Genomic DNA, 57,671 nt, shown 5'->3' with positions numbered 1-57,671 from the left:
GGCAGGGCTTTGCCTGATGCAAGAGATGGCCTCAAGCCAGTGCATAGAAGAATTCTTTATGCAATGTATGAATTGGGGTTAACTAGTGAGAGACCTTATAGAAAATGTGCTCGTGTAGTAGGTGAAGTTTTAGGTAAGTATCATCCCCATGGAGATACTGCTGTTTACGACGCATTAGTAAGAATGGCTCAGGACTTCTCTATGAGAATGCCTTTGGTTGATGGACATGGAAATTTTGGTTCTATAGATAATGACCCGCCTGCAGCAATGAGGTATACAGAATCTAGACTTCAATCACTTACTCAAGATAGTCTTCTTGAAGATATAGAGTCAGAAACTGTTGATTTTATAGATAATTTTGATGGTTCACAGCAGGAACCAACTGTTTTACCTGCTCGAGTACCACAGCTTCTATTAAATGGGTCTTCTGGGATAGCGGTTGGTATGGCAACTAATATTCCACCTCATAATCTTGGCGAGTTGATTAATGGCTTAATGGCTTTAATCTCGAACCCTGAAATAACGGAGAAAGAAATTTTTAAAATCATTCAAGGCCCTGACTTCCCTACAGGAGGGCAAATTCTTGGAAGGAATGGAATCAAGGAAACTTATTTAAACGGACGAGGATCTATAACGATGAGAGGAGTTGCTGATATAGAAACAATAGAACTTCCAGGTCGCCCTGATAGAGATGCGGTGATCATCACTCAATTGCCTTATCAGACAAATAAAGCAGCCTTAATTGAAAGAATTGCTGATATGGTTAACGATAAGAAGTTGGAAGGTATTTCCGATATAAGAGACGAAAGTGATAGAGATGGAATGCGTATTGTTGTTGAGCTCAGGAGAGATTCATACCCTCAAGTAGTTTTAAATAATCTTTTCAAGCTTACTCCTCTTCAGTCAAATTTTAGTGCCAATATGCTGGCCCTTGTTAATGGTGAACCTGTCACATTGTCTATCTTGAAGATGTTGCAAGTTTTCCTTGACTTTAGAGTAGAAACTATTCAAAGGAGAACAAATTATTTATTGAGAAAAGCTGAGGAAAGGAACCACCTCTTACTTGGTTTATTATTGGCTTTAGATCAATTAGATCCAATAATTGCTCTAATTAGAGCAGCCTCTGACACTTCAGTAGCAAAGAGTCAGCTTCAGGAATTACATGGTTTAACTGATGTGCAGGCAGACGCAATCCTACAGATGCAGTTAAGGAGACTTACTGCATTAGAAGCAGATAAAATACGCTTAGAACATCAAGATCTTCTTGTAAAAATAGCTGACTTTAAAGATATTTTGGCTAATAAATCAAGAGTTTTTGATATTATTGAAGATGAATTATCTAAACTAAAAGAAAAATACAATACACCAAGAAGAACTGAGATTCTAGATTTAGGTGGAGGTATAGAAGATATTGATCTTATTGCTAATGAACGTTCTGTTGTTCTATTAACTGAAACAGGTTATTTAAAAAGAATGCCTGTAAATGAGTTTGAAGCTACTAGTCGAGGAACTAGAGGTAAATCTGGTACTAGAAGTCAAGGAGAAGAAGAAGTTAAGCTGTTTATTAGTTGTAATGACCATGATAATCTTCTCCTCTTTAGTGATAGAGGAGTTGCATATACTTTGCCTGCTTATAGAGTTCCACAATCAAGTCGATCTGCTAAGGGAACCCCAGTAGTTCAGTTATTGCCTATCCCAAGAGAAGAAGCTATTACCTCATTACTCTCTGTATCCTCTTTTGATGATGATAATCATCTCTTAATGCTTACAAAAGGGGGATATATTAAAAGAACGTCAGTTTCAGCTTTTAGTAAAATCAGGGCAAATGGATTGATAGCCATAAGTCTTGAAGAAGGAGATGCGTTGACATGGGTGAGGTTGGCAGCTTCTGGGGATAGTGTTTTGATTGGTTCAAAAGCAGCTATGACGATTCATTTTCGGTTGGATAATAATGAATTAAGGCCTTTAGGAAGAACAGCTAGGGGGGTTAGATCAATGAATTTAAGGGATGGGGATTCATTAGTAAGTATGGATGTCTTGCCAAGAGAGTTGGCCGATAGAATTGCTGGAAGTGATGGTGAAGATTCAGAAGTAGATCTAGAAGAAGAAAGTATTTCCAATGGTCCTTGGGTTTTGGTCGCATCTGCTGATGGTTTAGGGAAGCGAGTGCCTGTTACGCAATTTAGGCTTCAAAAACGTGCAGGAATGGGCTTGAGGGCAATGAAATTTAGAAAGCAGAGTGATTCCTTAGTTGGATTGAAAGTCTTGGGAGAAGGGGAAGAGTTGCTTTTAGTTACTGAAAAAGGTGTCATTGTAAGAACTAGTGCTGATAAAATTTCCCAACAATCCAGAGCTGCAACAGGGGTTAGACTTCAGCGCCTTGATACTGGAGATCACCTTGCTGAAGTTGTTCTAGTTCCACCTCAACAATCGATCCAAGAGCAAGGCGAAGATTCACTTTCAGAATCTGAATGTGCGGCCGATGACATTACATCAGTAGAAAAAAATTGAGAGATTGTTCAGATGTTTTGGTTATGGGGGCTGGGCCTGCAGCCCTTTCCATTGCTTCTGAGCTAGTTCAGAAAGGTTTGAAGGTAAGTGCACTTGCATCTCACTCGCCAGAAAAACCATGGACTAATACTTATGGGATCTGGGCAGAAGAACTAGAAGCTCTAGATATGGCCTCATTACTTGGGAGTCGCTGGAAAAATACTGTTAGCTATTTTGGTGATGGAGTTAGCAAAGATGGGAAAAAACCAGTTGTACATAATTTCGATTATGGATTATTCGATCAGTCACTTTTTCAATCAAAGCTTTTAGAAAAATGTTCTGGCCTTAATTGGATTATTGAAACTGCAGAAAATATTCGGTATAGGGATCTGATAACTGAAGTTATTTGTACTTCAGGCAAAATTTATAGAGCAAGAGTAGTTATAGATGCAAGTGGCCATAGAAGTCCTTTTATAAAAAGACCAGATCAAGGGCAAGTTGCTCAACAAGCAGCTTATGGAGTTGTAGGAAGATTTAGTTCTCCACCAGTAGAAGATAATCAATTCGTGCTCATGGATTTTCGCCCTGATCATTTAACTAAAAATGATTTAAAAGAGCCACCTTCGTTTTTATATGCAATGGACTTTGGTGAAGGAATTTACTTTGTAGAGGAAACATCTTTAGCCTATTTCCCCCCTATTTCTTGGACTAAATTGAAAGAAAGATTGCTGTTAAGACTTTCTCATCGAGGAATAGTAATTGAAGAAACTATTCATGAGGAACATTGCTTATTCCCCATGAACTTATCATTGCCTTTTCTTAATCAGCCCCTATTGGGTTTTGGTGGTTCTGCAAGCATGGTTCACCCGGCTTCGGGCTATATGGTGGGAGCCCTTTTAAGGAGAGGACCAGCTTTGGCGGATGAGCTTTCTAGAGCTATTTCAATTAAGCCTGAATTGGATTCAGCAAATTTAGCCAAGAGGGGTTGGAATGTGCTTTGGTCCCGTGATCTTGTATTAAGACATCGACTTTACCAATTCGGTTTGCAACGCCTAATGAGTTTTGATGAAGATCTTTTGCGAAGTTTTTTTGCATCATTTTTTAAATTACCAAAAGAAGATTGGTCAGGGTTTTTAGCTAATACTCTTCGCCTACCCAGGTTAGTAGTTGTTATGGTGAGATTATATTTCATTTCACCTTTAAGAGTTAAATTAGGAATGCTTGGCTTGTTGAGAAAATAACTTGAATTTTTGAAAGTCAACACCAATCATTTGCTTGAATTAAGGGGAAAATAGAGTCTTCTTTTTCTAGTTTTAGAATATCTGATTCCTCTATAACCTTTTCAGTTTCTATGCACTCTATTAACTCCCAAAATCTACTTAAATGTCTATGAATCCTTTCTTTTGCAAGCTCTGTTGTTGTACCTGCTCTTAGAATAAAGCTCCAATCAGAAGATTGCGCAAGAAGTAGTTCGCGAGCAGCTTGTTGCAGCAACCTTAAATCAAATTTGCTTGAAACACCCTTTGAGCAAATGTTTACCATTGCTTTGCCAGCTTTGCTCCATTCGTTTACAACCCAATCATTACTTTCATTAAGCCAATATTTATGAAAGCCTCCTTGTCCCCAGCTAGATGGACATGGCTCACATAATTGTAAAACTGAGTTTTTTACTAGAAATTCCTTTAAAGTTGTAAATCTGACATTTTGTTTGGCTGCTTGCTTGAAAAGCTCTCCTATAAATAATGGGCCTTCAAACCACCAATGGCCAAAAAGTTCAGCATCGAATGGTGCCACTAATAATGCATTTACATTAGTTTCCTTGTTTATTTTCAATAGTTGATTCTTCCTTCCATTCAGATAGTCTTTTGCATCTTCTTTTATTTGTTTTAAAGCATCTATTGGTTCATACAACTTCTTGTCTTCCAGGGTTGAATGCACGCTAACTTTGTGAAGTTTTAAGCCAAGAGGTCTGGGATCTTGAATGCCAAATTCGTTTAATTGTTCTAAAGGCAAATCCCACCCTATGTCTCTATGGAATTCACGATATCTTTGGTTCCCTGGATAACCTTCTTTTGCCGACCAAACCGGAAGTGTTGAGTCACTATCGCGTCCAAAGAATGCGATTCCATTTTTAGTACAGATTGGTGCATAAACTCCATATCTTGGCCTTGGTTTTGCATGGAGTACTCCATGCCCATCTAATACTGAATAACGAAGTCCTGCTTCGCGTAATAAATTGTCAAGGCCTTCATAATATGCACATTCAGGAAGCCAAATGCCTTGGGGCATTTTCCCAAAAAAACGCGCATGTTCTCTGACTGCGGTTTTAAGTTGTCCTCTTACAGTCTCTGTATTTTCTCTTAGAATTGGTAGGTATCCGTGTGTTGCTGCGCACGTAAGAATATCAATAGCATTTAATCTTTCTAGCTCAATAAATCTTTTAATTAATTCTCCCTGGCATTTAAGCCAATTATCTAATTGATTGTTTATAACCTTTATTAGATGTTCCCCTGCTTGATTTTGTGCTTGGGCGTTTGTTCTTAAAATTTTTAATCTAAGTTTTATCCACTCAGGGAAGCGATTTTTTAGATCTTGGTCGTCGAGCAAGGAAAGCAGTGTTGGGGAAAGGGATATTGTTAGCTTAGGATTTTCATTTTTGTTGTAAAAGGATTTTTCTATTACCTCTAGTAAAGGTAAATAGCATTCCATTAGAGCCTGAAAGTACCAGTCTTCCTCTAAAGAACCTGGTTCTGCAGACCTTACATAGGGAAGGTGTGCATGAAGTATTAGAGCCAGGTTCCCTTTAATCAATTGCTTAAAACCTATTTGTATAATTTAGAATGGTTATCATCTAGTTAGAATAAAAGTATTATTGGAATTAAATAAGGTCATTTTCATTTCATGGCCAAAGATCCAGGAAGAGTTCTTATTTTTGATACCACCTTAAGAGATGGTGAGCAGTCCCCTGGTGCCAGTTTGAATTTAGAGGAGAAACTTGCTATAGCTCATCAACTGGCAAGATTGGGTGTTGATGTAATTGAAGCCGGCTTCCCATATGCCAGTCAAGGCGACTTTACTGCCGTTCAAAGGATAGCTGAGCAAGTAGGAGGAGAAGATGGACCTATTATTTGTGGTTTGGCTAGGGCATCTAAAGCAGATATAAAAGCTTGCGGTGAGTCTCTCGCCCCCGCACCTAATAAAAGGATTCATACTTTCATTGCAACTAGTGATATTCATCTAGAACATAAACTCAAGAAGCAACGTTCAGATGTACTGGATATAGTCCCTGAGATGGTTTCCTATGCAAGAACTTTCGCAGATGATGTGGAATTCTCATGTGAGGATGCAGCTAGGAGTGATCCTGAATTCCTTTACGAAGTTATTTTTAAAGCAATTTCTGCTGGTGCAGGGACTATAAATATTCCAGATACAGTTGGCTATACAACACCTGCAGAATTTGGAGACCTGATTAAAGGAATAAATAATAATGTAAGTAATATTGACGAGGCTGTCCTATCAGTTCATGGTCACAATGATTTAGGTCTTGCAGTCGCAAATTTTCTTGAAGCAGTAAAGAAAGGTGCTAGGCAGATGGAATGCACCATTAATGGAATAGGCGAAAGAGCAGGGAATGCTGCATTAGAAGAATTAGTTATGGCGTTGCATGTAAGGAGAAGCTACTACAATCCATTCTTTGGTAGAGATCCTGAAAGCCCTACGCCTCTTACCGCTGTTCGAACTGAGGAAATAACAAAAACCTCTCGCTTGGTTTCGAATTTAACTGGAATGGTAGTTCAACCAAACAAGGCCATTGTTGGGACTAATGCTTTTGCTCATGAATCTGGTATTCACCAAGATGGAGTGCTAAAGAATCGTCTTACTTATGAAATAATTGATGCTCGCACTGTTGGGCTTGCAGATAATAGAATCTCACTTGGTAAATTAAGTGGGCGGAGTGCTGTTAGAGCCAGGTTGGAAGAGTTGGGATATGACTTGACAAGAGAAGATTTAAATGAAGCTTTTGCAAGGTTCAAGGATTTGGCAGATCGTAAAAGGGAGATTACAGATAGGGACCTTGAAGCAATAGTCAGTGAACAAGTTATGCAACCTGAAAGTAGATTTCAAGTGAAGTTAGTTCAAGTTAGTTGTGGAACAGCTTTAAAACCAACTGCAACTGTCACCCTTGCTGATCAAGATGGAACTGATAAGACTACCTCTGCTATAGGTACAGGTCCAGTTGATGCTGTTTGCAAAGCTCTAGCAAGCTTGTCAGGGGAAAATAATGAGCTTATAGAATTTTCTGTGAAGTCAGTAACTGAAGGTATAGATGCATTGGGGGAGGTTACAATAAGGTTAAGGAAAAAAGGGAAAATTTTCTCAGGACATTCAGCTGATACGGACGTTGTAGTTGCAGCTGCACAAGCTTATGTTAATGCGCTTAATAGACTTGTTTCCTCAGAAGCAAAGAATTCTATTCATCCTCAATATGATGTAGTGAAAGCAAATCTTTAAAATCCGTTTGGTTTTTGAACAAATAGGGTATAAGCTTTTTGAGTGACGGTTAGGTAATCGAACATAATTATGATTATGCAAACATCCATCTATAGGCTTGTTGGATTTGATGGGCTCCCTCATCCCGTTCTAGATACCCCTTATGAATCAATGGATGCAGCTGAAGGAGCAGCTAGGAATTGGGTTTCTGCTCAAGGATTTGCTGAAGGAAATAGCAATTCTATTTTTGGTATAGAGGTAAAAACATCTAATGGATCATGGAGAACAATTAGATACTCTTGACTGTTTAGGAGCTTTTTCTTAGAAATTGGATAGTACGAAAGGTTCTTTCGATGTGGGTAAGTATTGATTTGTGCCTCCTGCCATTAGGAGTAGGAGATTCACTTTCTCCATACATAGCAGCTTGTAAAGAAATAATTGAGGAAAAAGGTCTTGATTACGAACTAGGGCCAAATGGAACTGCAATAGAGGGAGATTGGGAGGAGGTTTTTCAATGTGTAAAGGCCTGTCATGAAGTAGTTCATTCTTTAGGTGCAAATCGTATCTATTCAGCTTTGAAGGTAAATACTCGCAATGACCGTTACCAATCTTTTCGTGAGAAGGTTCAAAGTGTAAGTTCTGCTTCTTATAAGCAAAAGTTGTAGCAGTTATAATTTATTAACTTCGTATCAATCATTTGCCAAAATTAATGCCATTCTCAATTTAAGAGCTATTTTTTAGTAATTAATATAAGTCCTTTTAATGAGAGCTAGTTTAAGAGGTTATTGGTTCCTTACCTGGCTAGGATTATTCTCAAATATAGGGGCGATAATCTTTTTTGCATTTGTTGTGAGTTTTTATAACCCAAGTTTTAGAGTAGGAAATATAAGTTTTTCAGCAGGCATCCATTGGCCTTCGGCTGTTGTTGGAATAGTAGCCTGTTCTGGACTTCTGGCTGAAAGGCGTTGGGGAGTAATTTTAGCAATAGTTGCTTTGTCGATGACAATTATAGGTTGTACTAGCCATGCAATTTTTTTGATCCAAAGTGAGAAATACTTTTCTGATTTAAGTATAATTGCATCTTTAATATCAGCCCTTAATTTAATGGCTCTTATTTATTGGTGTAGACCTGCGCATAGAAAAACGAAGAGAATTCGTTTATAGCATTGATCTTTATAATCAAATACTCTAGTTTTACTTTTTGAATATTTTCATAATTTATTTGTAAAATTTAGGCTGGATATGCTGTTTTGAAAGAACTCATAGGATACTGAATCCTTCTATGTCTCATCCGTTTCCAAACACTTACAAAAGCTCGTATAACTAATTCAATTTCAGATTTTGAAAGACCACTATCTAAAAGCTGCCCATCAAGTTTCCTGGAATTAATTATTTTCCTAATGGTTTTACTGGCTTCTTCATCAGTACTTTTGGGCCCTAAGGCTCTTAAGGCAGCTTCACAACCATCAGCAAGCATAAGTATGGCAGTTTCCTTTGACTGTGGTATTGGACCTTTGTACCTAAAACTGGATTCCCGCGTCGAAGGATCCAACTCTTTTGCTTTATGAAGGAAATATCCCATCTTTAGAGTCCCTTGATGCTCTGGGATGAAATCTGCTATGGGACTAGGAAGCCTGTGCTTTCTCGCAAGCTTTATTCCTTCATCAACATGAGCTTGCAGTATTTCGGCACTCTTAAAAGGGTTTTGCAATGCCTCATGAGGGTTGACACCATCCCCTTGATTTTCTATAAACCATTCTGGTGCATGTAGTTTGCCAATATCATGGTAAAGAGCCCCTGTTCTTATTAGATCAACATCTGCTTCTATAATCCGTGCACCTTCCTCGGCTAAACCACAAATAGTAAGAGTATGTTCAAAGGTCCCAGGAGCTTCTTTGGACAGCCTTCTCAAAAGAGGCCTTTCTTGATCTGAAATTTCCATCAATCTCGCTCTTGTTAATAATCCAAATGCATTTTCAATAATCGGTATTAATAAGACAGTAAACATAAGCATTGCCCCTAAAACCAGAGCCTCTGTAATGAGAGTTTCTGAATTAGGTGAAAGTCTTCTCCAAGCACTTCCTGAAGAAGATATTTGCGTTCTTAATAAAACCCATTGGCTTAATAGGGCACCAAAAGGAAAGAAAACTACTACTTGTAATAGTTGAGCTCTGCTTCTCATGCGCCCTCCTAAAAGAGCTACAAAAGCAGAAGCAATAACAGCGATAATTAGCCTTCCTTCTCCAATTCCACTTACGGGAACTGGCCACAAAAGACTTGCAATGCCTAGCCACCCCAAAGCGGAAGTTGTACCAATGCCTTGAGATAGCAGTAGCATTGGAGGCATGAGAATTTGCAATGGACTTATTGCTGCACCAAACCAGTCTTTACTTACCTGGACAATAAGAAGTAATCCAAGTGCAAGTAAGCCATGCTTAGATTTTAAGGAAGGCTTATCTTTTTTCATCAACATTAGTAATACTAAACAGCTTGCAATTGCTTCGCTAAAGCTGCAAATCCATTCAAAAGGTCGAGGACTTCTTTTTATAAGACCAAAGTAATCTAGTACGGCATAACCTTTTGATGTTATTTCTTCTCCTTTTCTAGTAATAAGATCCCCTTTCTTAACTTCTATTTTGGGTATGCTTTGCTTTGTTATTAATTCCTCAAGCAATTGCTGGCTTCTTGCAGGATCATGACGGAGGTTGGTATTCCCATAGAAGCTTGTTGCAATTATTTTTGCAGCTAAATTTATTGATGAATTATCTTGTTGATTACTTGGATTTAGATTATATTTAGCTGCATTAAATATTTGGTCATATGCAATAGTTTTTATAAGACCTTGTTTAAGCATCTTTCTAGATGATGAAATAATTTCTTCACTCCACTTAACTCTTTCTTTGTTTGATTGATTTAATAACCAGGTCCTTTCTTTTGGAGTTAGATTAACAGGTCCTATAGGAAAAGAGTCATTGCTCAATGCTACTTTCTCTAAATAATCAAGTTTTTTAATTAATATTCCTTCGATTTTTTTAGATTCTTTTGCATCAATTATTTGGACTGATGTTCTAGATATTAAATCAGTTTTTTGCTGTTCAAGTGCAGCACTATCAACTACTAAGGCATTCTCAGGGGCATTTGCATCAAATAAAGCTAGGTCACCGGGCTTTACGTCAGGAACAGCTAATAGTTTGTAACTGGAAACAATTGCTATTAAAACACAGACCATCAAAAGAACCACTCTGTCAGCCAAAGCCCAGTGACTTACTGACCTTCTTGGCGACTGACTATCTATTAAGCCTCGCCAAAAGCTTTTTATGCGTAGAATTTTTGCCAAAGCTCTTTGATACTGAACATAACCCTAGCTATTAATGAAAAGCATGCTTTCTCTTACATTAGCTCTATACAATGGTCAATAAACTAGATGGAAAGAAATTAGCCAATGAAATTGAGCTAAGAATCAACCAGGCAATAACTGATGGTATTAATGAGTCAGGGCGACCTCCTGGTTTGGCGGTGATAAGAGTCGGAGATGATCCTGCTAGTGGAATATATGTATCTAATAAAGAAAAAGCTTGTAAAAGAGTTGGAGTAAAGAGTTTTGGTTGCCATTTTAAAGCAAATACTTCTGCAGAAGAAATTGTTCAGCAAATTAGGAAATTGAATAATAATGTCCACGTTGACGGCATTTTGTTGCAACTCCCTCTTCCTTCTCATTTGAATTCAGAGGAACTTCTAAAGCATATTGATCCTGAAAAGGATGCTGATGGTCTTCATACAATTAATTTAGGACGATTAATTAAAGGTGAGCTAGGTCCAAGATCATGCACTCCTGCAGGGGTAATGGCTTTACTAGCTAAAAATCAAATTAGATTAAAGGGAGCAAAGGCTGTTGTAATTGGCCGAAGCATTCTTGTTGGAAAACCCATGGGGCTAATGCTTCAAGCGGCTAATGCAACTGTTACTCTTGCTAATTCATATACGGTTGACCTCCCTGAGATAACTACACAAGCAGATTTATTAGTTGTGGCAGCTGGGAAACCAGGCTTGATTGGCATTGAACATGTTAGAAAAAATTCAATAGTTGTAGATATTGGTATTCATAGGGTCCCTAATAAGGAGCAAGCTGGTCATAAACTATGTGGTGATGTACGTTTTGAGGAAATTCAAGATCATGTTGCTGCCATTACTCCTGTACCCGGTGGGGTAGGTCCTATGACTATTGCAATGTTGCTTGTAAACACTGTTATTGGTTGGCAGCAGCGTTGCGGTTTATCCTTGAGTCTTGGAGATCTGCTTCCATGAAGTTTTGACTCCTGAAAAAATTTTGTTCCTTAATTTTTTTCATGGATGAAGCGGTCAGCTCTATTTTTGATTTTGGCGCTTATTTGGCTAAGGCAAAAGCGCGTGTAGAAGCTGCTTTGGATAGCTCTTTAGGCCCTGAGCGTCCAGAGGAATTAAGACAGGCTATGAGGTACTCGCTTCTTGCGGGGGGTAAAAGGCTTCGCCCTATTCTCTGCTTAGCGGCTTGTGAATTAACTGGAGGCGATTCTGACGCTGCTCTTCCAACGGCAGTTGCCATAGAAATGATTCATACGATGTCGCTTATTCATGATGATTTGCCTGCTATGGATAATGATGATTTAAGAAGGGGTCGCCCTACAAATCACAAGGTATATGGTGATGCGATAGCAATTTTGGCTGGAGATGCTCTTTTGACTAGGGCTTTTGAGATGGTATCTATGCGTAGTGCCAATGTGCCTTCTGAAAGACTTTTAAGAGTTGTAGGAGAGCTGTCTTTGGTGGCAGGAGCTCCTGGCCTGGTAGGAGGTCAAGTTGTTGATCTGGAATGTGAAGGTAAGGATGTTGACTTGGAAACACTCGAATATATTCATATTCATAAAACGGGTGCCTTGTTAAAAGCTTCGGTTGTATGTGGTGCATTAATTGGCGGAGCAAATGATGATTTATTAGATGCACTTAGAACTTATTCAAAAGCTATTGGTTTAGCTTTCCAAATTGTTGACGATATACTTGATGTAACTTCCAGTAGCGAAGTGCTTGGTAAAACAGCAGGTAAAGATTTAATTGCAGATAAAACAACATACCCAAAGCTATTGGGTTTAGATGAATCACGAAGACGTGCAAATAAACTTGTCGAAAATGCTAAAGCTGTTTTGGACCCTTGGAAAAAAAATGCGGGACCTCTACTTTCGTTGGCTGATTACATCACGGCAAGAGATCGATGAGCTTTCTCCAGACAATTTCAACATCTTCTTTTAGTGAGCTGCTGGATAACACTTCTCTTGCATGGGGGCTTGCAGCTTGTGGAGTTGCGCAAGTTTCTAAATTGTTATTTGAACTGTTAATTAATAACAAATGGAGACCTTCTGTTTTGATTGAAACTGGTGGAATGCCTTCTAGCCATTCTGCACTTGTCACAGGGACTGCTTCAGGGATTGGTCTTCAGTTGGGTTTTGCTAGCCCAACGTTTGCTTTGGCGGCTACGGTTGCATTTATCGTCATGTATGACGCAAGTGGGATTCGCAGAGCTGCTGGGTTAATAGCTACACGTGTAAATCAGTTGTCTGCAGATAAATTTACTAAGTCTATAGAGATTCCTCTTAAAGAAAGTCTAGGCCATACTCGATTAGAAGTTTTAGTTGGTAGTTTATTGGGGCCTTGCATAGCTTTGCCAGGTATTGTTTTTATTGGTTCTCCTCTTCACTTAATTCATTCCTTTGGATCAATTATAGGGTGAAGGAAATTTCTTTAACTCTTGACCAGAAGAAAGCAAAAGAAGCTTTTGAATTGTGGCTAGATAAGACTTTTACTGGTGATCCTTTTATCCTTAGTGGTTTTGCCGGTACTGGTAAAACTTATTTGTCAGTTGATTTTTTAGATGAGGTTGAGCAACGAAAATTGTGTTGGACTGTTGTCGCCCCAACCCACAAAGCTGTAGGAGTTGTTAGGCGTGCATTACTGAAAAGTGACTTGAATCCAACTTTCTACCCATCCACTATTCACAGGTTGCTTCGCTTAAGATTAAAAAAGAAAGGCGACTTGGAAATTTGTGAATCAACAAGTCAAACGGCCAATTCTCTAGAGCAATTGAAGTTAGTCCTTGTTGATGAGGCTTCAATGATTAGTAGTACTCTTTTAGAGATAATTCTTGAATCTGCTCATGCTTTTAAAACACGCTTGGTTTTCGTTGGAGATCCTGCTCAACTACCTCCTGTAGGAGAAGAATATAGTCCTGTCTTTTCGCTTAAGAATGCCTCTTTTGCTGAGTTAACTACGGTTGTTCGCCATCAAGGACCTGTATTGCAATTGGCAACATTACTTAGAGACAAAAACTTTTCTTGTCCTCCTCCTCCTTGCTTTTCGACTTTAGATAAAGCAGAGCAATTTGTAAGCTCAATGAATAAAAATCTTTGGCTTGAATCTGCTAAATCTTCTTTGCTTACAGCATCAAAAAATAATGATCCAGATGCAGCGAGGATTTTATGTTATACAAATAGATACCTTGAAAGACTAATACCACATGCTCGTAGAGCTGTGCATGGGACACTTGCAGATAAGATGTCGGTTTTGCCTGGCGAGGTTCTTATTAGTAGACGAGCTGTTATGAGTAATGCGTCTTTAGAACAATCATTTTCAGAAGAAGAGCCTGGAATGCTTTTTAGTTCAAATACAGAATTGCTTGTAAAGGATGTAGGTTCAGAAATTTATGATTTTATGGATTCTGAACTAGCTGATAAATGCCCTATTGAAATACCAAGGCTTGATTCTTATACAGCAAAAATAAGTATTGGAACAAAGAATTTTTCAGTAAGGCTTTTACCAGAAGTTGATTCGATTTCTAGGAAATTACTGGACAGTTCACTAGATAAGATTTCTTTAAAAGCTAGAAAATCTACCGGGAAGGATTCTAAAATTTTATGGAAAATATTTTTTTATCTTCGAGATTCATTTGCCTATCTAAGCCCTGCTTCTGTTCTAACTGTTCATCGAAGTCAAGGAAGTACTTTTGAAGAGGTTTTTATTGCTTCAGATATCTTTTGGCCTAAAGATTTGTCTTTAAGAAGACAGCTCGCTTACGTAGCTGTTAGTAGAGCTAGTAAAGGTGTTTATCTTTTAGGCAGTCAAGAAGAGGACAACCAGGCAAATATATGGAACGAAAACTTTCAATCTATTTCTAATAATTAAAAGAATTTATTTAACAGCTTTAACAGCATTTAGCCATGAAGTGAGAACTGTTTCTGTACTAGGCCAATGAAGATGAACCCAGCTTGCATGAAAAATATTATTACTCCATCCCTCGTCTTTATAATTTGAGTACCAGCCTTTTGATTGCCATGGTGGAGATAGCTTTTCACCCAAAGCTTTTATATTATTATTTGCCGAAATATTAGGCTCATTAATTTTATGTAATGACCATCTATGAAACTCGTGACCAGTTAATGATTGATTAGAGCCAAGTAAGAGGCTATTTTTTGTAGACTTTAGCTTTCTATAACCTACTTCCAGAGCCCCTTGCTTAGCACTAAAAGGAAGTATCCCTGCCATTAAATGCGTTTTATTGTTTTCATCTTGAATTGAATTTCCAAGAATTAACATACCACCACACTCTGCATATATTGGACGAGTTCCAAAAAATCTTCGAATAGAATTTAAACTTTTTTGGGATTGACTTATTTCTTCGGCATGCAACTCTGGGAACCCTCCAGGAATAATGATTCCTTTCACTTCTTCAGGTATGGGCTCATCTTTGGTTATTCTCCATTGGATTACTTCAATGCCTAAGCTTTCTAGAGACTCCTCTAAGTCTGGATAGCAAAAATGGAAAGCTTTATCTTGTGCTATTGCGATAGGGATACTTTTTTCTTTTCTTGGCTTTTTCTGTGCAAATAACAATGTTTTATTTGCAACAATTACTGGGCTATTAGTTCTTAGTAGCTTTTCAAAATGCTCAAGGTTAAGATATCTCGATGCTACATCAGTCCATTGATTCATCTTTTCCTCAATTGATTGAATTTCATGTGCAGGAGCAAGACCTAAATTTTTACTTTTTAGGTGGAGGTATGGACTTGTTGGAAGACAACCAAGAATGTTGACATTTATTCTTTCTAAAACTTCCCTTAATAAAACCTCATGACGAGTACTGTTGACGTTATTTAAAACAACTCCTGCGATCTTAAGTTGTTTATCTTGCTCTATAAAACCTTTTACTAAAGCACCTAGAGAGGCAGCTTGTCCCCGCGAATTAACAATAAGAACTATTGGAAGTTTTAATAATCTAGCGATATCGGCAGTACTTCCATCTTCTGAACTTCCTACACCATCAAACAATCCCATGGCCCCTTCGATTAAAGCAAGCTCCGCTGATTGCGTAAATTTCTGAAAATTATTTTTAACCCATTCTGATCCGGACAAGACCACATCTAAATTTCTGCAAGGTCTTTTTGTTATTAGTGATAACTGTTGAGGATCTAAATAATCAGGCCCCACTTTAAATGTCTGTATACTTTTCTTCTGTGATTGCACCCATGATGCAAGAACAAGACTTAATAATGTTTTCCCACTGCTACTAGAAGGAGCAGAAATTATACATGTCATTTCCTTGGTTACTTGTCAACTGCTTAGTCTACTCCGCAGAGTTAATCAAGCCAAGCAATTTCGTTGCCAATGGAGCAGCATTTGCTAGTAAAGGGCTAGTGGAACCGCGACTGGTCGCAAGTAATCGTGCAACATCCATTTCAGTAGAGTTTTTTTGAATTGGCACAACTTCTTCTATTAGTTCCATGCTTGCCATGCCTCCTGCTTCTAGGCGCATGCATTCACCTGATTCAGAGGCAAGTATTACACATACTGAGCCATTAATTTTACCTTGTACTTTAGATATCAACCTTAAACCAATAATTTGTCCTGGGTGGATACTTGGTTTCCCGACTGGTAAAGGCATTAATCGGAAAATAACTGTTTGTTGATCCGGGCGGGTAAAATTTATATTAAAGCCGTTGAATTCTTTCGAGACTTCTTTCTGTAATTCCCAACCAAGTCTATCAGCAATCCAGGCGGCAAGAAGTAGTCCTTGAACAGGGTTATTGCCTTCAATGTCAATATCTATATTTGTTAGACTATTAAGTATAGATCGACGATCAGGTGGATCAAATACCATTGCCAAAGTCTCTCGCCACGTTCTAAGTCTCAGCCAATTCAGGTCATTAACTGCTTGGCCATTCTCAATAGTTGTTACAAGCAATTTAAGACATCGATGAGGCTCTCCCAACGCGCTATCAAGGACGAGTCTACGAATAGGTACGGCTAATTTGTCAAACAGGTCAGGATCCTCATCTAGCACTCCATTCCACCAAAGCCATGAGGGAAGGTCTTCAGGTATTAAATCTTCAACTATTTGAAGGCTACCTTTTAGTGAATCTAAATTGCCTCTTAGTACAACAACATCTCCGCATGCTGAATTCCCTCCTCCCTCCTCAGGTAATGGGCAATATGCTGCAACTAGAGCTTCAAGTGCATGGTCTTTTTCAATAGTTGGCGCCAGTGTAATTAGGCGCCTTGGCTGGAGATCACTGATGGAATTGTCTATATGCTGCCCTCTGAGGTCTTCGTGTGGAGGAGATGCTATTGATGTCTCGATTGCGGCTGCAACTTTTTCGTCAAAAGGTGGAGTTGAATGAGGCAAGTCCTTATCTAAAACTACTTTCCTTGCTGCTTCAATCATTTCATTCCTAGTATTACCAATAATCGGTTCTTTGAGCTTTTGTGTATTAACTAGCTTTTGTTCTAACCATGCCGGTTGCCAAATTAAAAGAGAGAATGTGTTTGCTCCTTTAGTGTCTATTTCCTCTTGGGCCCAAAGCTTATTTAAATAATTTGGTATTTCAGCAGGTGGCAATTGGAGTGGTGTTTGAAGTGTTAGTTGAGGAGACATTGATGACTTGGTTGGTTTTTAGAAAGGGAATTGATCAAGGTCTTCGCCAGAGTAGTTGGTCTTTAGCTAATAAGGCATCCGATTCCGCTGGACCCCATGTGCGTGCTTCATATTGATAAATCGGAAGCTGCCAAGGACTATCTTCTATTAATTCAAGTAAAGGTGTGTATAAGCGCCAAGCCGCCTCAACTTCATCACTTCTAGTGAAAAGAGTCGGATCGCCCAGCATCGCATCTGCTAAAAGCCTTACATAGCCTTCATCAGAAGGCTCTCCAAATGATTCGTCATATGAAAATTCCATCTCAACAGGCCTGCTTCGCATCCCTGAACCTGGTGATTTAACTTCAAAGCGAAATTCTGCTCCTTCATTGGGTTGAATTCTAAGAATTAATTGGTTTGACGTAGGACTTCCCCCAGCAGCATCAAAAAGGTGGACGGGCGCTTCTCGAAAAGTAAGTACAACCTCGCTTGTCCTTTTAGCCAGTCGTTTCCCAGTACGTATATAAAATGGCACGCCTTGCCATCTCCAATTATCAATAAAAAGTTTCATGGCTACATAAGTTTCTGTTGTGCTATTTGGATCAACACCAGGTTCTTGCCTATAACCAGCTATTGGATTTGCTTTGTTACCTCCTTTTGAGTATTGCCCTCTTACACAGCATTTCCATGGTTCTAATTCGTTTGCAAGGTGAGCTGCTTGAAGTACTTTCGCCTTTTCGTTCCTTATTGCTTCAGGGTCAAAATGCCCAGGTGGTTCCATTGCTGTTATCGCAAGCATTTGTGTTAAATGGTTTTGCACCATATCCCTTAACGCTCCTGAGCTCTCGTAGTAACCTGCTCTATCTTCTACGCCAACAGTTTCTGCAGATGTAATTTGAATGTTCGAGATATAATTTCTATTCCAAATAGGTTCGAAAATCGTATTAGCGAATCTTAAGACTAAGATATTTTGAACAGTTTCCTTCCCAAGATAATGATCTATTCTGAAAATTTGACTTTCTAGAGCACAGTTTTGCACTAGTTGATTAAGAGTTTGAGCGCTACTGTAATCACGTCCAAAAGGTTTTTCTATTACTACACGATTTCTTTTGGGATCATTTAATAGACCTGCATTCGCAAGTGATTTGCAGCCATTTGCGTAGAACTTAGGCGAAACAGAAAGATAAAAAGTTCTATTACCATGAGTTGCTTTTAAACGATCAATATCTTCCAATCTTTTAGCTAATTTTATTACATCTTCTGAATGTTGCAGGTCTACAGGCTCATAGAAAAGATTTGAGCAAAATTCTTCCCATTCTTTAGTGTTATTTATAATTTTATTTTCAAGCGATGAAGCCATCTTTTGACGGAATACTTCATCGGTCCATGGCCTTCTTGCACACCCAATAATTGCAAATTCACTTGGCAATCTCCTTTGCTTGAAAAGTTCAAACAAAGCAGGTATCAATTTCCTATGAGTAAGGTCCCCACTTGCCCCAAAAATCACCAGGCATTGTGGAGAAATAACTCTTTCTTGCCTGAGTCCTATTCTTAAAGGATTTGTAATCGGCATGATCAATTAATACCTCCCTTTGCCGATGATTGAAACTGCTAATGATTAAATTCAAATTAATTATCTAAAAGAAGCTATGTTTTGTTCTCAGATCACCAAAATTAAAAAATTACCTTTTCCAAAAAATTGCCTCTCTATAACCAGTAAATCCTTTTATAGAGAGGCTTCTTTAAGTTATAGGTAGGCAAAAGTAGTTAAATCAATAAGTTTCAACATGCCATCTTCCTTGTTTCTTTAATTGAGGCCTTAGTTCGTCCCATTTCAACCCTTTTGAGGCAGCAGCTTTATTCATGGCTTCATCTATCCCAGGCTCCATACCCTTTAATCCGCATAGGTAAATATGAGTTTTAGGGTCCTCAATCATTGAGAATATTTCCTCTGCATGCTCAAGGACTCTGTCTTGTATGTACATTCTGCCTCCCTTTGAATTCTTTTGTTCTCGGCTAATCGCCTTTGTATAGCGCAGATTATTTGGGAATTGAGACTTGTAATGCTCAAAATCAGAATCGTAAAGAAGGTTTTCTGTTTTTGGAGCACCCATGAAAAGCCAAGCATTACCTTTGTAATTCCAATTGTTCTTTTGTCTCTCTGATGGCTCAAACATTTTGCGGAGATAAGCTCTCATAGGAGCTATACCTGTTCCTGTCGCAAGCATAATTATATTTGCGTCTTCATTGTCTGGGAGAAGCATTTCTTTCCCGACAGGCCCAGTTATTTTTACTTTGTCGCCTGGCTTGATATCGCAAAGATATGTAGAACATACCCCATCAATTGTTTGACCGTCTTTCTCATATTGAAGCTGACGCACACATAAAGAGACAGTGTCGCCTTTGAAATCATCTCCATGCCTTGTACTGGCAATCGAATAAAGACGTATCTTAAGCGGTTTGCCTTTGGCATCCTCACCTGCAGGAATGATTCCAATACTTTGACCTTCAACATATTTCAGCAATGGATCGCCATTAGCAAGATCAAAAGTTATGTGATGAACTCTGCCAATAGCTCCTTCCTTAAGAAGTGAATAGTTTTCTTTTACAGTGCCAATGAAGGGTGTTTTTGGCTTGTAAGTATTAACGGGAACATTTGCGTGTGCCTGCTTTTTAACTGTCTTGGCTGGAGCAGGAGGTGCTGATGTCGGTTTCTTTTCAGGAGTACTAGGGCTTGCCTGACTGGTTTTATCATTAACCTTGGTCTGGGTCCTTTTGAGGATAAATGATTGAATAAAGCCAAATACCCCAACAATGATGGGAATATGAGCGAGACCGCCGGCGATTACATTTGCTTCCGAATAAGACATTAAAAACTTAAAACCGATGTGGAGAATACCAATACATGGAGTTTATTGGCTCACATATTCGATTCTTTAGTTCACGTTTTGAGATTGGCACAAGTCAGAACATTTGCTTCATTCTCCCAAGAAGCTTTCTTTTTATGTATTCTTCCTTAGCTTTTGACGATTATTGGTTTTGTCTAGAGTTAAGGCTATTAAGAGTCCTCCTGAAGATGTTCCAGAAGGATATTTGGCTGCAATGGGAAGAAACGAGAGAACTATTGAGCAAACTATGGAAGTTCTGCCTAAAGGGACTAGAAGGCTTGCTGCTCAATTGCGAACAAGTGCCACCTTCGATGCCTTATGGACAATCCTTACTACATACGATCAATTAAGTAATTTCATACCCAATTTGAGCAGTAGTAAGTTGCTTTCTAGACAAGCTAATCGTGTAGAGCTAAGACAGGTTGGTTCTCAAGTATTTTTAGGATTTACTTTTACGGCAGAAGTCCTGCTTGAGCTTTTTGAAGAAAAAGACAAGGGACTTTTGAAATTTAATTTGATTGAAGGCGACTTTCGGCGATTTGAAGGATCATGGTTGATCACACCTTCGCAAAACAAGTGTGACACCTCACTGGTATACGAATTAACTGTGCAAGGAGCCTTAGGCATGCCTGTGGGGCTTATAGAAAATAGATTAAGGCAAGACCTGGCCAATAACCTGTTGGCCGTTGAGAGAGCCGCTCTAGGGACTGCGTAAAGCAATTGCAGTTTGGCTTTGATATTTATACCCCCAAGGGGATTCGAACCCCTGTCGCCTCCGTGAAAGGGAGGTGTCCTAGGCCTCTAGACGATGGGGGCGAGGCCGTGATCATTTAATTGATCACATTGTGAAAGTTACGGGCCAGGTTAACCCTGAGTCAAGCTTTGCTATGACTTGTCATCTCCATTCCACACAGGAACTGTAAAATGAAAACACGAACCTTTGCCTGGTTCAGACACTACCCAGATCTTGCCACCATGCACTTCAACAATGCGTCTGCACACTGAAAGGCCTATCCCGAAGCCAGCTGTATCACTGGATGTTTGGGGTAAACGTACTCGGTCTAAGAATATCCTTTGCTGTTCTTCTTCAGGTATCCCAGGACCATTGTCACAAATACTTACCTGAACCCATTGATTAGTTCTGTGTAACATTGTTATTGAAATAGTTTCACCATCTTTTGAAAATTTAAGTGAATTTTCTATAAGGTTTAAAAGTACTTGCCTCATTCTTCTCTGATCAGCAAAAACTTTTGGTAGGTCAGATGGAATATCTGTATTAACTCCTACACCCCTTGCTAGCCAAAACTTCTCTAGCTCAAGAATAACTTCCGCTGTGATACTTGTTAAATTAGCTTTTTGAGGATTAAACAATGCTTCCCATCTAGTACTACCAACTTCAAGTAAATCTTTTGATAATAGTTCGATTTCTTCAAGTCTCCTTTTAACTACTTCTTGAAATTTCTCTTGGTTAATTTGCCCAAGTTCTTGACTTTGCATTGCTAGAACTGCTGCTGATAAAGGAGTTCTTAATTCATGGGCAACCATCCTCAATAGTCTTTCCTGGGCCTCAACTCTTGCTGAAAGTGTCTCATTCTCTTGGCGCAATACGAGAAGTTCGTCTTCTAGAAGTAATTCTCTTCTTGTTAGTCCTCCATTATCATTTTCAGGGTTTCTAAGGTTTAAATCTACGCTACTTATAAGTCCCTCTTGCTCCCACCTTGGCAGCCAGTTTTTAAGTTGTTGAAAAATGGTACTTCCTGCAAAAATCTGTTTTGGCTGAGGGTTTATTTTTATTAATGCTGGGATTGCAACAAGCCTATGCAGCTCTAAAAGTTCTGGTTGCTCACTAGGATCAGATAACTGTAAGGAAATGTTGAAACCACATTCTTCAGATTCTAGGAAATTTACCAGTGAAATTATATCTTTGCGAGAAAGATGCTGCCTGTTTGCCACCAAAAGTAGTTTTAGATCCCTCCTTTCTTTTTTAGTAGCCACATCCAAACTAAGGCCTTTTCAATTGTTATGTATACATTAAGGTAATAGGAGTAACTTTCAAGATTTGCTAAATAAATGAAATCGATGAATTAAAAATTTTTCCACTCTAATGGTTTTAACTGACTCAAAAAAAGGGGGAGGCATAGATTCGCCCAGTCAAGAAGATAACTTTAGGATTAATTTTGATAATAATCTTAGACGTTGGTTTGGAAGAAACTTGGGAGAATGGAGGTCTAGGAGGCAATATTTTTTCGATGATGAGGATGTCTTAAATGTTGAAATGATCATTAAAATTGAAAAATATGTTGAGAGAACTCCGGGTGATCTTAGATATAGGTTTACTTGGATGACAGAAGATAATTCTGATTTCTTTAAAAAAAAGCCTTCTTATTCAAAAGAAGGCATTATAGAAGTATCTGTTTTAGGTCATCAACTTCATAGAAACAATTGCTACTTAAGTGAATCACCAGGTGTTTCAAGCATAAGACAAGTAGATGAGCATGAATTGATTTTTGAATCCAAATATGATCGCTGGTATGTATTAGAGCACACTAGATTAATAGATCAAGATCGTTATCGTTCTAGAGTTATTTATAGCTGGAATTCAGATAAATTAAGAATAGTAGAGAATCACCATGAAATTAGAATTCATGATGCACTTGGGTTAATAGAAGATGATTTATAAATGATAATTTCTGGGAATGAAGTATATTCATAAGGATTTAATTGGTTTTATTCACTTTTGAGAAAACTCACTTTCCTAAAGCCTAGTTTAATCCAAGCCAGAATGCTTTTCCTTTTGCTTGCTTTACTTTGCCTTGCCCCATACTCAGTTGCTGCTAAAAATAAAACAAAACCTGCAACCACAGAAGATACCTCTTTGTATAGGGGGTTAGGTGGCACATATATATGTAATGCAAGAGCTGCAGGTATAGAATTTCCTAAGGCTGTGGGAATTGCAGCAGCAACATATGTGCAAGTTTTAGAAGGCAGACATGGAGGGGTAATTAAGAGTGTTAGCAAGAAAAGATTGGAAAGAGAGCAATTATTTACTGGAGCAGAATTTCAGTTAGTAATAGCAGCAATGGATTTTTGCCCTGATCAAGTACCTGATGAAGTTAAAGAAAAAGTCAAGTCTACTCTTGATAAAGAGTTAAAGAAAAAGAATAAGTAACTTATTTATATAGATATCAACTAGTCGGTTTAAAGATTATCTAAACATTGAGCTAACAGAACTTTCTTCGTGTATTCTCCATATTGCTTCTCCTAGCATATTTGCTACAGATAAAACTTTTAATTGTTCAAACTTGTTGTTATCTAGCACTGGAATACTATTAGTCACAATTACTTGTTCAAATAAGCCTGGCTGAGACAGTCTGCTGTAAGCAGGCGGTGAAAAAACTGCATGGGAAGCGCAAGCTATAACTCTTTTTGCGCCCTCTTCCCTTAACAATTCTGCACCTGCACATATTGTTCCACCAGTATCAATCATGTCATCAATAAGAATGGCGGTTTTGTTTGCAACTTCTCCTATAACAGTAAGGCTTTCAGCAACATTATGAGCTGATCTTCTCTTGTCAATTATTGCCAAAGGTGAATCTTTCATTTGTTTTGCAAAAGCTCTTGCCCTTGCAACACCTCCAACGTCTGGTGATACAACAACTATTTCATTTAGATTTTTAGTCGATAAATAGTCAACTAATACGGGTGAGCCATAAATGTGGTCACATGGGATATCAAAATATCCCTGAATTTGAGCTGAATGGAGATCCATAGCAAGAACTCTGTCAACACCTGATTTGACAAGCAAATTTGCCGTCAACTTGGCAGTTATTGACTCCCTACCAGCCGTTTTCCTATCAGCTCTTGCATATCCGTAATAAGGTATGACTGCGGTAATCTGACTGGCTGATGCCCTCTTGCAAGCATCTACCATAATCATCAACTCCATTAGGCTGTCATTGACAGGGGCGCATGTTGGTTGAATTAGAAATACATCACATCCTCTAATTGATTGTTGTATTTGAATATAAAGCTCTCCATCTGCAAATCTCTTAGATACCAGTGGCACGCAAGGTATGCCAATATAGGCAGCTATTTCTTTGGACAAAGCAGGATTTGATGTGCCACTTATTATCCGAAGCCTTCTAGTGTCGTGGCTAATATTCTCTTGTTCAGTGCTAGCTGCGGTGAGAAAACTAGTCACGGTAGCTGCAAAAAATATCCTTTCTTATTGATGCTAATGCTCACAGTCCAACTAACCAAGCTTGTTAATAATCATATGTTCGGATAATGATTTCTACTCCAACTTTTTTTGTAGGAACCGGTCCATTGCCAGAATCTTCTATGAAGGCTGGATCACTTGCTTTGACAAGGTTTTGGGGATGCCAGTTAATCACAGCTTCTTGTGATCAGGAACCAAATAAGGTTATTAAAAGTTTGCAAAATAAAACTGTAATTGTTGAGCTCGTTGGTGATGCTGCGGTCTCAGGGTTTCCCGAGGGGAGTTGGTTGGAAGCTTTATCTGCTTGGAAGCTTCCAGTGGTTTTAATTACAATGCCATTACCTTCAGGCAAATTGACGGGTGCATCAAATGCATATGTGGCTTTATGTAGGCAGCTTTCGGTCCCCTTAATTGGTCTTTTGCAATTTGGAGGAGATTGGGATCAATATCAAAGAAAACTTGATGGACTTCCTTGGTGTGGGTTTATACCTTCAGAAGTCATCAATACTAATAATGAAATTGAGCACAATTTATCTTTTTCTAATGATATTGAATCAATAGTATATATTTTAAAAATGAGGAAAATGTTACTAATTAGTTAGGACAACAAAAGAAATAAGATAAGATCACTGCTCATAACCTGAACATTAGAATTGCTGACTAAGTCTTTATTGGATTAATTTTTTATAACGTTAAATGCATCGAATGTATGATGTTTTTCCAATGTATTTGTGTTAATTTTGTTTTCCTTGTTAGAAAGAAAATTTAAGGTTAAGAGTGTAATCCAAAATCCAAGTAAGACTACTCCTATGAAATGTATGCACCTTCCTGGATATTTCGATAGCATTTCTTGAATTTAACTCTTTTCAGTCCATAATTATAGGTATTAAATGAAATTAAAAGTGAACAAGGTTTTGTTTCTTACTTTGCTTTCTAATGGATAAACCATCTATACCCTATGAACCACGTTTTCATGGTGTATTGCTCCACCCTTCTGCTTTGCCTAATGCAAACATTTGCGGTGGATTTGGCAAGGAAGCAAGAAAATGGTTGAAATTATTAGCAAGTAATGGCATTAGTGTTTGGCAGGTATTACCTTTATCACCTGCTGATCAAACTGGATCACCATATAGTTCACCATCTAGCTTTGCTTTAAATCCATGGTTTCTTGATGTAGAAGACCTTGTTGCTGATGGCTTTCTTTCTCCCACTATTCTTGATGAACTTACCCAAGGAGAGGAATATTGTAATTCGGTAGATTTCGACTTGGCTAATCTTCGCAGCGAAAAGTTAGGCCAAGCATTAAGAGAAAAATGGACAAGTTTAAGAGAATCTCTCCACAAGGAATTTAAGAATTGGGTGTCTAAGCAGTTTTGGTTAGAAGACCATGCTCTATTTATGGAATTAAAACGTCAGAATTCCGGACTTCCATGGTGGGAATGGCCCCAATCTTTTGCTTCTCATAATAAAAAAGAACTAAATAAACTAAAGCATAAATACAAAGATAAGTTATTAGAACACTTTTTGCTGCAATGGCATTTAGAACGTCAATGGTTAAAAATTAAAACCTTGGCAAAAGATTCTGGTGTACTGCTTTTCGGAGATTTGCCTTTCTATGTTTCGCGTGATAGTGCAGATGTTTGGGCTAATAGATCTTTGTTTTCAGTACTCTCTGATGGAAGTCTATATAAGCAAAGTGGAGTTCCTCCCGATTATTTCTCTGAAACAGGGCAACTTTGGGGGACGCCTGTTTATAGGTGGAAAATGCATAAAAAAACTCATTTCAATTGGTGGAGGAAAAGAGTTTTAAGGCAATGGGCTCAATTTGACTTATTGCGAATAGATCACTTTCGTGCTTTAAAAGGATTTTGGGCAGTCCCTGGCAATCATAATACTGCTCAAGATGGTTACTGGTTTCCTTCGCCAGGACTGAAATTGCTAAAGAGTCTCTTTCTTGACAATAATTTCAAACTTCCTTTAGTAGCAGAGGACCTAGGCATCATTACGCAGGATGTTGAATTGCTTCGTGATTTCTTTGATTTGCCAGGGATGAAAATTCTTCAATTTGCATTTGACGGCAACTCAGGGAACCCTTACTTGCCTGAGAATATTAATAGATATCGATCTGTTGTGTATACCGGAACACATGACAATCCGACAACTTTAAGTTGGTGGTCAAGTGCCGGGGATGATGTTAAAAACAGTGTATCTAATTACTTGCAATCAGATATTGCGTCTCCTCCCTGGAAATTGATAGAAGTTGGATTGAGAACAAAGGCATGCTTATTTATTGCTCCTATTCAGGACTTATTATCATTAGATGATAAGGCACGCTTTAACATACCAGGAACTATCTCAGGTAATTGGAAATGGAGATTAAATAAATTTGATGAAGAGCTTTTTACTGCACTTAAAGATTATGGCGATTTAGGTAGAAATTGTGATCGTCAATTTGAGAATGTATATTCTTTATTGAATTAATACAACCTACTCTAATATTATGGGAATATTTGTATGTGCTTGATTCTCCGAAAGATAAGTGTGGTATTTATTTATTAATAAAAAACTGATTAGAATAGCAATAAGATAAAACAAACTTCCTTGCCATGTTGTAAATATATCTATGCTAGAAGGTGTAAAAAAAGGCATGTTTTTTTCTTTGGAATTACTTATTTCATCTGCTAGAAGATCATTTAATACACTAGTTTCAATACCAAGCTCTTTGCCTAGCCTAATAATCATCTTTGGCAGATACTTTGTTTTAGGCAGTTGGGAAAACCAACCATTTTCTAAAGCTTGTATTATTGTTACCGAAACCTTAGTTTTAACAGCAAGTTCACTCCTAGGAAAGCCTAAGGACTCCCTCTTCTCTTTTATGATATTACCCAATTCGTAAAGCCTTTGTTTGTTGCTTTCCATATCTCTTATTGCTCCATAGTCTTGTAACTTTTTTGTGAGAGTTTAAAATTTCAAGCAAAGCATAACATAAATATAATTTACTTTTTACAGATGTGATATTTCATTTTTTGTAAGTTCTCGCCAAAATCCTTCCTTTAGGCCTTCTATCTTTATCTCTCCTATAGATATGCGCTGAAGGTCTATTACAGGATGCCCTAGTAACTCTGCTACTTTGCGGATTTGCCTATTTCGTCCTTCCTTTAATTCGATTTTAAGAAGTGTTTGTGCTTCATAGTTTTGACAACCTTTAGACATGCTGTTCGAGTTCTTTTGCTTTCAAGAATTACACCCTCAGCCCAACTTTTGATTGTTTCATTACATGGTATTCCTTTTACCCATGCATGATAAGTTTTAGTATGACTATACCTAGGGTGTGTTAATCTAAGAGTCAATTCGCCGTCATTTGTAATTAAAATAGCACCTTTACTTTGATAATCTAACCTCCCTATAGGATACATTCACTCCCTTAGGTCTCTTGGAAGTAAGTTTATTATAGTCTTCCTTCCATGAGGGTCTTTACAGCTACATATTACCCCTTTAGGTTTATTTATTAAAAATACTTTTCGAGGAATACTTTTAGGAATAGAAAAATTATCTACGATTATGGTATCTATATTTTGGTTGGCTTTATTGCCTAGCTTTGCTATCTTTCCATTTACTAAAACTTTATTTTGTCTTATAAACTTCTCGGCCTCTCGCCTAGAACAAAAGCCAGACTCGGCGATTATTTTTTTAATACGTTTTTCAGTCATAGGTTACATTATTTTATAAGTTAATTATGTAAAACTTATATATCATGATAATTCTACTATTATAATTCAAATAGTAATTGCATTAGACTCCTTAATTATACCTTTAAATAAAGAGGATAGGTTGAATTTGTTATGAACTAACTTCAGAAGATTTTTTACGTCTGAAGTATTAAGTTTATCATCTTTAATAATAGAAAGAAGAAACTTTCTCCTTATTTTTGAGCCTTTTGCACTTATAAGCAATTTGAGGCTATCTCTTGCTACAGGAAGTAACTCTAATCCTGGATTTCTTGTATCTTCAGTCAACACTTCAAGTAAGCCTTCAAGTCTATCTACACGTATATTATCCTCATTATCAAAAATCACATCCATTAGGATTCCTAGCATTTCCTCATTCTGATCAATTAATAGTCTTTTTGCTATGTAGGGATAAGCAAATCTTAGAATTTTAAAGCTTGGGTCAAGCTTTAGAGCAAGACCTTCTTGACTTACTACAGCTCTAATAATTAACGCAAAACGAGCAGGCACTCTAAAGGGGTATTCAAACATTAATTCTGAGAATTTGTCAGTTATGCTTTTAAGGTTAAAAGAATTAACTTCTTTAGTTATAACACTACCTAAAACTTCCCTTAGAACAGGGACTATATTTTCTAGATTTTGATTTAGGCTAAGAAAACCTAGTTTCTGAAAATCTTTCGAAAGGGAGAGGAAATCTTTATTTATGAGATGAACGATGGCTCCAGTTAGAGTTATTCTATCTGTTTCGGAAATTGAATCCATCATTCCGAAATCTATATAAGCAAGAAGACCTGACGCGCCAGATTTTGACTTTAGTGCAAACATATTCCCAGGATGGGGATCTGCATGAAAATAACCAAATTCGAGTAACTGCTGTATACCACTCGTTACAGCAGTTTTTATTATGGCTGTGGGGTCTATCTCGTTTTCTTTTAAGTAACTTCTATCTTTTAGTTTTATACCTTCTATCCAACTTGTTGTAATTATAATATCTGAGGAATACATACGTTCAACCATAGGTATACGTATTGATGGATTTTTAGAGAATAGTAATGCAAACCTTTCAGCGTTATCTGCTTCCTTTCCATAGTCAATTTCCTCAAACAAGCTTATGCCAAATTCATCTATTATTTCACTTAAACTAAATCCCAGGTTTAAGGGTAATAATGGACCAACAAAAAAACTTAGTAATTTTATTATAACTATATCTCTTCTAATGATATAGCTTAAGCCTGGCCTTTGTACTTTAACAGCTACATAAGTATTATTTTTTAATTGTGCTTTATAAACAACACCAAGACTTGCTGATGCAATTGGTTCGCTTGGAAATATTTTAAAAAGATTGTTTATATTATTCCCAAGTTCTTTTTCAATTATTTGAATTGCTTTTGCGTGCTCGAAAGCTGGCAAGTCGTCCTGAAGTTTTGTTAGTTCTTCTAGCCAGTCTTTGCTTATTAAATCTGGCCTTGTAGAAAGGGCTTGGCCAACTTTTATAAAACATGGACCTAGATTTGTAAGTCTTTTTAAGAGGTCTTTTGCTAGTTGTTTCTGCTTTTTTAAATCTTTACTTCCACTATGTATTAAGAAACTAATTATAAAAATAGTTATTGAGCCAATTATTTGTAAGAGCCTTGGTATCCATATCCATGGTTGGACTATCAACCATGCAAAATCTCGTTTAGGGTTATAACGCATTTAATTTAGATTCTTTATTAATTGGAGAAATTTCTTCGGAGATTTTAATGTAGTAAACCTTTGTTTGGTACACAGTTAAAAGTAGCACCACTATGGGCCTATGAAGATATCAGATCTCCTCACATATAAAAGAGGCAAAAATCTCTTCTTACCTGCACATGGGAGAGGTTTCGCATTGCCTACTGATTTAAGGAGACTTTTGCGAAAACGCCCAGGGATCTGGGATTTACCTGAATTACTCGATATTGGAGGTCCTCTTTGCTCTATAGGTGCTATTGCTGTTAGTCAGGATGAATCCGCAAAGGTTTTTGGAGCGGATCATTGTTGGTATGGAGTTAATGGTGCGACAGGGTTGCTTCAAGCTTCTCTTTTGGCAATTGCTAAACCAGGAGAAGCTATCTTGATGCCACGCAATGCTCACAGGAGTCTTATACAAGCATGTGTTTTGGGAGATATAGTTCCTGTATTATTTGATATACCTTATTTATCAGACCGAGGTCATGCTTACCCCCCTGATATAGATTGGCTAAACAAAGTACTAAAACTAACTTCCTCTTGTAAATTAGATATAACAGCTGCGGTATTAATTAATCCAACGTATCATGGCTACTCTTCAGAGCTTTCTATTCTTATAAAACGCCTTCATAAGCAAGGCTTAAAAGTCTTAGTTGATGAGGCCCATGGCACATATTTTGCTAGTGACATAGATAAAGGCCTTCCAGTATCCGCACTTAAAGCTGGCGCAGATCTTGTTGTTAACTCACTTCATAAATCAGCTCAAGGAATTGTGCAAACAGCAGTTCTTTGGTCGCAAGGTCAATTGGTTGATCCGTCTGTGATATCAAGATGTTTAGGCCTCCTTCAAACCACTAGTCCTAGTTCATTATTATTGGCTTCTTGTGAATTGGCACTTAAGGAGCTAACTAGTAGATCTGGAAAAAGGAATTTAAGCTCTCAGATTGATGATGCTAGAGATGTTTTTTTAAGACTTAAAAATTTAGGGCTGCCATTGCTAAAGAATGATGACCCTCTTCGTTTGGTTCTGCATAGTTCTTATCATGGGATTTGTGGGTTTGATGCAGATAAATGGTTTATTAAACACGGAATTATTGGCGAACTCCCTGAGCCTGGGACCCTTACTTTTTGCTTAGGGTTCAACCCCCTTAAAGGTTTGGCTCATGCAATGAAAAAATGCTGGTATAAACTTCTTTTAGATAACACTTCACCTAAAACTTATCCTCCTTTCCCAGGACCTAATTTTCCTTTGTTGTCCCACCCTTCCATGTCATGTTCTTTGGCTTATAATTCAAATTCTAATTTAGTTATGTTAAATGAAGCTGAAGGCCTGGTTTCGGCTGATTTGGTTTGCCCTTATCCTCCAGGTATACCAGTTCTCATTCCTGGTGAGTTGTTAGACCAACAACGTATTAATTGGATGCTAGGACAGCATAAATTTTGGCCTAATCAGATACCTCTACAAGTGAGAGTTGTTTCCTAATGCATTCTGGTCTCTCAAGTAAAAGAATTGTGAGTGGATTTGTTATAGGTATGTTTGGATTGTTAATAGTTTTGCTTGGAGGTTGGTGGTTTACTTTTTCTTTATGCGTAATAGTACATCTTGCTTTACTTGAATTTTTTAGAATGGCCGAATTTACTGGTATTCGACCAGCAACTAAAACTACTCTTTTAGCCTGTCAATTACTCCTTATTTCAACTCACTTAGGTATAGCTAAAGGACTCCCGGGGATTGCGTCTGCAGGTGTTTTACCACTTAGTGGTGCTGCTATATGTGGCTGGTTGCTTTTGCAACCAAAGACTGGTTCCATTGCAGACATTGCTGCATCGATATTTGGACTTTTTTATCTTGGGTTCCTGCCAAGCTATTGGATTAAATTAAGAAACCTTGTTGATTATGGCTTGACGACAGATCTTTCACCGTTAATAGCCCATACCTCTACATTTATGAGCATAGGAATGGCTATAACTCTTTCAACATGTTTGATGATTGTTGCATGTGATATTGGATCTTATTTCTTCGGCAGGAGTTTTGGGAAGCATAGGCTTTCCCCAATTTCTCCTTCTAAGACTATCGAGGGTGCAATTGGTGGGTTGTTTTCAGCTATTACAGTAGGTGCTATGTCAGGTCTGATTTTTCAATGGCGTTTAGGCTTGCTGGCTGGAGCTTTGCTAGGCATTCTGGTTGCTTTCTTTGCTTTGGTAGGAGATTTAACTGAATCGATGATGAAAAGAGATGCTGGATTGAAAGACTCAGGAGATGTTCTCCCTGGTCATGGTGGAATATTAGATAGGATTGATAGTTATCTCTTTACTCCAGCCATTGTTTACCATGTATTTATATTTATTACTTCAGTTATTACTTGAAAAGGATATTTTCTTCTAGATCGTTACTTCAGATGTGCAACCTAGTGTTAGGGTTTTTTGATTGAAATTAAATATATTTACTTTTATTGATTTATCAATAGGTAGGATTGAATTTTTGTTGCTATCTATATCAGTGAAATTTAATTTCCCAGATTTAATATCAATTTTCAGAAGCTTTTCAATCATTTGATTGCTTTCATTACTTAATACTTTGACTTTAAACAAATTATCATCTATTTCTATTTTTTTAAAGGTAGAGTCGAGGAAAAATTCTGTAGTAAAAAAATCACCCAAAGATTTCCAGTCTTCACTTAGGCAAATATTATTTATCTGATCACTTGTGAATGATATTGTAAATTTCAGAAAGAAATTTTCTAATAGCTCTACACTAGGCTTTCCTTTCCTGATGATAAATTTTAATTTTATATTTTTTGCATTTATAAAAATTTTATCAATTATTATATTCCTAAAGTTAATAGAGCTAGCTTCTAATGAAACCATAGGTATAGCCCCTTTCAATATGCTCAAAGTAGAGCTATTTATTTTTAAATTTATTTTGCCTATTGAGATGCATTGTTTTATCACCCAATACTTAAGACCAGCCTCTATGAGAGATTTCATGTTTTATGATTTTTTATTTTGTGAATAGGAATTAATTCAGCCATGTTTTTGCAACATATTGAGGTGCATCTAAATGAGGTAAATGGCCACAGTTTTTAATTTCCTCATGTTGACAGTTGATTAATTTTTTAACTGCTTCTTTTTCTTTTCTTCCAAGGATTCTATCCTCTTTCCCCCATAAAATACTAATAGGTTGTTTTGGGAGTGGACTTCCACAATTGGCTATACCCCCTGACCGTGCGAATGCAGAGAGAGACCTTGCCCAACCTGAAGCTTTTATATGTATAGAAGCAATTTGTTCTTCTGCTTCCCCCACGCTTTTTTTTGGATCGGCAAAAGCCTTCATGCACAATTGCTTCCTAACGTATTTATTTCTTAGAATACATACTCCTAATCGATCGAAAGGTTTTGGTATTGGCTTAGGATTTCCTGTGAGACCAGCTGGTGACAACAACATGAGTCGGTTTATTTTGGAATGCTTTTGCCTTGCCAATTCCATTGCTATACCTCCTCCCATTGATGCTCCAATAATTCCTATTTGTGATTTGGAAGTTATATTTTCGATCACTTGATTTAAATGAAATATAATTTTCTTCTTATCAAATTCACTATTTTTAGGACGAGGACTAAAGCCAAAGCCATAAAGATCAGGGATTATTAATTGGTGTGAATTTTCAAGATAGGGTACTAATCTCCGGTATTCAAGAAAGCAACTATCAAATCCATGGATAAGCAAAACAGGCGAACCCTTGCCCGTTATTACTACTGGATAAGGCTCTTCGCTCTCTAAGGATATATTCTTTAATTCCACCCATTCTACTTTGGCCGCTAATTCCTTTGCTAAAGGATCTAAAAGTAAAGATTTCACTTCGTTTAAGTAGCTTCGATTGTTAGGCACTTCTAAAAACTCATTCATATTCAATAGATTTAAATTTTTAATAAACAGTCAAATAGAGAAAAATAAATATTTATTTTTTTTAGTTAACCCTGCCTGATTGCCTTTCTTTTGTTACTTATATGCATGATAGAGATAGCATAAATAAATTTATATACTTGCTCCTGCAAGTTCTAAATTGCTTTGATCTTTATCGATATGCTTTACAACAACTTTTTTATTATCATCTATATCTACTTCTGCTTTGTCACCATCTTTTATTCTACCTGATAAAACTTCTTCAGCTAAGCTGTCCTCTAGGAGTCTCATTACAGCTCTTCTTAGTGGACGTGCGCCATATGATGGGTTATAGCCTTCTTCAACCAGCCTTTCTTTGAATTTCTCAGAAACAGTTAACATTATTCCTTTTTCTTTTATTCTTTCAAATACTTCTTTTAGCATAATCTCGGCTATGTCTTTTACCTCTTCTCGAGATAGTTGACGGAATACAATTATTTCATCAAGCCTGTTTAGGAATTCTGGTCTAAAGTATTGCTTAAGCTCTTCATTAACTAGTGATTTAATTCTATTATATTGACTATCTTCTACACTCTCACCAGAAAATTCAAAACCAAGCCCCCCGCCTCCTTTCTCTATAACTTTTGAACCTATGTTTGATGTCATTATGATGAGTGTATTTTTAAAATCAACCGTTCTTCCTTTTGAATCTGTAAGTCGGCCTTCTTCTAGCAATTGAAGAAGTAGGTTGAAAACATCTGGGTGTGATTTTTCTATTTCATCAAAAAGAACAACTGTATAAGGCCTTCTCCTTACTGCCTCTGTTAGTTGACCACCTTCATTAAAACCAACATACCCTGGAGGTGATCCAATTAGTTTGCTTACAGTATGCCTTTCCATGAACTCTGACATATCAAGTCTTATCATTGCTTCTTCACTTCCAAAGAAGTATGCAGCTAATGCCTTTGTTAGCTCGGTCTTGCCTACACCGGTCGGACCGGAAAAAATAAAACTTGCAATTGGTCTATTCGGATTTTTTAAACCAACTCTTGCCCTACGAATTGCCTTGGACACTGCTCTGACAGCTTCATCTTGGCCGATTAATCTTTGATGAAGGGTATCTTCCATATTTAATAGTTTTACTGATTCACTTTCTGTTAGTTTTTGAACAGGCACTCCTGTCCAAGAAGCAACAATGTGGGCAATATCCTCTTCATTTACCATGGGAGATTTACTTATATCTTTTTGAGCATTCAATTTTTTATCGTTATTATCTTCTTTATTCTTTTCAGTTGTTTTTGCTTTATTAATATCCTCTTCTAAATCCCTCTTAGTGCTATCCAATATGGCTCTTATTTGATTACGAAGCTCTACTTCTTTTTCTCTTAGCTCACCGGCTTCTGTGAAATTCTGATCTCTCACTGCTTCTTCTTTCTCTTTCTGCACAACACGTAATTCCCTGTCAACTTCTTTTGCTTCTGGAGGTAATTTCGAATTTAAGAGCCTAACTCTACTGCCTGCTTCGTCTATAAGATCAATAGCTTTGTCAGGCAGAAATCTATCGGAAATATACCTATCTCCAAGATTTGCTGCGGCTTCTAATGCTTGATCAGTGATTTTGAGTCTGTGGTGTTGTTCATACCTTTCTCTTAGCCCTCTAAGAATTTCTATAGTGTCTTCAATAGAAGGCTCTCCAATCATCACAGGTTGAAATCTTCTTTCCAAAGCAGCATCTCTTTCAATGTGCTTTCTATACTCATCCAGAGTTGTTGCCCCTATACACTGAAGCTCCCCTCTAGCTAAGGCAGGTTTCAGAATGTTTGCAGCATCTATTGCACCTTCTGCTGCTCCTGCTCCAATAAGAGTGTGAACCTCATCTATTACAAGAATTACATTCCCTGCTGATTTAATTTCTTCCATTATTTTTTTAAGCCTTTCTTCGAATTCACCTCTATATTTTGTGCCTGCGACTAGAAGACCGATATCTAACGTTAAAACTCTTTTTTCCTCCAAAATATCAGGTATATCACCTTGTTGAATCCTCTGGGCTAAGCCCTCGGCTATAGCAGTTTTGCCTACACCTGGCTCTCCAATCAAGACAGGATTGTTTTTAGTTCTTCTTCCAAGTATTTGTATAACTCTATCTATTTCATCGTGTCGGCCTACAACTGGATCTAGCTTGGATTCGCTTGCCAACTTGGTTAAATTTGTCCCAAATTCATCTAACGTCGCAGTTTTTAAATTACTTTTTCCACCACCACCACCACCACCTGCAGCCACTTCGGCAGTCTCTCCAAGCATTCTTATGACTTGTGTCCTAACTTTTGTAAGATCCACCCCAAGATTTTCCAATACTCTTGCAGCTACTCCCTCCCCTTCTCTTATGAGACCTAGTAGAAGATGTTCTGTCCCTATGTAGTTATGTCCAAGTTGTCGGGCTTCTTCTAAAGATAGTTCTAGTACTCTTTTTGCTCGAGGAGTGAAAGGTATCTCAACGGCAACAAAACCGGAACCTCTTCCGATTATCTTTTCGACTTCAACTCTCGAATCCTTAAGATTCACGCCCATGGATTTTAATACTTTTGCAGCCACTCCTGTGCCTTCTCCTATAAGCCCTAGGAGGATTTGCTCAGTACCAACAAAATTGTGGCCAAGGCGTCTTGCTTCCTCTTGGGCCAGCATTATCACCTTGATGGCCTTTTCGGTAAACCTCTCGAACATTGGCTAGGCCAGTTTGTATGTATTCCCAACTTATCAGGATTAAGAAAAGAATGTGTTCTTAGATTGGCTTCGGGATACCGTAATCACCATCTTTATATGGCTAACTTTACTTGATACTGTGATTAATTACTAAATGGACCAGGGTGAGTTTTAAGGCTGTAAAGCATTTTCTTTCTTTTATAGTTTTGTCGCATTAGCTTATATAAAGAGAAAGGATGTATGCACCAGAGCCATCTTTGAAGTAGTTCTTTCTATAACCTGTTTCTATAAATCCCATTGAATTGTAGAACTTTCTGGCAGCAAGGTTTGCCTCGCTAACTTCTAAATTAGCTTTTTCTACATTTAATAAAATTGATTCTTTGATTAATTTTGTAAGAATTGATCGACCAAGTCCTTCTCTCCTACGGCAAGGATCTACTGCTATTGCAGTGATGTCTATATTATTGGTAATTATCCATCCACTAGAAAGGGCTAAAATATTTTTCTCTTCAAATATCCCAAAGCAAAGTCTTGATGAGCTCTTGAGTTCTGTTGCCCATTGAGGCTTTGTCCAAAGTCCGTTAAGAGCAACTTTGTTTAGATGAAGACAATGATCCAAGTCTTTTAAACCTAGTTCAACAATTCGTCTCTTTGGAGATAATTTGCGTTTGCAGATTTTTCCCTTGTCCAACTGATTAAATTTAGTAATTGGTGGGATCTTTAAATGTACATCGTGAATCTTCAATTCTTTAATCATGCTTGAGTCAATACCTTTCGAGCTTGATCATGATCAAGTTAGTCCTAATAGGAACATATCTCCATTAACTACAAAGTTTGACAAGCATAAAAGATTAATGGTGGGAGGATGCTTGCTTAGCGAGCTTGCTAAGAAATATGGAACACCTCTGTATGTATTGGATGAGAAAACACTTAGGCAATCATGCAAGTCATATAGAGAGGCTTTGAAGGAGTTTTACCCTGCAGAATCGCTTGTTCTATACGCCTCAAAAGCAAATAGTTCTTTGGCAATTAGTAATATCATTAGATCGGAAGGTTTGGGGATCGACGTTGTTTCTGAAGGAGAGCTAATAACGGCTTTAAAAAGTGGAATCCCAGGAGAGAAAATTGTATTGCATGGCAATAATAAATCGGAGAAAGAATTGCTTTTAGCCTATCAAAGTAAAGCTATTATTATAATTGATAATCAACATGATATTGACCTTTTATGTAAATTAATAAATTCTTTTAAGCTTTCTGCTACTGTAATGATTCGATTTACTCCTGGTATAGAGTGCCATACTCATGAATATATAAGAACAGGACATCTTGATAGTAAATTTGGGTTCGACCCTGAGCAATTGGAAGAGGTATTTACGCAGTTGAAGAAGAATGAATATATAAACTTAATTGGTCTTCATGCGCATATTGGTAGTCAGATATTTGAATTAAAACCTCATAAGGATTTGTCTGAAGTCATGGCAGATGTTTTGCAAACTGGTAGAAATCTGGGTCTCCCTATAAAAGACTTAAATGTTGGAGGTGGTTTAGGTGTGAAATATATATCTTCTGATGACCCCCCTTCAATTCAAAGCTGGGTAAAAGCAGTCTCTAGGGCTGTTGTTACTGCATGTGAAGCCAGAAATTTAGTTTTGCCAAGACTTTTATGCGAGCCAGGAAGATCTCTTATCGCAGCGTCAGGGCTAACTCTTTATCAAATTGGTTCTCGCAAGGATATTCCAGGGGGGAAAACTTATATTTCCATTGATGGTGGGATGAGTGACAATCCCAGGCCAATAACTTACGAATCTGTTTACACAGCTTGCTTGGTTGATAGGCCCTTCGCAGTGGCTAAAGAAGTAGTAACTATTGCTGGAAAGCATTGTGAATCTGGGGATGTTCTTTTAAAAGAAATTTCCCTCCCTGCTACTTCGACTGGGGATATTTTGGGTGTTTTTGCTACAGGTGCATACAACCTCTCAATGAGTTCAAATTACAATCGTATTCCAAGGCCAGCTTCAGTTTTAGTTGCAGATGGCATGTCTGAGTTGATTCAATTAAGAGAATTGCCTGAAGATCTATTGCGATATGACGTGCTTCCTCATCGCTTTATTGCAAAAGGGTAGGTAAATTTATAGAAACTGGGTTAAAGGGGTGAATTTTGGCTGGCTAATAAATTTGCGCTTCCTGCTAGACATATTGTTTGCTTCAGCGCTTGGAATTTTACTTTTTTCAAGAGTTAATGAGCCCCGAACTCTTTGGCTGTTAAGAGGATATTTATTCCTTGTATCAATTGCTTGGTTTGTCAATCGTTTCGCAAACCTCCCAATAACTTCAAAGCTTTTTGATGGCTTGGTGTTGGTATGTTCCTTGTCTTTGGCAATTTTATGGCAGGGTGAGTTGCGTCGTCTTATGGAACTGCTTGGAACAGGCCGTCTCGCTGTTTTATTGGGAAATCCACAAAAGGAGTTTCAAGCTAGTACTAATACGGTTTCTTTTTTAACAGAAGCAGCAGGCAGACTTTCACAAAATAGAAGAGGAGCACTTATTGTCTTGGATATGGGTAGTGATTTGCGACCAGAAGATTTTCTTTACCCTGGCGTCCCTATTGATGCTCAAGTATCAACAGAGCTTTTATTAAATCTTTTTGCTGCTGATACTCCACTCCATGATGGGGCCGTTTTAGTTAAAGGAAATAGAATCATTTCTGCTGGAGTTATTTTGCCTCTTTCAAGACAAACTATCAGTCGTTATGGAACAAGACATCTTGCAGCTCTTGGCATTACGGAGCGATTTGATAGATGTATTTGTGTAGTTGTTTCAGAGGAAACAGGGACTTTGTCTTTAGCAAATCAGGGTCGTCTTGAAAGGCCTATTACTAGCAGTAGATTGTTAGATCTTCTAAAAGAGTTCTTGAGTCCTCCAGCGGGTAAAGTGTTGACTAAGGTCTCATCTGTTAATTCAAATCTCTCTGAATCAGAGGCTCCTAATGTTGATGGAAAACTTTCTAATACAAAGAATGGTATTTCTCCATCGACTTCAGTTAAGGAGAATTTGAAATGACGAAATCTTCTTCAATTACTTCAGATAAAAAGTTTTTTCATTCGCCTTTGCCTGAGGAATTAGATCCATTGAGGATTCCAGAGCATATCGCTGTGATAATGGATGGTAATGGTAGATGGGCAAAGGCAAGAGGTTTAACAAGAGCAATGGGCCATATGGCTGGTGTTGATGCATTGAAAACAACTTTACGCTTGTGCAGGGACTGGGGTGTAAGAGCACTTACTGTTTATGCCTTCTCAACAGAAAATTGGTCAAGACCTGGCGAAGAAGTCAGTTTTCTAATGGCTTTGTTTCAACGCGTCCTTAAGAGAGAACTCGAAGCTTTGATCTTGCAAGAAGTGAGAATCAGGTTCCTAGGTGATTTGGACCAATTGCCAGAAAAACTTCAAGATTTGATTTCAGAGGCAACAGCTCTTACCTCAGGTAATACGGGGATACATTTCAATGTTTGTACAAATTATGGAGGTAGAAGAGAATTGGTAAAAGTTGCCCAAAGACTTGCCCAAAGATCTGTAGAGGGAGATTTAGAACCTTCTTCAATTGATGAGAATGTTTTTGCTGCAGAATTATCAACAGCAAATGATGTTGATCCAGATCTTCTTATTCGAACCAGCGGAGAAAGGCGGATAAGTAATTTTTTGCTTTGGCAACTGGCGTATGCAGAAATTCATGTAACTGATATTTTGTGGCCAGACTTTAATCAGGACTCTCTACTAAAAGCATTACTAGACTATCAATCTCGACGTAGGCGATTCGGTGGGCTAGAGCAAATTGGATCTGATACTTCTACTAATTGAAATTTGAATCTATGACTTTGATAAATACCAAACAAACGTCGTCTACCTTTTGTGACCCTAGGCATGATTGGACCATTCTAGAAATACAAGCTCTATTAGAAAAGCCTTTGGTAGATCTTCTTTGGGATGCTCAGACTGTTCATAGGAATGCCAATCCAGGTTATAACGTTCAACTTGCTTCTCTCTTGAGTGTCAAGACAGGTGGTTGTGAAGAAGATTGTTCATATTGTTCGCAATCTATTCATAACAGTAGTGATGTAACCAGTTTTTCTGACTTAGAAGTAAGTCAAGTGCTTCAGCAGGCCAGAGCTGCTAGGGACTCAGGTGCAGACAGATTCTGTATGGGTTGGGCTTGGAGAGAGATTCGTGATGGTAAAGCGTTTGAATCAATGCTTGAAATGGTTCGAGGGGTAAAAGATTTAGGTATGGAGGCATGTGTCACAGCAGGAATGTTGACTGACCAACAAGCTTCTAGGTTGGCTGAAGCAGGCTTGACGGCTTACAACCATAATCTTGATACAAGTCCAGAAAATTATAATGAGATTATTTCAACTCGTACCTTCCAAGAAAGATTAGAAACCCTTGAAAGAGTTCGTTCAGCAGGAATAACTCTTTGTACAGGAGGCATTATTGGCCTTGGTGAGTCTATTGAAGATAGAGCTTCTCTTTTAAAAGTGTTAGCTAATATGAGTCCTCATCCTGAAAGTGTCCCAATAAATGCATTAGTAGCTGTAGAAGGTACTCCTTTAGAAGATCTACCTCCAATCGACCCAATAGAAATGGTGAGAATGGTTGCAACGGCACGAATCCTTTTGCCCCAATCGCGAATACGCCTTAGTGCCGGACGCGAGCAGCTGACTAATGAAGCACAGATACTTTGCTTCCTTTCAGGTGCTGACTCGATTTTTTATGGAGATAGCCTTCTTACAACAACTAACCCTGCTGTTGAAGCCGACAAACAGTTGCTTTCGAAAGCAGGGGTGAATTTTAATAGTAATTTCTATGATCCATAATAATTCGTCAAAAGGAGTTAATGTTCAATTGCAGGTAGCAGCCTTCTATTGTTTTTCCGAAGTTGACCCTGATATTGCTGAGTTATTGCCTCTTGAATTGTCTAACATTGCTGATCAACATCAGATTAGAGGAACTGTCCTAGTTGGTTTAGAAGGTATTAATGGAACTATATGTGGATCAGAGGAAGCAGTTGGAATATTGCTCGGTAAACTGCACTCTATTGGATTGAAAAATCCTTTGCAAATTAAGTTTAGTTGGTCTGATAAGCAAGCATTTCGCCGGTTTAAATCCCGAAGGAAAAATGAAATAGTTACTATGGGCATCCCGGAAGTTAGCCCTAATGAAACTGTTGGTACATATGTAGAGCCATCGCAATGGAATGAATTTGTGGATGATCCTGAGACTATCTTGATAGATACTCGCAATGAATATGAAATTGGAGTTGGTACTTTTGAGGGAGCAGTTAACCCTCACACAGATAAATTTAGAGATTTTCCAGAATGGGTCGATAATAATTTAAATTCTTTACTTGAAGAGAACTCAGCCAAAAGAATAGCAATGTTTTGTACTGGAGGAATAAGATGTGAGAAGGCTACTTCTTTTTTAAATAAGAGAGGTTTTACTGAAGTTCATCATTTAAGAGGCGGTATTCTACGTTATCTTGAGGAAGTCCCACAAAGTGATAGTCGCTGGAAAGGAGAATGTTTTGTTTTTGACCAAAGAGTTTCATTAAACCATCATCTGAACCCTGGCGTTTATAAATTGTGTTATGCATGTGGAATGCCGTTGTCACCGACTGATTGCGATAATCCCATTTATATGCCAGGAGTTCAATGTCTTAATTGTAAAGATAGTTTTACTGATGATGACAGGGCTAGATTTGCAGAACGACAAAAACATATAGATAAGCTCTCTAAACGTCTACCTGGTAACACAATTTGGCCAAGTGCATGACTATTGATGGTTTAGCTGAGTTAGAGAAGCAAGCTTTTAATAAAGGCTTTTTGCTAAGAATTCAAGTCAGAAGACCAATAAATTTTTGGGCTTTCAAACTTTCTGTAGCGAGGTTCTTAACAACTGAAAAGGTTCAAATCCTTGGAGAGATGAAAGGCTGGGCTTACAACGGTGTTAATGGATTACAGCTTGACACTATGATAGTTAGAAAAAATGCCCCTAAGGGAATTGGGCATTTAATTTGGGCTGCCACTATGGCATGGGCTTTGGAAGAAACAGTTTGTAGGAAAGCTCGCCTATTAGCAATTTATGATGAAAACTTTCAACATCATAAATTAATTAGATACTTTCAAAGGCGTGGATTCCAAATTGTTAGGAGTGTTGGCTCAGCGCCTTTTGACTTGCCTTTGAGGTTGATTTGGGGCGGTTCAGGAAGCTTAATGACTGCAGATTGCTCAGAAGTCTACAAATATAGTCGTAAACTTTGGGAACTCAATTAAGATTTTTGCTTTAGTTTTTCTCAGCATGATAACTACTTCTAACTAAAGGTCCGCTATTTACCTTCTTAAAACCTAAGGTATATGCAATTTTTGCAAGCTCTTCAAATTCAACTGGGTGCCAATACTTCTTAACAGGTATATGTGCAAGAGAGGGCCTTAGGTATTGACCTATGGTTATCCGTTGGCAGTTGACAGCTCTCAAGTCATGAAAAGTTTGAATAATTTCATCATGATTTTCACCAAGCCCTAACATAATCCCTGATTTTGTAGGTATATGAGGGGCTAACGTACTTGAAGCTTGTAATAACGATAATGACCTCCTATATGTTGCACCTCTACGAACTTCCTTCTGAAGACGCTCTACAGTCTCAAGATTATGGTTAAAGCAAATAGGCTGAGCTTTCAGAACAATTGACAATCTATGTAGTTGTAGTTGTATTGCTTCACTCTCATCTCTGGCTCCTCCCCAGAAATCTGGTGTAAGAACTTCGATATTTATTCTTGGAATTAGTTTTCTGATTTCCTTAATTGTTTGAGTAAAGATACTTGCACCATGATCTGGGAGGTCATCTCTTGCGACGGATGTTAATACGACATAATTGAGATTTAACTCCTTTATTGCTTTCGCAACACGTTTTGGTTCATCATCATCAAAGATTCTTGGCGACTGTCCTTTCTCCACTTGGCAAAATGCACAACTTCTTGTACATATTGACCCTCCAAGCAAAAAAGTTGCTGTTCCAGAGCTATAACATTCGCTTCGATTAGGACACCTCCCCTCTTCACAAATGGTATGCAACCTGTTTTCCTTGACTAATTTTTGAACACGCTCCAGTTGAGATGCTTTGCCTATTGAGGGCTTGATCCACTCAGGCAAGCGTTCTTCTGGTAAAGCCTTACTGTATTTAGTATGTCTACTTTGTTTAGTCATATTGTTAGAAACTGTTTTAGACATCTCTTCGTCCCTCAAGAGCTCTTGCTAGTGTAACTTCATCTGCATATTCCAGCTCACTTCCCACTGGTAGGCCATATGCAATTCTTGTAACCTTGACAAACGCTTTTAAAAGCTTGGCTAGATAAAGACTGGTTGTATCTCCTTCCACACTTGGAGTAAGTGCGAGTATTACTTCTGAGATACCATCATCTGTAATTCTTTTTACTAGAGAAGTGATGTTTAACAACTCTGGGCCAATACCATCCATTGGTGAGATGAGTCCTCCTAAAACATGATAAAGACCTTTATATTCTCTAGTTCTCTCTAGAGCGAGTAAATCCCTAGAGTCAGCTACTACGCAAATCATTGTTTTATCTCTAGTTGTGTTTATACAGATTTCACACTCCATCTCAGCTGTTAGATGAAAGCATTTATGGCATTGCCCTACTTGCTTTCGAGCATTTAAAAGAGTATTTGCAAAAGAAATGATTTTTTCTTCAGGTTGTCTGAGAATAAATAGAGCTAGCCGTTGGGCTGTCCTTGGCCCTATTCCAGGTAATTGCTCAAATTGATCAATTAAACGAGCAAGAGGTCTGGTAAATCCGTTCAGGGGTTTTTTTGCAGATAACTTAAATTTAAGCAGTCTTTGATAACAAAAGTAGAATGTAAAAAAACATTCTCTGTTCATTAGCTCAAGCTAAAGGCAGAATATACGCTAACTAGAATGATCAATGCCTAAATTTCTCAAGTCTTTCAAACAATTTTTATGCTCTTTACTTCTGATAAGTGTCTTATGTGCTTGTAACTCATCCTCAACAGCTGGATTAGAAGCATTTCAGAGCTCAGATGGAACCTATGGATTCTTTTATCCAACTGGCTGGACCCGTATATCAGTAACTGGCGGACCAGAGGTTGTTTTTCATGATGTGATTAATAGTGATGAAACTCTTAGTTTAGTCGTTTCTGATATTGAGAATGGACTGGATTTGGATAGTATTGGAGGCCCTATACAAATTGGAGAGAGTTTAATTGAAGAAGTTTTTGCTTCTGATGGATCTGGGAGACAAGCAGATTTGCTTCAGGCTTCAAGGAGAGAGGAGAGAAACCATATATTTTATGATCTTGAATACACTATCCATCTTCCTGATCGAGACCGACATGAGCTTGCCACAGTAGTTGTAAACCGTGGAGCATTATTTACATTGGCAGCCAGTACAAATGAGACTCGCTGGCCAAAGGTTAAAGGTATATTTGAACGTGTGATAACGTCATTTAATTTTTATAGTTCCTAAGAACAAATATTTAAGAGCATTTTTAATGCTCTTAATAAACCATCAATACCCTGCTTGTACTTTCCAAAGATCGAAATAAATACCTTTTTGGTCTAACAATGCTTGATGGTTTCCTCTTTCTATTATGTTTCCTTGCTCAAGAACAATAATTTCATCTGCATTTTTAACTGTGCTTAGCCTATGCGCGATAACTAAGGTTGTTCTGTTTGAGGTTATTTGATTTAGAGACCTTTGAATTGCTGCCTCAGTTTCATTGTCTACCGAAGCTGTTGCTTCATCTAAAATAAGTATTGGAGCATTTTTGAGTATAGCCCTTGCCAAGGCAATTCTTTGCCGCTGACCACCAGATAACCTTTGCCCTCTTTCTCCGACGATTGTTTTATAGCCTTGGGGTAATTGCTCTATGAATTCAAATGCCCCTGACAACTCAGAAGCCTTGTTTATTTCGTCAAAGTTTGCATGTTTGTTACCATAGGCAATATTTTCTTCAACTGTCCCATGAAATAAATAAACTTCTTGACTTACCAATGCGATAGATTTTCTGAGATCTAATAAATTGACTTGATTTACAGCAATTCCATCTATAAATATATCACCTTGATTTAATTCATAAAGCCTTAAAATTAACTTTACTAAAGTACTTTTACCAGAACCTGTTGATCCTACAATTCCAATAGTACTACCGGCAGGAATACTTAAATTGAAATCTTTTAGAATTGGTTTTCTATTCTGATAGTTAAAATTAACATTTTTAAACTCAATCTCACCTTTTATAGATTGTACTTTAAGTCTTTTCAGGCCACTAGATATGGCTATAGGCGTATCAATGAGATCTAGAACCCTATTAGTTGAGGCCATAGAGCGCTGGTAATCATCTAAAATATTACCTAAAGTTGTTAATGGCCAAAGGAGTCTTTGTGTAATAAATACAAGGAAGCTGTATGTCCCAATAGCGATTTTTCCTTCCCATGCCTGATATCCACCTGCTATAAGTATTGCAAGGAATGCAAATAGAATTGCAAATCTAATTAATGGTATGAATGCCGCAGAGAATTTTATCGCCTTTCTATTACTTTGTTGGTATAAATTGCTATCACGGGTAACCCTTTCTAGTTCCCATGATTCTGTTGCAAAGCTCTTAATTGTTAACATGCCACCTAAATTATTGCTCAATCGAGCTGCCAAGTCACCCGCTTTATTTCTTACATCTTTATATTTAGGAGCAAGTCTTTTTTGAAAACTTATCGATCCTAATAGTATTACAGGAATAGGTATAAATGAGAAAATAGCAACACCAGGTGCTAAAAATGCCATAGCCCCGCCAACTAGCAATACCGTTACTATTAACTGCAAAATCTGGTTTGCCCCATGATCTAAAAATCTTTCTAATTGGTTTATATCGTCGTTAAGTATCGTCATTAACCGCCCAGTATTGTCGTTTTCAAAGAATGACATCTCAAGATTTTGAAGATGGCTGTAAGCTTTAACACGGAGATTATGTTGTGTTGTTTGAGCTAAATTTCTCCACAGAAGCCCATACATATATTCAAAAAATGATTCCGCAGACCATATTAGAAATGAAACTATAGCTAGAATAGTTAACTGGGAAGGAACCGATTTGTATCCTAGACTTGCTATCCAAGATGACTCTTCACGAATAATTACGTCAACAGATATACCTATTAAAACAGGTGGTGCTAGATCAAAGATTTTATTTAAGACTGAACATGAAACAGCCGACATTATTAATTTTTTTTGTTTAGGTTGACTTTCTAGAAGTCTTGTTAATGTGAATAAATGTCGTTTAAAAGTAGGATTCATATATTCTTGAGTGCTTTAAATGGAATTTTTTGATGTTTGGTTAAACTGGCTAATTGCTTTCTTTCTGCAAAATTCTTGAGCATCTTGTAATGACAATCCCGCTGCAATTTTATCTACAAAGCATTGGCATGTAAAGCGACCCATTTCTTTATTAACTTTCTTGTGATTCTTTTGAGCTTCAGAATTAAAGTTTTCTAAGCATATTTTTGTGATCAAATTATTTAGCTCATCACTTTTAACTTGATTAGGCATAAATGCCACAGCAAGTGAAGAGATTATCAGATATAAAGAGAATTTCAAGAGATTTATATACATAGTTATTTGAATATAAATTAACTATGCAAATTTATTTTTAGTTCCCTATTCATAACCTTTACAGATTTAAGATTTTTAAAAATTTCTTCTGGCATCCCTTTAGGCAGATCAACAAGACTATAATTATCAAATATTTGAATACGCCCTATTCTATTACCTTTTAGACCCGTTTCATTTGCTATAGCACCTACGATATTGCCTGGTTTAACTTTGTCTCTATATCCGACTTCAAGTCTATACCTCTCCTTGTCCTTCTCTGTCAAAGCAGAGTCAAGATTATTTCTACGTCTACTTCTGTTGCTTCTATCATCTCTTCTTTCATTGTACCTACGATTGCTAAATGTCTGATTAATCCATGATTCATCTTCACTTGTGTATAAAGGTGCTTCCCCTATTGCAAGGTTTAAAGCACCTAATGCAATATCTTTTGCACTAGCCTCCATTTCCTCCATTAATTGATCTATTAGCTTTTCTAAAATCTCTCTTTCTTCAGCTGACTTTCTTGGGTTAGAGGAAGATTTGCATAGTTTTAGTTTTATCTTATTGATTCGATGTTTATTAATCTCTTCATTTTTTGGCACTTCCATTTTCTCTATACTTTGTCCTACAGCTCGCTCTAGATTGTTTATAAATGAACGTTCCCTTGGGCTTACAAAGAGGATGGCTTCGCCATTCCTACCTGCTCGACCAGTCCTCCCAATACGGTGAACATAAGCCTCAGCATCAAAGGGCATATCAAAGTTAATTACAAGACCAATTCTCTCTACATCCAAACCTCTGGCAGCCACGTCTGTTGCTACAAGTATATCCACACCTCCTTGGCGTAGCCTTTCTACAGTCCTTTCTCTTAAATTTTGAGGAACATCACCATTAAGAACTGCCACGTTATGATTAAGAGCTTCGAGGCTTTCTGCAACTCTAAGAGTTATTGCTTTGGTCCTAGCAAAAATAATTACACCTGCGTCAACAGTCGTTTCTAGAACCCTTTTTAATGCTTCTACTTTATAGCTATTCTGTATTAAGATATACCTTTGTCTAATTAACTTAGCTTCTTGTTTCTTCGCTTTAATTGTAATTTCAGCTGGGTTTTGTAGATATCTTTTTGACAGACGTCTTATTTCTGAAGGCATAGTCGCAGAAAAGAAGACCATTTGCCTCTCTTGCGGTAATTGTTCAAGAATCCATTCAATATCATCAATAAAGCCCATTCTCAACATTTCATCTGCCTCATCAAGAACTAAACATTCCAATTGATTTTGTACAAAAGTTCCTTGTCGCATATGGTCCATTACTCGACCAGGTGTACCTACTACAATTTGAACTCCTCTTCTTAAGGAATTTATTTGTGAACGAAAATCGGACCCACCATATATCGCTAAAATTTTGATATCAGGATTCCCTTCTGCATACGCGCGAAATGAATCAGCAACTTGCATAGCTAATTCACGTGTCGGTGTTAAAACTAAAACTTGAGGAGGACCTTTCTGCGTTTTAATCCTTTCAAGAATTGGCAAAGCAAATGCGGCAGTTTTACCAGTACCAGTTTGTGCTTGTCCTAGCAGATCACGACCAAGCATCAATTCTGGGAACGCTGCCTTTTGAATAGGAGTAGGTTCTAGGTAACCTTTTTTTGAAATTGTTTCTACTAGATTGTCGCTAAAGCCAAAGCTATTAAAACCTTGTAAAGGATTCTCTTGTTTGCTTGAAAGACCTTCTTTGGGTGAAACCTTTGAAGCCTCATCATTTGTGATTTTTTTTTCTTTCAAGATATCTTTTTTAGTAACCAATGTTTTGTTAGAACTTGGTATATCTATCTCAGTTGATTTGCGTGACATGTAATTTTGGTTGTCCCTGATGATCCCTTGAAATTAGGCAGGCAACCTCCAATCGGTATATAACCGTACTTTGTTGACGCGCCTCTTTTAAAAGGTTTTGTTTTATATAATCTAACATTGCATGATATTAAATTGAATACATGGACCAGTATCTTATGAATTTTTTTGGTCGAGAACAAGAGTTAGGCTCTCTCTAGCTCTTGTAATTCCTGTGTAAATAAGACTTTTTTCATAATTTGTGTTTTTGTTATTCGTAATTGAATGAATTGAGGACTGCCAATCATCCGGCCAAAGTAATACAACTTCTTTTGCCTCACTGCCCTGAGATTTATGAATTGTCAAGGCAAATGCTGGGTCAACTTTCCTGAGCCTTGCTGGGTGAATTATATTATGGGATTTTCCTTTTTGTCCTATATCAACTACAAATAGTAGACTTTTTGAACTATCTGAACCAACTATTAAGCCTACATCACCATTGGAGAGTCCTAATTCAGGCTGATTTTCTCCACAGATGACAGGAGTCCCTTCAGGCCAATGCATGACACCTCTTTCTAGGCATCTACCTAGAATGGCTTTGTTTAATTCCCTTACTCCCCAAGGACCTAATCTCCTTGGGCATAAAACTACAAATTCATCCAGAATAGATGAAAGCTGGTCTAATAAATAACTTTCACTTCTCTCATTGGAAGGAGACCTTTGTTTCGACATATTGTATAATTCTTTGCTTATAAGAGAAGCTAAGCTCTTTAAGCTTTGTTGGTAAGTTGTCACTTTTTGGATTAAAAATTCTGGAATTAATCTCTTGTTATGGAAGCTTATACAAACATTTGATTGTTCCGGTAACTTTTGGATTTCTTTCCAAAAACTAGATAACTCGTTATTACGTAGTACCTCAGCTAGAGAGGCAATAGCGCCTCTGTTTCGATAAACTTTATTAAGATTTACTGCTGCAACTTTAAATTCTTTAATTATTTGATCAGATTGTATTTCTTTCCAGATAGCACCACAGCCTATCGATGGGAGTTGATAAGGGTCTCCTACTAATATTAATTGACACTTTTGGGGAAGAGCATCTAATAAGCCTTTCATTAAATATATATCAACCATTGACATTTCATCTATTACTAATACATCTAGTTCAAGGAGTCTATTTTTATTCCTACCAAATTTTGTTTCTTGCGCTTCTAGCAATCTGTGTAATGTTTGACAATTTATATTATCGAGACTCTCTTTATGTTCATAATCATTATTTTCCATATATTTAAACAACGCTCCTTCAATTCTTCTTGATGCCTTGCCGGTTGGAGCTGCTAAACTTATCCTCGCATTAGGGTTTATTGATATACACTTGGCCAGCATTTTTATTATTGTTGTTGTTTTGCCAGTCCCTGGTCCACCACTTAGAAGAACAAGATTTTGAGTAATTACAGAATTAATTGCTTTATCTTGTGCAGATTTAATCTCAACTCTTGATTTTAAGGTATGCGCAGTGCTCTCAATTTCACTAATATTCCTTATGGTTTTATTCCTATAAATTAAATCTTTAATTATAGATTTCATTTCGTAATCCCATCTATACCAACTTATACGATTATCCTTATAAACAATCGGACCAATACCCTCTTTTATCCAACCACTATTTAATAAGTGTTTTAAATGTTCATTTGGCCATCCCTTCCCTTTATATAGTAATTCTCTATCTTGGTTCAATTTTGTATAAATATCTCCTCGATTTATCGCTTCTACAAGGACATAAATAACATCCTCTAGATGTATCAGGGATGAATTTGTGGGCATTCTTTTGGCTAAAGTTTTAGTAATTGCATTACTAAAACTTCTTAAATTTTGAGTTTGTTTTTCTTCTCTCATATGGCTTTTCCTAGCAGAAGCTGGTCAAGTTCAATAATATTCTTAAACTTGGCTTCTTCGATTATCAAACCAGGAATATTTCCCTTGTTAGATCTCATGCTCAGCTCATAATCACTAGGAATGCCTCTTAGGAATACGTAGATATAACCGCCAAGGTGCTTTTGTGGTGAGTAGTTGGGTAATCTCCACTTTAAGAATCTATGCAAAGCTACAAGGTATAAATTTGCCTGAAGTGGATAGTGATGCAGAACCATCTCCTTCTCCATTGAATTAATACTGTAATGAAATGACCCACAAGAAGAAAGTTCACCTTGCTCCGTAAAATCACCTAGCCAGTTGCTTTTCCAATCTGCTAACCACCAACGACTATTACTGATGTCATCTTTATCGTTGAAAATTAGATCAATAGAACCTGTTAAGAAGCCACTGCTACAGATGTTTAACTCCTTTAGTGAATTAATGTAGTCAATACCATATCTCTCACCCTGATTGCGTGTCATTACCTTTACTAGTTCACTAGATAAAATAGGTTTGTTTTCACTTGACAAGCAAATGTCAAATGAAAGTTCATTTACTCTTCGCTCCGTATTTAAATCTCTAAACTTTATATCTCCTAAAGGACCTCCCAGAGAGGTGCTCAGAACTCTTTCAAGTCCTTCCTGAACAATCTCTATTTTAGATAAATCTATTCTGCTTCTACTGAGTTCTTCTTTTATAATATTGACAGAATGTTCATTTTTTACTGAAGCTGTATAGTCTATTCGTTCTAATATTCTGTGTAGACATTCCCCTGCTATGGGGCCACGTGGAAAATGTTGTAAAGGACCTTGTTTCGACCAACTATTGGTTTTATTTTTCATTAGCTCAATTGGAAATGCCTTGTCTTGAAATGAACCTTTGATGTTGCCTTCTTGCTGATCTCTATCTCTCCCCTCCTCATTTTCTTTAGGGTAGTCTTTTCGACCACCTTCTTTTTCTATCGTTGATACCCAAGATGAATAGCTATGTCTCCCCCATGTTTGATCCAAGCTACGCTTAGGTCTTGGACCTAAGCTTAAGTTGTGATTTTCATAAGAAGGAGACCATTTACCACTAATTTCTTGTGATCTTACAGGGCGAACATTAAATTTTAAATTGTGTAATCTGAATGTTGTTTGTATATTCTCTGTGGTCAAGTCTTCAATTTTTGATTTATTAGCTTCAGGTCCAAAAAGAAAGAATTTTAAAGGATTATCAGTTTGGTTAGTTGCTATACTCCAAAAAATAATTAATTTGCATTCTGCACGGGTTAAAGCTACATAAGCCAATCTTTCCGCTTCTTCAATGGAATCTTCAACTGCTTTCTCATATATTTTTTGATGAGAGTCTAATCCTGACTTGAAGGAGAATACCCATTTGTTTTTTTCATCTGTCCTCCAAAGTGGCCCTTTGGGTTTTGAAGGGCTTTCCCATAGATACGGACATATCACTACCTTATATTGTAGACCTTTACTACGATGAACGGTTAATACATTAATAGCTTCCTCAGCAATGTCGCTGTTGGGTCGACGTTCTTCAGATGTTAGATCTGATCCTTTTATTCGTTGATGCTTTAGCCATCTTGCAGCTCCGGTTATGTCAAGCCCTTGCGAATGAACAGCTTCTTGAACAAGATGAGCACACTGATAAAGATCCCCTAATAATCTACCTCTTTCTGCAATGTTAGCTATATCACTGCTCTCTAGAAAACTCGATAAAGAACCAGTAATGCCAGTATGCTTAAAATTTTCTGATAAATTAATAAATTTAAGAACCAATTCGTCAAATTCTCCAGCATTGCTAGCTTCAGCTAATTTCTTAGCATCCCATCTCATTAGTTTTGAACAGGTTAGAAGTTTTAACCGGTCTATATGGCTAGGGGTAGATAAACAATCTAAGAACAATTGTAGGTTTTTCCCCCCTTCAGTTTCGAAAATATCGCCTTGATTTATTAGGCGGCTTGGAATATTTGCTTTAGAGAGTGAATCCCTTATTTCTTCTGCTTGCTTATGACGACTAACTAGTATACATATATCATTGGGACAAACTAGATGTTCTGTATTTGTTATAAGTTCAAGAGTTTTGTTAGTCACTATATTTGGTATCTTTAATTCAACATCCGCTTTAGTAGGTATATAGCTACTATTATTCGCCATTTTCTTATCACCGTGTTCAATTGATAATATCTCTATGGGGCAATGTTTTTTATATTCTTCGACTTTAGATTTACTTCTTTTTGATATCAACTCTGGAACAATTAATTTCGAATATTTCAGACCATTCTTCATGAAATTATTCAGGCAATCCATTAGCTCTGGTGTTGCTCTGTAATTTGTTGTCAAAGAATCTACTCTATCAACTTCTTCCTTTGCTCGTAAATATGTTTTTAAATCACCCCCTCTAAATTTATAAATTGCTTGTTTAGGGTCTCCTACCATTAATAAGAGATGCTCAGAGCTTTTAGCAAAGGCTTCTCTAAAAATCCTCCATTGGATAGCATCTGTATCTTGGAATTCATCAATTAAGATAACTTTGTATTTAATACGTAATTTACTAAGAATCGATTTGTTTTTACTTTTATGATCTTGAGACTCTGGGTCTAGGAGCTTTAACTGTTCACCATAGCTAATAACTTGTCTTTTATGCCTAATACTCTTTAACTTTTCAAATGTATAACTTAAAGAATGGTTCCAAACAATTTCTGCAGGTTTTTCCCATAAGTCTGCAATTGACTCTTGAAGTGTAGATGGCGTAAATGAATTACTATTACTTAGTTTTTTTTCTAATTCATATAGATTCTGTGGATGGTAGTAATCCTTTATTAATTTTTGAGCACGTATGTCTTTGTAGAAAATCTCATTATTATTTACGTCATCTTCTTTTGTTTTATAGAAACTCAGTATCCATTCATTAATCTCATTACATCTATTTTTTCTAGGGTTTGGCGTATATGGTCTCGTGTCTTTAACTCCTTCTCCTCTATATGATTTGGCTACTTCTTGGAGGCTTTTTTCTAATGCCATTCCATCCTTCTTCCAATTACATACAAAATTTTGCCAGCAAGCATGAAAACTTTCCTGGAATTGAGTTTTTAGAGATTTTGATATATCAACCTTGGGGTCATCGACTACAAACGCTAGACTTTGATCTTGGTCGATATCCATTAGATTTTTCGCTAAACTCTTTATGCTTATGCCAGCTTCTTCAATTCCCTGAAGATGTTTAGGCTCAAGTGACAATACATGCTCTTCCCAATAATCGCAGACTATTTCAATTATTAATTGTTTGTTTTCTTCATCTGTTAAAGCCTTTAACTCAATAGCATTACCGTTATCAATGGCCTCCCTTTGCAATGTACGCCTACAGAACCCGTGAATGGTCGTAATATCTGATTGCTCAATGTTAGCTAAAGCCTCTAATAAGAGGTTTGCCCAATACATACATTTGTCAGAATTTTGAGAGCACTTTCCCAACCATTCTCGAAGGACCTCATCGCTTTTAGATGGAATATCTCCGGCCTGTATAGACTCAAGTCCATGAAGAGCTGAAATTATTCTGTTCGATATACGTGACTTTATTTCTGCAGCTGTCGCCTTGGTAAAGCTAACTACTAAGATATTATCTATTGAATGCTCCCCCTCAGTTAATAGCCTTAAGACAAGGTGAGCTATAGAAAAGGTTTTGCCAGTACCTGCACTTGCTTCTAGTAGACGTAGGCCTGGAGTTAATGGATAGGTGTTAGGGTTGAATTCCAAGATTACGAAGGGAATCTATTCTTTTTACTTTTATCTTTCTTCGATATAAGATTCAAGTTTCTAATCCCTCCAATCAAAGAAGGGTATGTTATCAAAAATAGCTGGCGTTTCTTTCATGTAATTTGAGTACTCTGGATACCGTCCCTTAAGCCTATGCTCTTCTTTGATAGCTTTGCCAGTCAAAATAAAACATAGGCTAATTAATAATATTAAATGTAAAAGACTTAATTTTATTAGATTTAACCCAATAGAAATTAAGATCATTGACATATAAAGTGGATGCCTACAAATACTATAAATCCCATTCATAACTAGTTTTGCATTTCTCTTTGGTTCTGGTAATGGAGAAAGATTCTTGCCTAGCCTTAATACAGAACCTAAGGCAAGGATAGTGCCAAATAATACCAACAACTTACCAAAGACTCTTATTACAACCAACCAACTATACAATTCATTATTTAGATCATAAGGCCAACTATCTGCCAAATGTGCAGATATAACAGTTATTTGTGCTATTAACCACCATTCTCCATTTTTGTTGTTTCTCAATCCTTTCCAACTGAAACCCATCTCAGATAAAGTCGATGCTAATAATTTGTATGAGAATAATATACGTTTGTTTTTCATTTGCAATTGATAAATAAGTTATCTAATAAAGAAGATTTTCCAATAATGGTCTATATAGAATTTTTAAACATTGATTAAATGATTTATTTTTTAAAAAAGTCTCTGCTTCTGAATCATATCCAAAGCAAACTTGCATCTCAGGTGCATTACGCTCACCTTTAAAATTGTAAGCTCCCTCCCAATTCCTTTTGAAAATGACATCTGCTTGATCTGAATTTTTATGTCTTGCTAGGGCAAGCTCCCAGCCACTATTTGGAGGAACTGGCCAGCATTCTGATAAGCCATTGTATGCATTTTTCTCTAGTTCAATAAGAAAATCATTAGCTTTGTTACTTGGGATTGGGGCAAATTCAATAGATATTTGATAGTTATTATTTTTTAATTTAGATATACTTTTAGCAATTATTATCGTTTTAGTAGGCTTTTTAATGCTTGAACATAATTTTAGGTGATTTAACCATCCTTCTATTATATTTTTAGCTTTCAACCTGCCAACCTCTATAAGAATTGATTTTTCACCTGCTATTAGATATTCCTTTACCTCATTTCTATAGCATATTTGTTTTTTATTCAACTCGCCAAGTCTTGAGATCGTGCATAACAGATTTTGCCACCGACTATTTAATAGTTCTTCTTCAATTAATGCAGCAGATTTTGGAGGTAGAATTCCTTGACCTTTGTACTTGCCCACCCAATCTATTTTTAATTCCTTACCACTTAATTGTAATTTGTCACTCATACTATTCTTGATTAAGTCTCTAAAATTCTCATTTAAAAGTTTATACCTTGTCAATTCTGAAAGGCTTAATGGGTCTTGGTCTTGTATAGGTGCCTCTAATTCTCTTGGGTAAATTCCATATTGCTTTAGCCAGGTTGCTTGAGGCCTTGTAAGCCATGATAATAGTTGCTCATGAGTTAAGGTTATATTCTCAGAGGCTTTATGAGAATTCCATTTGAGTGGAAACGCAAGAGCTACAGAATTGACTTTGGTTATTTTGTCAATTTCTTTTCGAGCCTGCAGATTTCTTTTGTCGCAACTAAAAGGAGGGAAATTCCCTTGGGAAATAAAATTCCTTTTATCGAGTGGATTTGGGTCAGGATTTTTCAGGATCTCTTTGGATTTTGTTTCGCCAAGTTCCCCTTCAAGATATTCCAACCATTGTTGTACTGGATTTGAAGGTGGAAGAAGTTCACCTGTCTTTTCATCTCTACTATTCCATGTAATTAACAAATTATGCCTTGCTGACATTAAAGCTTCTATGAGAACATATCGATCTTTATCTGTACTTTTAGGATCGCCTAATAACCTTTTTTGTTCTAGAAGGTTAAACCCAGGACGATAATTTTGTCGAGGGAATATTCCCTCATCTAAACCCATTAGAACAATTACTTTGTGAGGGATAGCCCTCATCGGTTCCAGCGCACTAATCGTAATTTTCCCTGACCTATGTCCAAAACGACCAGTTTCAGTAAATATAAGACTTTTAAGAATGTCCGCAATAACTTCTGTCTCAATATTGAATTCGAAATCTCCTACATTTTTGAGCCATTCATCAATTTTTTCGTAAAAATTCTGATATTCCCAAGACCAGTTATCTCCATGATCAGAAAGCTCATTAACGATTTCTTTAAGGAGTTTTACCCACTCATGACATCTCTTACTATTCCTTAGAAGTTTTATTTGGTTGCTTATTTTTGAAAGTACTTCCCACCACTTGTATAGATCTTCATTACTTATACCTTTTGAAAATGGAGCTAATCCACCTAGCACAACTTCTGATTCGTTTGGAAATATAGCTCCCATGAGCCATCTTTCTAGACACCATGTCAAACTATTTGCTTCATCACCGTTTTTATCTATGTCATCTAAACCCCATCTAAAACCTGCCTCTTGTAAGCAAAAGGTGATGTTATTAATTTCTTTTGTATTCAATTTATACCGATTTTTAATTACTTCATGCGTGAGTAGTTGATCTAGATTACTTGCGGTTAATTTTCCACATGCTATATCTAAAAGTTGATTTAAATAGTGAATTAATCCTATTTCGTTTTGTTGACTTCTATCCGTTATTGTCCATGGAAGAGTTACCCCTGTTGCTGACTTGTCATTAAAGACTGATGGAATTAAAGGGGCAAATCTTTCAACATGAGGTGTCATGATTAAGATGTCTTTTGGTTGGAGACTTTTATTTAATGCAAATAATTGAATGATTTGGTCTCGGATTACTTGAACTTGTCTCTTTTGCCCAGGGCACTCAATAAAGCTAATGGAATTATCATCGTCTTCTTTCCTTAGCTGAATTGTTGAATCTTTATTTACTAATTTTTGTTGAAGTTGTTCTAGTAATGTTGGCAACTTACTTTCGTTTTCTGAAATACTTGCTGGCATTGCAAAGAGGTTTCGTTCTTGCCATTCCCCCAGCTGATATTCTCCACTACCTTCTAGTAGTTGTTCAAATTCAGATCCCATGCGGCCTAAATTTGCCTCAAGTCTTGGTTTGCCTAGTAACCAAAATTTATTAATTTTAGTGTAAGAATTATGTTCAATCTTTTCTCTTTTTTCTTTGCAGCGAGTCCATAAATCTTGACAAGGTGTTAAAAGAAAAATTTCTATGTTTATTGTTGATGACAATGCTTGGATAAGTTCTATTTGAAGAGGAGCCAAGCTGTTCACTCCAAAAATATAAAACTGTGCTGGGAGATCCTTCTTAGACTTTTCGCCAAGTTTTAACTTGTTGATAATCTCATTAACCTGCATACAAAAAGGTTCTTTTATAATTTTTTCTTTAACTAATTTGAATAAAAGAGGTTGCCATTGACTATCTGCAGGTAGAGATTTA

General features: G+C 37.2%; 50 protein-coding genes and 1 tRNA gene (2 of these 51 only partly in view). 24 read left to right on the top strand and 27 right to left on the bottom strand.

Annotated features, from left to right (window positions below):
• Together gyrA and crtL are read left to right on the top strand one after the other, a co-directional pair.
• Nucleotides 1-2,511, top strand: partial view of a DNA gyrase subunit A gene (gyrA, locus tag O5635_RS02855; protein WP_036902627.1) — the 3' portion only. Its footprint begins 123 nt before the window's first position; 2,511 of the gene's 2,634 nt are visible here — the last part of the coding sequence; its start codon lies off the left edge, out of view; it ends in the stop codon at nt 2,509-2,511.
• On the top strand, nt 2,508-3,731 hold the full coding sequence (crtL, locus tag O5635_RS02850; protein ID WP_342665531.1) for a lycopene beta cyclase: 1,224 nt from the start codon (nt 2,508-2,510) through the stop codon (nt 3,729-3,731). The genes gyrA and crtL overlap by 4 nt, the downstream gene beginning before the upstream one ends.
• Nucleotides 3,732-3,747: 16 nt before the next feature.
• On the opposite strand, the gene O5635_RS02845 is transcribed toward crtL, so the two are convergent.
• Nucleotides 3,748-5,301 (bottom strand): glycoside hydrolase family 57 protein, encoded by a 1,554-nt coding sequence (locus O5635_RS02845; protein WP_036902628.1) that lies wholly within the window; start codon nt 5,299-5,301, stop codon nt 3,748-3,750.
• A 90-nt stretch (nt 5,302-5,391) separates the two neighbouring features.
• Between O5635_RS02845 and O5635_RS02840 the strand changes: the two genes are divergently transcribed.
• The 4 genes from O5635_RS02840 to O5635_RS02825 all read left to right on the top strand — a co-directional run bounded on the left by O5635_RS02840 (nt 5,392) and on the right by O5635_RS02825 (nt 8,145).
• Nucleotides 5,392-7,002, top strand: coding sequence for a 2-isopropylmalate synthase (locus O5635_RS02840; protein ID WP_036902629.1), 1,611 nt, complete (start codon nt 5,392-5,394; stop codon nt 7,000-7,002).
• 75 nt (nt 7,003-7,077) lie between these two features.
• On the top strand, nt 7,078-7,284 hold the full coding sequence (locus tag O5635_RS02835) for a hypothetical protein (RefSeq protein ID WP_241462966.1): 207 nt from the start codon (nt 7,078-7,080) through the stop codon (nt 7,282-7,284).
• 50 nt (nt 7,285-7,334) lie between these two features.
• Nucleotides 7,335-7,646 (top strand): MTH1187 family thiamine-binding protein, encoded by a 312-nt coding sequence (locus O5635_RS02830; protein WP_036902631.1) that lies wholly within the window; start codon nt 7,335-7,337, stop codon nt 7,644-7,646.
• Nucleotides 7,647-7,743: 97 nt separating this feature from the next.
• Entirely contained in the window at nt 7,744-8,145 is a 402-nt protein-coding gene (locus O5635_RS02825) for a hypothetical protein (protein WP_036902632.1), read from the top strand.
• A gap of 67 nt (nt 8,146-8,212) precedes the next feature.
• Here O5635_RS02825 and O5635_RS02820 read toward each other — a convergent pair whose 3' ends face one another.
• Nucleotides 8,213-10,318 carry an HDIG domain-containing metalloprotein gene (locus O5635_RS02820; RefSeq protein WP_036902633.1) on the bottom strand — a complete coding sequence of 702 codons (2,106 nt, stop codon included), beginning with the start codon at nt 10,316-10,318 and terminating at the stop codon, nt 8,213-8,215.
• Nucleotides 10,319-10,389: 71 nt separating this feature from the next.
• On the opposite strand from O5635_RS02820, the gene folD reads away from it, so the two are divergent.
• From folD to O5635_RS02800, 4 genes are read left to right on the top strand one after another with little or no spacing between them, the layout of a single operon-like run.
• The gene (folD, locus tag O5635_RS02815; RefSeq protein ID WP_036902634.1) at nt 10,390-11,286 is read left to right on the top strand and encodes a bifunctional methylenetetrahydrofolate dehydrogenase/methenyltetrahydrofolate cyclohydrolase FolD; all 897 of its coding nucleotides are present in this window, start codon (nt 10,390-10,392) and stop codon (nt 11,284-11,286) included.
• A gap of 41 nt (nt 11,287-11,327) precedes the next feature.
• Entirely contained in the window at nt 11,328-12,230 is a 903-nt protein-coding gene (crtE, locus tag O5635_RS02810; RefSeq protein WP_036902635.1) for a geranylgeranyl diphosphate synthase CrtE, read from the top strand.
• Nucleotides 12,227-12,742, top strand: a complete 516-nt coding sequence (locus O5635_RS02805) for a divergent PAP2 family protein (RefSeq protein WP_052042980.1) — start codon at nt 12,227-12,229, stop codon at nt 12,740-12,742. The genes crtE and O5635_RS02805 overlap by 4 nt, the downstream gene beginning before the upstream one ends.
• Entirely contained in the window at nt 12,739-14,190 is a 1,452-nt protein-coding gene (locus O5635_RS02800) for an AAA family ATPase (RefSeq protein WP_036902636.1), read from the top strand. The genes O5635_RS02805 and O5635_RS02800 overlap by 4 nt, the downstream gene beginning before the upstream one ends.
• Before the next feature lie 6 nt (nt 14,191-14,196).
• Here the strand turns inward: O5635_RS02800 and O5635_RS02795 are convergent, their stop codons facing one another.
• From O5635_RS02795 to O5635_RS02780, 4 genes are all read right to left on the bottom strand, one after another.
• Entirely contained in the window at nt 14,197-15,600 is a 1,404-nt protein-coding gene (locus O5635_RS02795; RefSeq protein ID WP_036902637.1) for a cobyrinate a,c-diamide synthase, read from the bottom strand.
• 28 nt (nt 15,601-15,628) lie between these two features.
• Entirely contained in the window at nt 15,629-16,936 is a 1,308-nt protein-coding gene (locus O5635_RS02790; RefSeq protein ID WP_036902638.1) for a glucose-6-phosphate dehydrogenase assembly protein OpcA, read from the bottom strand.
• 34 nt (nt 16,937-16,970) lie between these two features.
• Nucleotides 16,971-18,488, bottom strand: a complete 1,518-nt coding sequence (gene zwf / locus O5635_RS02785) for a glucose-6-phosphate dehydrogenase (protein WP_420063648.1) — start codon at nt 18,486-18,488, stop codon at nt 16,971-16,973.
• Nucleotides 18,489-18,687: 199 nt separating this feature from the next.
• Nucleotides 18,688-19,785 carry an FAD-binding oxidoreductase gene (locus O5635_RS02780; RefSeq protein ID WP_269607880.1) on the bottom strand — a complete coding sequence of 366 codons (1,098 nt, stop codon included), beginning with the start codon at nt 19,783-19,785 and terminating at the stop codon, nt 18,688-18,690.
• Nucleotides 19,786-20,017: 232 nt separating this feature from the next.
• Here O5635_RS02780 and O5635_RS02775 point away from each other — a divergent pair, with 232 nt between their 5' ends.
• The gene (locus O5635_RS02775; protein WP_036903628.1) at nt 20,018-20,518 is read left to right on the top strand and encodes an SRPBCC family protein; all 501 of its coding nucleotides are present in this window, start codon (nt 20,018-20,020) and stop codon (nt 20,516-20,518) included.
• 28 nt (nt 20,519-20,546) lie between these two features.
• On the opposite strand, the gene O5635_RS02770 is transcribed toward O5635_RS02775, so the two are convergent.
• Nucleotides 20,547-20,619: transfer RNA gene (locus O5635_RS02770), tRNA-Glu, on the bottom strand.
• Nucleotides 20,620-20,688: 69 nt separating this feature from the next.
• Complete coding sequence (locus O5635_RS02765; RefSeq protein WP_420063647.1) at nt 20,689-21,798, bottom strand: histidine kinase; 1,110 nt, start codon at nt 21,796-21,798, stop codon at nt 20,689-20,691.
• A gap of 109 nt (nt 21,799-21,907) precedes the next feature.
• Between O5635_RS02765 and O5635_RS02760 the strand changes: the two genes are divergently transcribed.
• Nucleotides 21,908-22,483, top strand: coding sequence for a hypothetical protein (locus O5635_RS02760; RefSeq protein ID WP_036902642.1), 576 nt, complete (start codon nt 21,908-21,910; stop codon nt 22,481-22,483).
• A gap of 102 nt (nt 22,484-22,585) precedes the next feature.
• The gene (locus O5635_RS02755; RefSeq protein ID WP_052043101.1) at nt 22,586-22,972 is read left to right on the top strand and encodes a cAMP phosphodiesterase; all 387 of its coding nucleotides are present in this window, start codon (nt 22,586-22,588) and stop codon (nt 22,970-22,972) included.
• A 36-nt stretch (nt 22,973-23,008) separates the two neighbouring features.
• On the opposite strand, the gene O5635_RS02750 is transcribed toward O5635_RS02755, so the two are convergent.
• Nucleotides 23,009-24,004: a ribose-phosphate pyrophosphokinase gene (locus O5635_RS02750; protein WP_036902644.1), complete on the bottom strand. Its 996-nt coding sequence runs from the start codon at nt 24,002-24,004 to the stop codon at nt 23,009-23,011.
• A gap of 86 nt (nt 24,005-24,090) precedes the next feature.
• Between O5635_RS02750 and O5635_RS02745 the strand changes: the two genes are divergently transcribed.
• Nucleotides 24,091-24,624 (top strand): hypothetical protein, encoded by a 534-nt coding sequence (locus tag O5635_RS02745; RefSeq protein ID WP_036902645.1) that lies wholly within the window; start codon nt 24,091-24,093, stop codon nt 24,622-24,624.
• A 334-nt stretch (nt 24,625-24,958) separates the two neighbouring features.
• Nucleotides 24,959-26,503: a 4-alpha-glucanotransferase gene (gene malQ, locus O5635_RS02740; RefSeq protein WP_036902646.1), complete on the top strand. Its 1,545-nt coding sequence runs from the start codon at nt 24,959-24,961 to the stop codon at nt 26,501-26,503.
• Between the two features lie 6 nt (nt 26,504-26,509).
• On the opposite strand, the gene O5635_RS02735 is transcribed toward malQ, so the two are convergent.
• The 5 genes from O5635_RS02735 to O5635_RS02725 form a co-directional block, all read right to left on the bottom strand.
• Entirely contained in the window at nt 26,510-26,941 is a 432-nt protein-coding gene (locus O5635_RS02735) for a helix-turn-helix domain-containing protein (protein ID WP_036902647.1), read from the bottom strand.
• Nucleotides 26,942-27,025: 84 nt separating this feature from the next.
• Nucleotides 27,026-27,235, bottom strand: a complete 210-nt coding sequence (locus O5635_RS09385; protein WP_036902648.1) for a hypothetical protein — start codon at nt 27,233-27,235, stop codon at nt 27,026-27,028.
• Complete coding sequence (locus tag O5635_RS09380) at nt 27,181-27,438, bottom strand: pseudouridine synthase (protein ID WP_332299671.1); 258 nt, start codon at nt 27,436-27,438, stop codon at nt 27,181-27,183. The genes O5635_RS09385 and O5635_RS09380 overlap by 55 nt, the downstream gene beginning before the upstream one ends.
• Nucleotides 27,439-27,732 carry a S4 domain-containing protein gene (locus O5635_RS09375; RefSeq protein WP_332299670.1) on the bottom strand — a complete coding sequence of 98 codons (294 nt, stop codon included), beginning with the start codon at nt 27,730-27,732 and terminating at the stop codon, nt 27,439-27,441. It lies immediately after the preceding gene.
• Between the two features lie 66 nt (nt 27,733-27,798).
• Entirely contained in the window at nt 27,799-29,445 is a 1,647-nt protein-coding gene (locus O5635_RS02725) for an ABC1 kinase family protein (protein ID WP_036902649.1), read from the bottom strand.
• A 100-nt stretch (nt 29,446-29,545) separates the two neighbouring features.
• On the opposite strand from O5635_RS02725, the gene O5635_RS02720 reads away from it, so the two are divergent.
• Together O5635_RS02720 and O5635_RS02715 are read left to right on the top strand one after the other, a co-directional pair.
• On the top strand, nt 29,546-30,943 hold the full coding sequence (locus O5635_RS02720) for a lysine decarboxylase (protein ID WP_269607874.1): 1,398 nt from the start codon (nt 29,546-29,548) through the stop codon (nt 30,941-30,943).
• A complete protein-coding gene (locus tag O5635_RS02715) occupies nt 30,943-31,827 on the top strand; it encodes a phosphatidate cytidylyltransferase (protein ID WP_036902651.1) in 885 nt (294 codons plus the stop codon). The genes O5635_RS02720 and O5635_RS02715 overlap by 1 nt, the downstream gene beginning before the upstream one ends.
• Nucleotides 31,828-31,842: 15 nt before the next feature.
• On the opposite strand, the gene O5635_RS02710 is transcribed toward O5635_RS02715, so the two are convergent.
• From O5635_RS02710 to O5635_RS02695, 4 genes are all read right to left on the bottom strand, one after another.
• A complete protein-coding gene (locus tag O5635_RS02710) occupies nt 31,843-32,328 on the bottom strand; it encodes a hypothetical protein (RefSeq protein ID WP_269607873.1) in 486 nt (161 codons plus the stop codon).
• Between the two features lie 151 nt (nt 32,329-32,479).
• A complete protein-coding gene (locus tag O5635_RS02705) occupies nt 32,480-33,316 on the bottom strand; it encodes an alpha/beta fold hydrolase (protein ID WP_241462967.1) in 837 nt (278 codons plus the stop codon).
• A 177-nt stretch (nt 33,317-33,493) separates the two neighbouring features.
• Nucleotides 33,494-36,061 carry an ATP-dependent Clp protease ATP-binding subunit gene (locus O5635_RS02700; protein WP_269607871.1) on the bottom strand — a complete coding sequence of 856 codons (2,568 nt, stop codon included), beginning with the start codon at nt 36,059-36,061 and terminating at the stop codon, nt 33,494-33,496.
• Between the two features lie 193 nt (nt 36,062-36,254).
• Nucleotides 36,255-36,797 carry a GNAT family N-acetyltransferase gene (locus O5635_RS02695; RefSeq protein WP_052042984.1) on the bottom strand — a complete coding sequence of 181 codons (543 nt, stop codon included), beginning with the start codon at nt 36,795-36,797 and terminating at the stop codon, nt 36,255-36,257.
• Here O5635_RS02695 and lysA point away from each other — a divergent pair.
• From lysA to O5635_RS02665, 6 genes are read left to right on the top strand one after another with little or no spacing between them, the layout of a single operon-like run.
• The gene (gene lysA / locus O5635_RS02690; protein ID WP_036902655.1) at nt 36,796-38,163 is read left to right on the top strand and encodes a diaminopimelate decarboxylase; all 1,368 of its coding nucleotides are present in this window, start codon (nt 36,796-36,798) and stop codon (nt 38,161-38,163) included. The genes O5635_RS02695 and lysA overlap by 2 nt on opposite strands.
• 28 nt (nt 38,164-38,191) lie before the next feature.
• Nucleotides 38,192-39,100, top strand: a complete 909-nt coding sequence (gene cdaA, locus O5635_RS02685) for a diadenylate cyclase CdaA (RefSeq protein ID WP_036902656.1) — start codon at nt 38,192-38,194, stop codon at nt 39,098-39,100.
• Complete coding sequence (locus tag O5635_RS02680; RefSeq protein ID WP_036902657.1) at nt 39,097-39,897, top strand: isoprenyl transferase; 801 nt, start codon at nt 39,097-39,099, stop codon at nt 39,895-39,897. Before cdaA ends, O5635_RS02680 begins: the two co-directional genes overlap by 4 nt.
• 11 nt (nt 39,898-39,908) lie before the next feature.
• Complete coding sequence (gene bioB / locus O5635_RS02675; protein WP_052043108.1) at nt 39,909-40,910, top strand: biotin synthase BioB; 1,002 nt, start codon at nt 39,909-39,911, stop codon at nt 40,908-40,910.
• The gene (locus O5635_RS02670; protein WP_036902658.1) at nt 40,900-41,865 is read left to right on the top strand and encodes a rhodanese-related sulfurtransferase; all 966 of its coding nucleotides are present in this window, start codon (nt 40,900-40,902) and stop codon (nt 41,863-41,865) included. The genes bioB and O5635_RS02670 overlap by 11 nt, the downstream gene beginning before the upstream one ends.
• Nucleotides 41,862-42,365, top strand: a complete 504-nt coding sequence (locus tag O5635_RS02665; protein WP_036902659.1) for a hypothetical protein — start codon at nt 41,862-41,864, stop codon at nt 42,363-42,365. Before O5635_RS02670 ends, O5635_RS02665 begins: the two co-directional genes overlap by 4 nt.
• A gap of 10 nt (nt 42,366-42,375) precedes the next feature.
• On the opposite strand, the gene lipA is transcribed toward O5635_RS02665, so the two are convergent.
• On the bottom strand, nt 42,376-43,296 hold the full coding sequence (gene lipA, locus O5635_RS02660) for a lipoyl synthase (RefSeq protein ID WP_036903636.1): 921 nt from the start codon (nt 43,294-43,296) through the stop codon (nt 42,376-42,378).
• A 16-nt stretch (nt 43,297-43,312) separates the two neighbouring features.
• Nucleotides 43,313-43,987: a recombination mediator RecR gene (gene recR, locus O5635_RS02655; RefSeq protein ID WP_081934295.1), complete on the bottom strand. Its 675-nt coding sequence runs from the start codon at nt 43,985-43,987 to the stop codon at nt 43,313-43,315.
• A 43-nt stretch (nt 43,988-44,030) separates the two neighbouring features.
• On the opposite strand from recR, the gene psbP reads away from it, so the two are divergent.
• Nucleotides 44,031-44,591, top strand: a complete 561-nt coding sequence (psbP, locus tag O5635_RS02650; RefSeq protein WP_036902660.1) for a photosystem II reaction center PsbP — start codon at nt 44,031-44,033, stop codon at nt 44,589-44,591.
• 42 nt (nt 44,592-44,633) lie between these two features.
• On the opposite strand, the gene O5635_RS02645 is transcribed toward psbP, so the two are convergent.
• The 7 genes from O5635_RS02645 to O5635_RS02615 all read right to left on the bottom strand — a co-directional run.
• Nucleotides 44,634-46,412 carry an ABC transporter ATP-binding protein gene (locus O5635_RS02645; protein ID WP_036902661.1) on the bottom strand — a complete coding sequence of 593 codons (1,779 nt, stop codon included), beginning with the start codon at nt 46,410-46,412 and terminating at the stop codon, nt 44,634-44,636.
• A gap of 15 nt (nt 46,413-46,427) precedes the next feature.
• A complete protein-coding gene (locus tag O5635_RS02640) occupies nt 46,428-46,664 on the bottom strand; it encodes a hypothetical protein (protein ID WP_152557311.1) in 237 nt (78 codons plus the stop codon).
• 80 nt (nt 46,665-46,744) lie between these two features.
• The gene (locus O5635_RS02635; protein ID WP_036902662.1) at nt 46,745-48,562 is read right to left on the bottom strand and encodes a DEAD/DEAH box helicase; all 1,818 of its coding nucleotides are present in this window, start codon (nt 48,560-48,562) and stop codon (nt 46,745-46,747) included.
• Nucleotides 48,563-48,715: 153 nt separating this feature from the next.
• Nucleotides 48,716-50,431 carry an exodeoxyribonuclease V subunit alpha gene (recD, locus tag O5635_RS02630; RefSeq protein ID WP_052042990.1) on the bottom strand — a complete coding sequence of 572 codons (1,716 nt, stop codon included), beginning with the start codon at nt 50,429-50,431 and terminating at the stop codon, nt 48,716-48,718.
• Nucleotides 50,428-54,204 (bottom strand): UvrD-helicase domain-containing protein, encoded by a 3,777-nt coding sequence (locus O5635_RS02625; protein WP_052042993.1) that lies wholly within the window; start codon nt 54,202-54,204, stop codon nt 50,428-50,430. Before O5635_RS02625 ends, recD begins: the two co-directional genes overlap by 4 nt.
• Before the next feature lie 60 nt (nt 54,205-54,264).
• Nucleotides 54,265-54,831, bottom strand: a complete 567-nt coding sequence (locus O5635_RS02620) for a methyltransferase family protein (RefSeq protein ID WP_072013276.1) — start codon at nt 54,829-54,831, stop codon at nt 54,265-54,267.
• Between the two features lie 22 nt (nt 54,832-54,853).
• Nucleotides 54,854-57,671, bottom strand: partial view of an exodeoxyribonuclease V subunit gamma gene (locus O5635_RS02615; RefSeq protein WP_036902665.1) — the 3' portion only. Its footprint extends 497 nt past the window's final position; the window shows 2,818 of its 3,315 coding nt (coding positions 498-3,315); its start codon lies beyond the right edge, outside the window; the stop codon is at nt 54,854-54,856.

Origin of the sequence: Prochlorococcus marinus str. MIT 0919 (genome assembly GCF_027359375.1) — a bacterium.
Lineage (GTDB): Bacteria > Cyanobacteriota > Cyanobacteriia > PCC-6307 > Cyanobiaceae > Prochlorococcus_D.
The sequence above is the reverse complement of the archived record's forward strand: the minus strand, read 5'-3'. Positions and strand labels throughout refer to the sequence as shown.

What these genes read in the sequence shown, in the direction of transcription:
- O5635_RS02840 (WP_036902629.1), top strand. Translation starts at nt 5,392, where the DNA reads ATGGCCAAAGATCCAGGAAGAGTTCTTATTTTTGATACCACCTTAAGA.
- O5635_RS02835 (WP_241462966.1), top strand. Translation starts at nt 7,078, where the DNA reads ATGCAAACATCCATCTATAGGCTTGTTGGATTTGATGGGCTCCCTCAT.
- O5635_RS02830 (WP_036902631.1), top strand. Translation starts at nt 7,335, where the DNA reads ATGTGGGTAAGTATTGATTTGTGCCTCCTGCCATTAGGAGTAGGAGAT.
- O5635_RS02825 (WP_036902632.1), top strand. Translation starts at nt 7,744, where the DNA reads ATGAGAGCTAGTTTAAGAGGTTATTGGTTCCTTACCTGGCTAGGATTA.
- folD (WP_036902634.1), top strand. Translation starts at nt 10,390, where the DNA reads ATGGTCAATAAACTAGATGGAAAGAAATTAGCCAATGAAATTGAGCTA.
- crtE (WP_036902635.1), top strand. Translation starts at nt 11,328, where the DNA reads ATGGATGAAGCGGTCAGCTCTATTTTTGATTTTGGCGCTTATTTGGCT.
- O5635_RS02805 (WP_052042980.1), top strand. Translation starts at nt 12,227, where the DNA reads ATGAGCTTTCTCCAGACAATTTCAACATCTTCTTTTAGTGAGCTGCTG.
- O5635_RS02795 (WP_036902637.1), bottom strand. Translation starts at nt 15,600, where the DNA reads ATGACATGTATAATTTCTGCTCCTTCTAGTAGCAGTGGGAAAACATTA.
- O5635_RS02790 (WP_036902638.1), bottom strand. Translation starts at nt 16,936, where the DNA reads ATGTCTCCTCAACTAACACTTCAAACACCACTCCAATTGCCACCTGCT.
- zwf (WP_420063648.1), bottom strand. Translation starts at nt 18,488, where the DNA reads ATGCCGATTACAAATCCTTTAAGAATAGGACTCAGGCAAGAAAGAGTT.
- O5635_RS02780 (WP_269607880.1), bottom strand. Translation starts at nt 19,785, where the DNA reads ATGTCTTATTCGGAAGCAAATGTAATCGCCGGCGGTCTCGCTCATATT.
- O5635_RS02775 (WP_036903628.1), top strand. Translation starts at nt 20,018, where the DNA reads ATGGGAAGAAACGAGAGAACTATTGAGCAAACTATGGAAGTTCTGCCT.
- O5635_RS02760 (WP_036902642.1), top strand. Translation starts at nt 21,908, where the DNA reads ATGGTTTTAACTGACTCAAAAAAAGGGGGAGGCATAGATTCGCCCAGT.
- O5635_RS02755 (WP_052043101.1), top strand. Translation starts at nt 22,586, where the DNA reads ATGCTTTTCCTTTTGCTTGCTTTACTTTGCCTTGCCCCATACTCAGTT.
- O5635_RS02745 (WP_036902645.1), top strand. Translation starts at nt 24,091, where the DNA reads ATGATTTCTACTCCAACTTTTTTTGTAGGAACCGGTCCATTGCCAGAA.
- malQ (WP_036902646.1), top strand. Translation starts at nt 24,959, where the DNA reads ATGGATAAACCATCTATACCCTATGAACCACGTTTTCATGGTGTATTG.
- O5635_RS02735 (WP_036902647.1), bottom strand. Translation starts at nt 26,941, where the DNA reads ATGGAAAGCAACAAACAAAGGCTTTACGAATTGGGTAATATCATAAAA.
- O5635_RS09385 (WP_036902648.1), bottom strand. Translation starts at nt 27,235, where the DNA reads ATGTCTAAAGGTTGTCAAAACTATGAAGCACAAACACTTCTTAAAATC.
- O5635_RS09380 (WP_332299671.1), bottom strand. Translation starts at nt 27,438, where the DNA reads ATGTATCCTATAGGGAGGTTAGATTATCAAAGTAAAGGTGCTATTTTA.
- O5635_RS09375 (WP_332299670.1), bottom strand. Translation starts at nt 27,732, where the DNA reads ATGACTGAAAAACGTATTAAAAAAATAATCGCCGAGTCTGGCTTTTGT.
- O5635_RS02725 (WP_036902649.1), bottom strand. Translation starts at nt 29,445, where the DNA reads ATGCGTTATAACCCTAAACGAGATTTTGCATGGTTGATAGTCCAACCA.
- O5635_RS02720 (WP_269607874.1), top strand. Translation starts at nt 29,546, where the DNA reads ATGAAGATATCAGATCTCCTCACATATAAAAGAGGCAAAAATCTCTTC.
- O5635_RS02715 (WP_036902651.1), top strand. Translation starts at nt 30,943, where the DNA reads ATGCATTCTGGTCTCTCAAGTAAAAGAATTGTGAGTGGATTTGTTATA.
- O5635_RS02710 (WP_269607873.1), bottom strand. Translation starts at nt 32,328, where the DNA reads ATGGTTTCATTAGAAGCTAGCTCTATTAACTTTAGGAATATAATAATT.
- O5635_RS02700 (WP_269607871.1), bottom strand. Translation starts at nt 36,061, where the DNA reads ATGTTCGAGAGGTTTACCGAAAAGGCCATCAAGGTGATAATGCTGGCC.
- lysA (WP_036902655.1), top strand. Translation starts at nt 36,796, where the DNA reads ATGCTTGAGTCAATACCTTTCGAGCTTGATCATGATCAAGTTAGTCCT.
- O5635_RS02695 (WP_052042984.1), bottom strand. Translation starts at nt 36,797, where the DNA reads ATGATTAAAGAATTGAAGATTCACGATGTACATTTAAAGATCCCACCA.
- O5635_RS02680 (WP_036902657.1), top strand. Translation starts at nt 39,097, where the DNA reads ATGACGAAATCTTCTTCAATTACTTCAGATAAAAAGTTTTTTCATTCG.
- bioB (WP_052043108.1), top strand. Translation starts at nt 39,909, where the DNA reads ATGACTTTGATAAATACCAAACAAACGTCGTCTACCTTTTGTGACCCT.
- O5635_RS02670 (WP_036902658.1), top strand. Translation starts at nt 40,900, where the DNA reads ATGATCCATAATAATTCGTCAAAAGGAGTTAATGTTCAATTGCAGGTA.
- O5635_RS02665 (WP_036902659.1), top strand. Translation starts at nt 41,862, where the DNA reads ATGACTATTGATGGTTTAGCTGAGTTAGAGAAGCAAGCTTTTAATAAA.
- lipA (WP_036903636.1), bottom strand. Translation starts at nt 43,296, where the DNA reads ATGACTAAACAAAGTAGACATACTAAATACAGTAAGGCTTTACCAGAA.
- recR (WP_081934295.1), bottom strand. Translation starts at nt 43,987, where the DNA reads ATGAACAGAGAATGTTTTTTTACATTCTACTTTTGTTATCAAAGACTG.
- psbP (WP_036902660.1), top strand. Translation starts at nt 44,031, where the DNA reads ATGCCTAAATTTCTCAAGTCTTTCAAACAATTTTTATGCTCTTTACTT.
- O5635_RS02645 (WP_036902661.1), bottom strand. Translation starts at nt 46,412, where the DNA reads ATGAATCCTACTTTTAAACGACATTTATTCACATTAACAAGACTTCTA.
- O5635_RS02640 (WP_152557311.1), bottom strand. Translation starts at nt 46,664, where the DNA reads ATGCCTAATCAAGTTAAAAGTGATGAGCTAAATAATTTGATCACAAAA.
- O5635_RS02635 (WP_036902662.1), bottom strand. Translation starts at nt 48,562, where the DNA reads ATGTCACGCAAATCAACTGAGATAGATATACCAAGTTCTAACAAAACA.
- recD (WP_052042990.1), bottom strand. Translation starts at nt 50,431, where the DNA reads ATGAGAGAAGAAAAACAAACTCAAAATTTAAGAAGTTTTAGTAATGCA.
- O5635_RS02620 (WP_072013276.1), bottom strand. Translation starts at nt 54,831, where the DNA reads ATGAAAAACAAACGTATATTATTCTCATACAAATTATTAGCATCGACT.